Here is a 50,340-nt window from a genome sequence, read left to right on the forward strand (position 1 = left end):
TGGGATTTCTGGAAAATTTACTGACATTTGCAGCCTACTGGAGCCAGATGTGCCGCTGAATCGATCTAATGGAAGCTTTAGCTACGTTTAAAAAAGAACTTTCCTCACCCAAGAAAATATTCATTACCACTCACGTGAAGCCCGATGCCGATGCTTTGGGTTCCTCCTTAGGTCTGGCTAATTATCTGATCAAAAAAGGACATGACGTGACCGTGGTGACTCCTACGGATTATCCTTATTTCCTCACTTGGATGAAAGGAAACGATTCGGTGTTGGATTTTTCGTTGGAAAAAGATAAGACCCTTGCCGTCTCAAAGCTGGAGGAAGCGGAAATGATTTTCTGTCTTGACTTTTCGGTTTTGAACCGTGTGAATGAGCTGGGGGAAATGATCCGAAAGTCCAAAGCCTATGTAGTCAATATCGACCACCATCAGGACCCGGAAGATTTTGCGGACTTCCGTTTTTGGAGCACCAAGGCCGCAGCCACCTGCGAGCTCGTCTATGAGTTGATCGTAGAACTGGGAGACAAAGCCCTAATTGACAAGGATATTGCGGAGTGTCTCTATGCAGGCATTATGACAGATACAGGGGGTTTTCGTCATCCTAATACAACCAAAAATGTGCATTTGGTTGTCGCTGAACTCCTGGACTTTGGGGCAGATACCGCCCAAATTTCCAACTTGATTTACGATTCCAATTCCGTCAATCGTCTGAAATTTATCGGATTTGCCATCACGAGACGACTGGTGGTAAGGGAGGACTTGCACACCGCATACTTTGTCATAAGCAAAAAAGATCTTAAAAAATATCAAAGCCAAACCGGAGATACCGAAGGTTTGGTCAATTATGCCCTATCTTTGGACGGGATCAAGCTTGCCGCTTTGTTTTCCGAGCGCGAAGACGGGATTAAAATTTCTTTCCGGTCCAGCAGCGATGTAGCGGTTAATAAGTTTGCCGCGTCTTACTTCAACGGAGGTGGACATAAAAATGCTGCCGGAGGAAAATCTGCCCAAAGTCTGAAAGATACCGTCGAGCGTTTTGAATCGCTGGTCGAAAAATGCCAAGAGGAGCTGTTTCATCCTGAAACTGTCACGGCAGGTTAACCCCAAATGCAAACAAATTTGAATTTCACTTATCTTATGAAAAACACCAAAAGCCTTGTGGCGCTTCTTGCTCTTCTTACTGGGGCAAGTACTATGTCTTCCTGTCAAAAATCCAAAGTGACCGAGAAAGACGGAATCGAATACACTTACATCAAAGAAGGTTCTGAAAAAGCTCCAAACGGAGATTTCCTTCTTTACAACTTGGAGATTTCCACAGCCAGCGATTCCGTAATCTATAGCACCCTGACTCAACCTTTCCCAGGCTATCTAATGGCCAATGATTCCATCACTCCTCAAAACGGGATGGATGAAATTTTCCTCAATCTTAAAAAAGGAGATTCTATCAACTTCGAGGCTCCTGCTAAAATCGTATTCAACGGTAACCAGCCCGCTCCTCTGAAGGAGGATGATGTCATTAAGGTGAAACTTGGAGCTTACGACGTCAAGACTGAAGCGGAAATGCAGGCCTTCTACGAAGAAGTCATGAAGAAGGAGCAGGAAAAGAGTGCTGAAAGAGCCAAAGCCCTCTTAGTAGAAGAAGCTAAAACCATCGAAGCTTATGTGGCTGAGAAAGGGCTGAATGCTCAAAAGACCGAGAACGGACTATACTATGTCATCGAAAAGGAGGGAACAGGGGATGCAACTACTCCGGGTACCACCATGTATGTAAACTATGCAGGGTACCTTCTTAACGGAACGTTGTTCGATACCTCTCTACCTGAAATCGCCAAGGCAAACAATATCTTTAGTGAAGGACGTCCTTATGAACCACTTCCGGTAAATGTAGGAATGGGTCAGGTGATCCCAGGATGGGATGAAGGTCTTATGCTCCTGAAAAAAGGATCCAAGGCCAAATTCATTATTCCTTCTCCTTTGGCTTATGGAGAAAACGGTGCCGGAGCCTTGATTCCTGCAAACTCCATTTTGGTGTTTGACGTAGAAGTCACCGACGTTCAGAAGTAATTCTGAATACCACGAAACCTATAACTAAACCAAAACATATGAAGTCCAGACTAATAGCTTTTGCTGCCTTACTGATTGGCGCGATTTCAGTAATCTCCTGCATAGATCCTGATCAGACTCAGGAAGTCATCTTGCAAAGAGACAGAGAAGCCATTGAAAAATACCTTCAGGATAACCCTATCACCAGCGTGAAGGAATATTCAGAGCCTATTGAAGGATTTTATATGTTTTGGCAAGTTTCGGTAAAGCCCGAAAGAAATGCTCTACTTAGGGGGGATACAGTAAAGGTAGATTACACCGGAAAGACCCTGAACAATAAAATTTTCGATACTTCCAAAGAGCAGGTAGCTAAGGATAATGGGATTTTCAACTCCAATCGTGTTTATCAGCCATTGAGATATCCGATCGGCCGTGGATTCACGATAACGGGTTTTGAATTTGCCCTGTCTATGATGCACCCAGGCGAGAAAGCCACGGTGGTTTTCCCTTCCAGACTGGGTTATGGGACACAGGCAAGTGGCGACATTCCTGCAAATTCCCCATTAGTATTTGAGTTAGATTTGTTGGAGGTTAAAAAAGGTCCAAACCTTAATCCATAATGAGAAAACTGATTCCCTTATTTTTTCTTTTAGTCATAGGTCTAGTTTCCTGTGAGCCAAATAATCCTTTTGCTCAAGGGCCTCCCTATGACTTGGAGGGAAACTTGGCTATTGATCGAAAGAAGATCGATGCTTACCTCGATACAGCCAAGATTGACAGTATCTACCGAATCCATGATCCGTCAGGGATTGTGATCATCGTTCAGGAAGAAGGAGTAGGCTCCAGGCCGGTCACCAACACGGTGGTCTACACAGATTACATCGGTAAATTGATGGAGCTGGGAACAGTCTTTGACACTTCCTATGAGGATGTGGCAAAGGCAAATAACATCTTTGTAGAAGACAGAAAATATTTTCCACTTTCCTTTGTATTAGGTTCTGCTACCGTGATTCCGGGTTGGGACCTAGCTTTTCGAAGGATACGACCTTCTTCCAAGGCAGTGCTCGTGATTCCCTCCCCTTATGGCTATCGGAGCCAGTCCAACAATGACCGAATCCCTCCCAACTCCGTCCTGGTTTTTGAGGTGGATTTCTTAGGAATAGATTAAAAAGAAGGGCTTAAGCCCTTTTCTTTTTGAAAAAAGCCGGAAAAAGAGCGGGGACTTCCTCCCGATAGCGTTGATAGTTGTTTCGGTATCTCTCAATTAGATTTTTCTCTTCAAAATATATCCCAAAAGGCAGATAGACTACCAGGCAGGAAAGATGGACCAATGCCCCAACAGTGCCTGCCACAAGAAAATATCCAAAGAAGATGAGTAACAGACCCAAGTAAAGGGGGTGTCGGACGCGGGCATAAATGCCCGAGACCTGTAGAGATTCGGTTATCGTTGTCCTTTCCGAAAGTAGTCCCAAAAATGCGGGTAGTGAGATTTTTTTGATTGATCGTGTGATCAGGACGACGCCCAAAGTAGCGATCATGTATCCGGCATAGGAGATTATAGGATTCTTAGTGAAAAGTACTTGAACGGGTAAGAAAAGAGCTTGGATCAAAATCCCCATGAAAAGCAGCGTGGAAAATAGGCTGTACAATAATCTGTACCATTTCATTCGGTCAGGCCATTTTGCCTCCAAAAATCTTTTTAACTTGGAAGCAGCAAGCGCAGTGTGCAGCGAATAGAAAATCGCCCAACTAAGGATCATCAGGAGAATAGCCATAACCCAAAACTAAACCCAGAACTTTAGATTTTTATGAAAATTGGAATAATCCGAGAAGGAAAAATCCCTCCCGACAAGCGGGTTCCTTTTACCCCTACTCAGCTGAAAGAGCTTTCTGAGGTTTATGGTTCACAGCTTACCTTTCTGGTGGAGTCCAGTTTGATTCGTTGTTATTCCGACGAGGAATATCTGGAGGCCGGCATCCAAGTGGTGGAGGATATTTCTGAAGCAGATCTGTTATTTGGGGTAAAGGAAGTTCCCACCCATCAATTGATTCCCGGGAAGACCTATTTTTTCTTTTCGCATACCATCAAGAAACAGGTCAAAAATCGAGCGTTGCTTAAAAGCGTGCTGGATAAAAACATCCGACTGATCGATTACGAAGTGTTGAAGGATGAAGCGGGGGATCGGGTGGTGGCATTTGGACGTTGGGCCGGAATCGTGGGCGCCTACAATGCCTTTTGGACTTATGGAAAGAAAACGGGATTGTATGACCTGAGAAGTGCCTCCGAATGCAGAGATCTGGAAGATCTGAAAGTCGAGCTTAAAAAAGTCACCCTTCCTCCTGTCAAGATCGTGGTCACCGGTAAGGGAAGAGTAGGAAAAGGGGTGCTTGAGATTTTAAACCACCTCAAAATTACCCAAGTGGACAACCATGAATTCCTGCATTTGTATTTTGAGGAGCCGGTTTTTGTGGTACTGAGCTCCTCAGACTACAACAGACGTAAATCAGATGGAGGATATGATCGGGATGAGTTTTATTCCTTTCCTGAGCGATACGAAAGCCATTTCTTGAAATTTGCCGAAGCCGGGGAAATTCTCATTGCAGCGGCATATTGGGACCCCGGAGCTCCAAGGCTTTTTGAGTTGAAGGACATTAATTCACCCGACTTTTCCATTTCAGTCATTGCCGATGTGACCTGTGATGTGGAGGGCTCTATTCCTACTACGTTTCGGGCATCTACAATTCAGGATCCCGTCTATGATGTGGACCGGGAGACAGGTGAGGAGTTACCGGCGTTTGGTAAGCAAACCAGTATTTCGGTGATGGCTATCGACAATTTGCCTTGCGAGTTGCCTCGGGAATCCAGCGCTGAATTTGGGCGTCAGCTTGGACAGTGGGTGATTCCTGCGCTTTTTGAAGTAAATGCCCCCATTTTGGAGAGAGCCACCATTGCCAGAGATGGAGACTTGACCTTAGAGTACATGTATTTGAGCGATTTTGTAAACCAAGACGAGCATTCTTAACAGCATGAACAATTTCAACCGATTTTTGGAATCCACTATTTTGAGGCCTACCATGACAGACCAAGACGTGGAGGTGTTGATCCGTGAAGCCATAGAAGAGCAGTTTGTAGGAGTTTGCGTACCTCCTTTTTGGGTCAAGAAAGTGAAAAGAGACTTGAAAGAAGAAGATATTCAAGTGGTGACGGTGATCGGATTTCCTTTTGGATTTGAAGATACCGCGACCAAAGTAGCAGAGACTCGCGAGGCGATCAAAAATGGCGCGAATGAATTGGACTTGGTCTGGTCACAGACAGCTTTTCACTCCGGGATGAACTGGCCCAAAATCGAAATCGCCCAGATCGCCAAAATCTGCCATGAGGAAGAACGTATTCTCAAAGTAATCATCGAAACAGCCTATTTAAGTCCAGAGCAAATTCGGGAGGCCTGCTTGATTTGTCAAGATGCAGGCGCAGACTATGTGAAGACGTCCACCGGATATGCTCCAAGCGGGGCCAAAGTGGAAGACATTGCCTTGATGAGAGAAGTCTTACCCTCTGCGATAGGAATCAAGGCGAGTGGAGGCATCAAGACCTATGACTTTGCACTTCAGTTGATCCAAGCCGGAGCCGACCGTATTGGTACAAGCTCTGCAAAAGCTTTGATGGAAGCTTGGAGAAAGGCAAATCCCTAATCTCTACTGAAGTAGATGAGAATGAAGGGGATAATAAAGAAGGTTAAAAGGATGTAGGCAAATCCCAAGACCCGATTTTGCACCGAAGTTTTTCCCATGTAGTTAGCTATCCAGACGGGAACTCGTCTCATTTCAGGAAATGGCAGGAATATCAAAGCCCCAAAGCTGTTGAATAAAATATGGACTATGGCCAGGGCAATTGCAGCCTCCGATTTGTAAATGGAGGCAATGACGGCAGTGATGGTGGTTCCGATATTAGCGCCGACAATAAAAGGAAATGCCTTGGTCAGGGTCACTTTTTTGTTTGCTACCAGCGGCACCACCAATGAGGTAGTTACGGTACTGGATTGAACAGCTGCGGTGAAAAAGATTCCATAGAAAAATGCCAGCCCGGTCTTTTGAAAAATCAGCTTGTTTATTTCTTCAAAAGAATTTTTTACGAAGGTTTTGTACATGGCTGTCGAAAGTACCTTGATAGCAAAAAATACCAGGAATACCGACAACAACATGGTCAGAAATGGGATGTTGATCTGGTCCACGATCCATTCAGTGGCCGTACGGGTAAACATCCGGTTGTACACGAGTGGGCCTTCAAATGCATTATCCGAGGAGAAAAAAGAGGCGATTTTTTCGGCTAAACCTGACAGGAAACCAAAATAGAGTTCCATTGGAAAAAGAATAATCACCGAAAGAATATTGAAAACATCGTGAGAAATACCGGCAGATAGCGCTCTACGGAATTCCTTTTTGTTCATGATATAGGAAAAAGAAACCAAAGTCGACGTGAGCGTTGTGCCGATATTGGCTCCCAATACGATGGGTACAGCCTGCTGGAGAGTGAGGTTGCCTGATGCCACAATGGCCACTACGCTGGCAGTGACCGTGGAACTACTCTGGATCAAAGCTGTCACTAACAAACCTATAAACAGGCTTATGAAGGGATTTTTGGTTGCCTGGAGGATTTCAAGCGCAACTCCACTGTTGATGCTTCCCATGGCTACCGTAAGAAGGTCAATGGCAAAAATGAAAAGCAACAATGCCAGAAATACCTGAAGGTATTTGAAATAGTTGCGGGTAGAAGCCGGTTTTTGCTCTTCCAAACTCTCCATTCCTGGGCTTTTGAGGGGTTGCTGTTGACTGAGGTAGAAAAGGAATTGAAGTTAATCCCAATTCAAAATTTTAATAAGCCTAATGGGCAAAAGTTGAAATTTTTTTGCGAATTGCAAGTTTAATTTGTCCTAGAAAAGAAGGTTTTGTTCTTAGTTAACAATTTGTTAACATAGGTTGCGGAATATCTTAATTAATTTTGTCCACGATTTCCCACCCACTCCAAAATTATGGCCAAGCAAAAGCCAATTGACCAAAACATCAATCAGGAGAAACTTTCCAAAAAGACGTATTCGATCTTTGATTTTACCAAAAGCGAGCGTCCATTCCTGATTACTATCTGTATCCTGATATCCATAGCAGGATTGATCACGCCTTATACCTACGCGGCAATGTGGTTTGGGTTTGCTTTGGCTGCCTATTCTGCCATTGCAAACGACAGTATCCAAACTATAGGCACCTTCATCGCCTCCAATAATAACCGGCCTTGGTGGATTTTATGGTTGTTTATGGGCTTGATTTGGGTGGGAACAGTGTCCTACAGCTGGTATGTCTTCGATGGAGATGTCAGCTATGAGCGCCTAAGTGTGCCTGGTCTGGAGAAAGCTCCTGAAAGCTTTGTTTTCCTTCAGTTGGCCGCTCCGATTGTCCTGTTGGTGATGACCCGAATGCGAATGCCGGTATCGACCACCTTCTTATTGTTGAACGTGTTTACCTATAAAGCCGGAACAATTCTGGATGTGATGTTCAAAAGCTTTGTGGGATACCTGCTCGCTTTTACTATGGCTATCGTAGTATGGTTTATTCTGGAGCGTTTTGTAAAAAATTACCTGAAAGGACAAGCCAAACCTTATTGGATGGTTTTGCAGTGGATTACCTCAGGGGTCCTTTGGGCAGTGTGGATCATGCAGGATGCGGCCAATATCGCGGTATTTTTGCCGAGACAATTGGATGTTACCGAATTTTCGGTCTATGCCGGATTCGTATTTTTAGGACTGGGATTTCTTTTCTATTTGAAAGGGGATAAGATTCAGGACATTGTGAATGAAAAGTCCAATGTCACCGATGTAAGGGCAGCTACCATAGTGGACTTGGTTTACGCAGTTATCCTTTTCTATTTCAAAATGTACAGCAAAGTACCAATGAGTACCACTTGGGTATTTATTGGGCTCTTGGCTGGCCGTGAGTTGGCTATAGCTATCGGCAAGCATGGCAAAGCCAAAAAGAGAAATGCATGGCTGGTGAGGGCCTTCCGTTTGGCTAGGAAAGACATTTTCAAGGCATTGGTCGGATTGATTGTATCTTTGATTTTGGCAATCATTATCAACAAAGGAGTACGCGAGGAGATCTTCGCAATGTTTCAATAACAGTCTGATTGCTTGGAAATTTTCACCCACGAGTATTTCATGAATGAGGCCCTAAAACAGGCCAAAATCGCCTTTGAAGAAGGAGAAATACCCGTGGGTGCTGTTATTGTTTCCAAAAATAAAATCATCGCCCGGGCCTACAATCAGACCGAAAAGCTCAATGATGTCACGGCCCACGCCGAAATGTTGGCGATCACCGCGGCAGAAAATTACCTAGGCGCCAAATACTTAGTGGATTGCCGATTGTATGTGACTCTGGAGCCCTGTCCCATGTGTGCAGGTGCCTTGTATTGGTCCCAAATCAGTGAGATTTATTTTGGCGCTTCAGATCCCAAACGTGGATTTCACCAGTGCAATCCGGAAATGCTCCATCCAAAAACCAAGGTTTTTTCGGGTCTGATGGCAAAGGAGTCGGAACAGTTGGTGCTCGACTTTTTCAAAAAGCTCAGGGAGTAAGTCTTTTTTTGCCGATCAGAACCTTTTTTGAATAAGTCTGGTTGAGTAGGCGTAATTTGTCAGATAGATTTTAATTTAATGTTTAACTAAAACCTTATACATATGGCTTTTGAACTCCCTTCCCTTCCGTATGCTTTTGATGCATTGGAGCCGCACATCGATGCAAGAACTATGGAAATCCACCACGGCAAGCACCACAATGCTTACGTGACCAATCTCAATAATGCCATTGCCGGAACAGACTTGGAAGGCAAATCATTGGAAGAACTCATGAAAGTGGCTGGTTCTAATACTGCTGTCAGAAATAATGGAGGAGGTCACTGGAATCACAGCCTGTTTTGGCAAATCCTTTCCCCCAATGGCGGAGGTCAACCTACTGGAGAGCTTGCCGCTGCGATAGATGCCAAATTCGGGTCTTTTGATGCTTTCAAGGAAACATTCAACAAGGCCGCTGCTACCCGCTTTGGTTCGGGTTGGGCTTGGCTTTGTGTAGATACCAAAAAGGAACTTTGCGTATGCTCTTCTCCAAACCAAGACAACCCTTTGATGGACGTGGCGGAGTGTCCGGGTACGCCGATTTTGGGTCTGGATGTGTGGGAGCATGCCTACTACCTTCATTATCAAAACAGAAGACCGGATTACATCTCCGCTTTCTGGAATGTGATCAATTGGGAAGAGGTAAGCAAGCGTTATGCTGCTGCAAAGTAATCCTGTCTACTCGTTTTAACTCATGATCCCGGGCCGTACAGTCCGGGATTTTTTGTCCTATACCGAATAAAATACTGTACGGTAATGAGACAAGTTTTTTTGCCTTTACTTTCAAAATCTGCGTTCAGTGCGATTTTGAGCAGATTTCTTTCCTTGGCACTTCATTTTCCTATAGTGTGGCACGGACAATAAGACTAAGCCAAACTATAAAAAATGAAAACGACCAACTTATTTTTCCTCGCATTTCTTTTCTACCTGCTGGGAATTAGCACCCTTGCTGCCTCTCCAAAAGAGGTAGCCAAGATCTCAGGGAAAGTGGCTGACCAAAAAGGACAGCCCGTAGCCTATGCCAATGTGGCTCTGATTTCTACCGATGGAGGGTTGGTGGATGGGGCTGTTTCCGATGAAGAGGGCAACTTCATCATCGAATCCACCAAAACCGCCAAGGTTAAGCTTGTGGTATCTTCCATTGGATACAGATCCTACTCTTCGACCGAATTTGATCTTTTACCCGGCTTGGAGAAAAACTTCGGCAACCTGGCTATCGAAGATGAAATGACGGGGCTCGATGAGGTAACTGTAAAAGCTTCCCGACCTGAAATCATCATAGAGCCTGACAAAACCATTGTCAATGTGGAAGGAACTGTGATGGCGGAAGGGGCCAATGCTTTGGATGTGATCGGAAGATCACCGGGAATCTATGTAGACCAAGACGGGAATATCAACCTCAACGGACGAAGTGGGGCTACTGTGATGATCAATGACCGTCCTACTTACATGAGTGCCACTGACCTGGCCAATTTTCTCAGATCTATGCCTGCTGATAACATCAGAAGCATCGAGGTAATCAACAATCCATCTTCAAGATTTGATGCGGAGGGTTCTGCCGGAGTGATCAATATCCAATTGAAAAGAAATACTGTGGATGGAGTCTTCGGCAATGTCCAAATCGGTGGGCAATATAACGGACAGTTTGCTCCTAATGTAGGAGCTACACTAAACGTGAAAAAAGGTAAGCTTTCCACCAATGGAACTTTAAACTACAGTGAATACGCCGTATATAACGACATCAGCATCAACAGAAATTTTTCACTCGAGGAGGGAATTTCCAATTTTAATCAGGATTCCCGAATCACTTCCCGGTACAAGACCCCATCTTTCAATGGATCCGCCAATTATGAGATTGGTAAAGACCAGAATTTAGGGTTGAATGTGCAGGCCTCGGCTTCAACTGACATAAATAATAATGTTTCAGGAACGGTAATCACCAATCCAGGTCAGGTGGAAAACAACTACATCGAGTCATTCAATGAATCGGACGGAAAGCGAAACCGGCTGTTTACCAATCTTCACTATGATGCAAAGCTGGATACCTTGGGAAGCAAGATTTCTGCGGATGTGGATTTTACCATCATGGACAATGAAAGCACCTCGCTTTTGGACAATTCATATTGGTCAGGAAGTGATCCCTCTTTCGCCACATCAGACAGAATACTTACTCTCAACGATATGTATTACACCATTTTGACAGCAAAAGCAGACTTTACGAAGGCATTAAAAGGTGGAAAAGTGTTAGAAACAGGTCTTAAAGGCAGCTGGGTGAAATCAGACAATGACTTGAATTTGAGTAGAGCGGAGGAGGAAGGTCCGTTTGTGCCTGATCCAAATTCTAACAGATTTATCTATTCTGAAAATGTACTCGCCGCGTATGCTTCTTTGAAAGGGTCTTTTAATCCTAAATTGAGCTACCAGGCCGGTTTGAGAGGGGAATACTCTGATATCGTAGGTAATTCGGTAACCTTGGAACAGGTTAACAAGCAAAATTATTTCAATCTCTTCCCAAGCCTTTTTGTACAGCATAAAGTGAGCGACAAATACCAGATCGTGTACAATGCCAATAGAAGGATTACCCGACCCAACTACCGATTGCTGAATCCGTTCATCTATTACATAGATCCATTGACCTCTGAGCAGGGTAATCCTAACCTGACCCCTCAATACTCTACCAATTTTGAGATGAACCATGTGGTTAACGGCTCCTATCAATTTACCTTGGGGTATAGTGTGACGGAAGATGCCTTTATGCAGGTCTTTGTTCAGAACCAAGAAGAGCGAACTACCACGACCTTTACCGACAATTTTGACAAAACAAGGGCTGCCAACTTCCGTGCGATCGTGCCGGTGGAGCTCAAAAAGTGGTGGACTACATCCAACATGCTTCAGGTAAATTACAACCAGTTTCAAACCCAGATTGGAAATGAGTTTCTGGATGTAGATCAAGTATCCTATATGGTGAGAACCCAGCAAAATTTCACCTTGCCAAAAGGCTATAAGTTGGAGTTGATGGGTATGTACCTTAGTCCTCAGATTTGGGGACAGGGCGAAATTGCCGGATTTGGATGGGTAGATGCAGGTATCACCAAGTCAGTGATGAAGGATAAACTTTCGATTGCGGTCAACGGCACCGACTTGTTCCGTACGCAAGTCATTAAGGCAAAAGTTCAGTTTGCGGATATTGACACCAACTTCCGGCAATACAGAAGCAATCAGGGAGTCAGAGTTACCCTCAGATACAACTTTGCCAAAGGAGAAAGCTTCCGAGTACGGTCCAACTCAGGCAGTACCGAAGAAAGAAACCGATTGGATTAAAACAAAATCATCCCGATTTTCAGGGTAAGACTTATTGAATAAGCACAGCTAATTCCTGTCAGGTGTAGAATGCCTGACAGGACTTTGCTTTAATGCACGCACCATTTTAACTCCCATATATGAACTTGAAATCCTACTTCTTTTTCTTTGTTTTTATCATAGGCTCAGGAATATCCCAAGCTCAAAGTTCTAAATACGCGCAGTTAAGCCAGTTTTTAGACTCTTTGGAGGCTAAAGACAAATTCATGGGTACAGTCATGATTTCCGAAAATGGAGTTCCCGTATTCCAAAAAGCAGTCGGTTATGCTGATCTCAGTACATCAAAGCCTTTGGAGCTCAACTCTAAGCAACGAATTGGTTCTGTGACCAAAATGTTTACCGCCGTATTGGTATTTCAAGCCAGTGAAGAAGGTAAACTCAGCTTGGATCAGAAGTTGTCGGACTTTTATCCACAAATACAGAATTCCGAAAAGATCAGTATCAGTCAGTTGCTTCAGCACCGCAGCGGGATTTTCAATATTACCAATCGCTTCGATTACAATATCTACCGCACCAAGCCTCATACCGAGGAGCAGCTTTTGGCCATGATGATGGAAGGAGGCAGTGTATTTGAGCCGGATTCCAAGGCTGAGTACAGCAACAGTAATTTTATCCTGCTCACTTTTATTCTGGAGAAGCTCTACGGGAAGTCCTACGAAAACTTACTTCAGGAGCGAATTCTGAGCCCCTTGGAGATGAGAGAAACCTACCTTTTTGGCCCGATTTCGGTTGAAAATGGAGAAGCCAAATCTTATCTCTACAATGGCAAGTGGCAGGAGGATTTGGAAGCTCACTCCTCCATACCACTTGGTGCAGGAGCTTTAACTTCAACCGTAAATGACTTGAATACCTTTGCCCTGGGCTTATTTGGGGGCAAGTTGATTGGACAGGAAAGTCTTGGCAAAATGATAGAGCTGAAAGATGGATTTGGAAGTGGGGCGTTTATGATTCCTTTTTATGAAAAAAAGAGCTATGGACACACCGGCGGTATTGACGGATTCCGGGCTTTTTTGTGTTTTTTCCCGCAAGAAAAGATCTCATTTGCTATCCTGAGCAATGGCATGAATTACAACAATAATGATATTGTGATCGCTGCCATGAGTGCGCAGTTTGGCAAAGAATGGGAGCTCCCTGAGTTTACTGAAATTGTCATATCGGATGAATTGATGGCCAAATATACCGGAACTTACAGCTCAACTCAGATTCCGCTTCAGCTGACGGTAGAAAACAAAGGTGGCAAAGTGGCCATTCAGTTGACTGGTCAGCCTCAGGCGGTACTGGAGACGGTAGCCGAGAATAAGTTTGAGCTTAAAGCAGTGAAAGCCGTGTTCACATTTGATCCGGACCAGGATCAAGTGACGCTCTCACAGGGTCCTGCGAATATTGTGTTTAAGAAGAAGGAATAGTAAAAGCAAAAATCAAGGCAACCGCATCAAAAATCCGATGCGGTTTTTTCTTTTCTGTCAAAAATCCGAAGTTTAATTTATGGAGCTCTGGGATTTTCATACACACCGATCCGATCAGCCTTTGGCTATTTTTAATGAGATGGAGCCAAGGAGGAATGTCCAGGCAACATGCTCCATGGGGATTCACCCCTGGGATCTCGATATCCACTGGGAAGATAGACTCAGGGTTATCCAGGACATATCCAGTTTGAACTCCCATGTTTTGGCGATAGGTGAAACAGGGTTTGATCGGCTGAAGGGACCTGCTATAGCACTTCAAAAAGGGGCTTTCTATGCCCAGGCCCGATGGGCGAAAACCCTGGGAATCCCGCTTATTTTCCATTGTGTTAAGGGACATGATCTGCTCTTAGAGTACCTGAAATCTGAGAGAAATCCGCCGGCTATTATTTGGCATGGGTGGAACCTGAAGCCCGAACTGGCCCGGCAACTTTTGCCTTTCCCCGTGTATTTTTCCTTTGGGAAGCACCTGCTTCAGGAGGAAAGCAATGCAAGGATTTGGCTGATGGAATGTCCCTCGGAAAGAATCTTTTTTGAAACAGACGACTCAGGTCTGGAAATCGGTTCGATTTATCAGGCAGCTTCCCTAATTTTGCGCCTTCCTTTGGAAAGTCTGGCTATGCAGGTCATTTCCAACTGGAATGCAATCTCGAAACGAAAAATCTCATGAGTGAATTTGCCTGGCTCAGCCGCACCGAGCTGATCGTAGGAAGGGAAGGACTGGAAAAGTTGGCCTCCAAGCATGTGCTGGTGGTAGGACTTGGTGGAGTGGGTTCTTTTGCAGCCGAATTTATCGCCCGATCAGGAGTCGGTGCAATGACTATTATTGATGGGGATACGGTGGACATTTCCAATGTCAACCGCCAACTTCCCGCCACACAGCTCAATGTCGGTCAGTCCAAAGCAGAGTGGATGGAGCATCGACTATTGGCAATCAACCCCAACCTTAAGATCACTGCCATCCGGAAGTTTCTCAATCCCCATGAAATGACTTCCCTTCTGGAAACCAATGAGTTTGATTATGTGGTGGACTGTATTGACAGCTTTACCCCCAAAATGCACCTGATCGAGGGGGCAAAGAAGCGGGGATTCAAGCTTGTCAGTTCTATGGGGGCCGGTGGCAAGGTTGATCCTACTCAGATCAAAGTGGTCGATTTTGGGGATACTTATCAGTGCAAACTGGCCAAAATGCTAAGAAAACGACTCAAAAGGAGGTCGATTTATGGAGGATTTAAGGCGGTATTTAGTACGGAAGAGGTGATCAAAGAAAGTCTGATGCTCACGGATGGCAGCAATTTTAAGAAGTCCGCCTATGGTACCATGTCATTTTTGCCTGCGGCTTTTGGCTGTGCCTGTGCCGCCACAGTAATCAATGATTTGCTGGCTTCCTGATCAATGGAAATGATATAAGAATATCAGCACGCCGGTAAAAGCCGGCTTTTTTTGATCCCTGATCTCCAGCTTGACTTCTACCTCTGCCTTCACGGTGCCTCGGAGATTGGCTACATTTTTCAGCTTGGCGACCAAACGAACTTCACTGTCCACAGTTACAGCTTGGGCAAATCGAAGATTTTCGATCCCATAGTTGATCATCATTTTTAGGTTTTGTACCTGCACAATCTGCTCCCAAAGATGAGGGACTATGCTCAAAGTGAGGTAACCATGGGCAATGGTATTTCCGAATGCGCCTTCAACCTTGGCTCGCTCGGGGTCACAGTGAATCCACTGATGGTCATAAGTGGCGTCGGCAAAAAGGTTAATCTGATTTTGTGTGATTTTGAAATATTCTGAGGTGCCGAGTTCTTGACCGTTGTGTTTTTCGAAATCCTCGAAGCTGCCGATAAGGATGGGGTTCATAGTAAGCGTGGGGTATGAATCCCGAAAATAGAAAGGATTATGCGGGATTTACAAATTTCTCCCAAATCTCTCCGACAAAATGGAAAGCTTTTTATTCCTGGATTTCTTAAAAAAATAAATTTGTTCTCATTCCAAAAATCTTTCAACTAATCTAATATTTTAGAGCTCTAGTTTTAATTTATTTTCATGATAAAAATTCTTTTTGCTTGGAGCTGGTTGAGTGGGCTTCTTGTTTTCATGGCGGTAACCGCAACTGCAGAGGTTCCTGTCCATTCAAGTTTGGTAGTAAAAGAAGTTATTTCCATTTATCCCGATTATTCATATCAGCGAGTGATTGAAAAGCGCCTACGGGTAAACTCCCAAGAAGGACTAAAGCACGGGGCCTCGTTAATATTTTATGATAAGCTCAACGAAATTCAAGACTTTGAGATGGAAATGACCGATGCTATCACGGGTAAATCACTCAAAAAAGCAAGGCTCAAAGATCTGGGAGATGCGGCTCTGAATTCCTCATCTACTTTTTTTGATGACAATAGGTACAAGTACATGGAGTTGACTTCATCTAAGTTTCCAGTTGATGTTACTGTAAGGATACAGACACAGTCTAAGAGCAATTTTTTTCTCCCTTCTTGGACTCCTGTGCCCAATTACCATCAGCGAGTGGAAAAGTCTGTATTTCAGGTAAGGTTTCCGCAAGAAATTGGTGTCAAATACAAAGAAATTAACCTTCCTGGCGAGCCAACAGTGATTTACCAAGAGGGGGTTAAAATCCTTGAATGGACTTTGGAAGATTTGCCGGTACAGGCTCCTGATTTTGAAGAGGATAAAGACTACAAGCTTATCCTTGCACCTGTGAAGTTCGCATTGGAAACCTATCATGGAGAGATGAGTGATTGGGCTGGCCTGGCACGATGGCAATACGAGCTGAACAAAGGCAGAGCAGAGTTACCTGAAGAATTTAAATCCAAGCTCAGAGAGATGGTCAGCGGAGCGGATGAGGACTATGAGAAAATCAAAATTCTTTATGAGTTCCTTCAGAAAAATTTTCGCTATGTCAGTATCCAGTTGGGTATTGGAGGATGGCAGACGATGAAAGCAGAGGAAGTCCTGAAATACTCTTATGGAGACTGCAAAGGTCTTACCAATCTCATGAAGGCTATGTTGGAAGCAGTAGGCATTACCTCTCACTATTCCTTGGTATTTGCGGGAGTCAATGCCAAAGACATTCAGGTTGATTTTCCCTCCAACCAGTTTAATCACGTGATCCTTTATGTCCCGACGGATTCAAATCCTATTTGGCTGGAGTGTACTTCCAATTCCTTGCCTGCTGGATATCTAGGTGATTTCACCAAAGATAGGCATGTTTTGGTCACTACTTCTGATGGGGGATTTTTGACTAAAACTCCCTCCTATTCCACGGATCAATGGAATAAAATCACCACCATATCCAAGTTAGAAATCGATCTGAAAGGTGACGCGAAAGTAGAGTCTCGCGTTACTCAGTCAGGGAATTTTGCAGAGGGATTGCTTTATGTCAAAAACTTGAAGGACGAGCGGGAGCAAAAAGAATTTTTCAGCACGGGTTTTTCGGTTCCAGGATTGGTCATAAACCAGTTGAAATTGGGTGTGGAACCTAAGGATTCCCTTCTTTTGGCAGATGTCGTCTTGGAAGGATACCTTCAGAGGTTTGTGCAGCAGACCTCCAAGCGATTTATTATAAAATCATTCATGGGGAAAATCACTCCTTCCAAGTTGGATCATAACTTCCTACATCAGCAGGACCAGCTGGAGATCAGGCTTCCCGAAGCACTATTGTCCGATGGTTCATTGCCCAAGGTAGAGGTGGACGAAGAGCATCTCAAAGGCACTCTAACAGTCACTTTGGACGAAGATCTGCTGTTGTTGAAAAGAGAGTTGCTGATCGACATCCCTTCTGATTGGACCAGGTCCCAAAAACTTGATTTTGTCAAAAAAGTAAACAGCGCTTTTGACCGCAGTATTTTCTTATCCAAACCCAGCACCACAATAAGTTCAAATTAATTTTCTATGAAATCAAGATTGATCACTTTCCTCTTGGTATTTGTCTCTCTCTTAGGCTATACACAAAGTCTAAAAATGGGAGAGTTTTCTCAAGAGGAGATAGACCTAAGCTCCGTCACATTTGAACCTGATGCCCCGGCTGTAGTATTGGCAGCTTCTGGAGAGTCACGCTTTTTCTCCAGTCTGCTCGAAACGCAGACATTTTTTAGGGTAAAGATCCTGACTGAGGCAGGCAAAAGCAAAGCGGATATCCGGATTAGGTATTTTGCCGGAGATACTAATGTGGAGGAAATAGCTGGAACCAAAGCTCAAGTTACGACTTTCGAAAATGGAAGACCAGTAGTGATCAAACTGGGGAAAGAGGACTTTAAGGAGGTCGTAATCGGGGATGGAATAAAGGAATTGAGAATCACCTTCCCCAATGTCCAGGTAGGTTCCATCTTAGAGTACAGCTACAAAAAGGTGGATAGAAACATTGAATTTCTGGATGGGTGGACGTTTCCCAAGGATGTGCCAGTGCTCTATTCTAAGTACCAGATCACGATGATTCCTCCTTTGGAGTATAAAATGATCGGTCAAGGAGCTAATTTTTTCAACAAATCGGAAAAAAGTGGGGCAAACGGGATTTATTCTTGGGTGTTGAGAAATCTCCATTCGGTCAAAGAGGAACCCTATATGAGAAATTATCGGGACTATGTGGACCGGGTAGAATTTCAGCTTTCCAGGTATCAGCGAGCGGCGACTACCTCTGGCGCAGAATGGGAAGACTTCCTTAATACTTGGGAAAAATTGGGTGATGGGATGATCGATTACTACACTTCAAAAGGCTTCTATCGGACCAGCCCTTTAGAGAAAGAGGTTTTTTCTTTGGATTTGAGCTTAGGAACAGAAAATGAAAAAGCAAAAAAGGCCTATTATTACATAAGGGATAACTTTGTGAACGAGGGAGAGGATTGGATTTACACAGACCAGACCCTAGGGCAATTGCTAAAGTCCAAAAAGGGAGCCCCTGGAGAGTTAATTCTTGCTTACATGGGAATTTTGAGGTCTTTAGGAATAACCTGTGATCCTGTATTGGTAGGTAGCAAAGGTTATGGGAGAAGCGAGCCTGTGGCTTTTCCGTTTTTAAATCAGTTTGACGAGATCCTGCTTTTAGCCAATCTCGACGGGCAATTGCAGTTTTTGGATCTAAGTGATCCACTTGCACCATTTGGCTATGTAGACTTGGACAAGCATGTGAAAGCAGGCTTATTGCTTCAAAAGAATCAGAGCAAACTGATCCCCATCCAGATTCGGCACAATTCCAATACCGTAGTTTTTTCCTCGATCAGTTTCAATGAGCAAAAAGGCGAATTGATTATGGATAACACACTTAGATCTTTTCAGTATGCAGGGTTGAAAACGGCTAGATTTTCAGAAAGCTTGAAGAAAAGTGGTGAGCCGCTGACCAAACTTTTTAAGGAGTCTTATGAAGAAGGTGAGGTCCGAAATGTTTCAGTGGATAATCAACTGGCTGAAAATAATTTTCTAACCACTACTTTTCAGCTTGTAGTGGATGACCTGGTCAATGCCGATCAGATTTCTTTTTCCCCAATTCCCTATTCCAATTTTGCAAAGAATCCGTTTACACTGGATTTTAGAGTATTTCCAGTCGACTTTGAATATGCTTTCAGTGAGACCTATACCAGCAATATTCAGATTCCCCCAGGTTTTGAAGTGGACGATTATCCACAATCAGAGTCTTTTTCTATCCGAGGAAATCCCGTGGTTTTTTCCTATCAGGTAGAGCGCTTAGGTGAGATTTTGAAAGTAACCGGCAAGCTCGAAGTTAAAGAGCCATTGGTGGAGACCAGGCACTATGCTGAGTTAAGACTTTTCATGGAAAGTGTGGCTTCCAAACTTTCCTCACCGGTCATTTTGAAGAAAATCTCAGCTGAGGAAAATCCTTGAAATCTTTTATTGTTGGGGTTTTTGCTCTGTTTCTAGCAGTTAATCCTGCTAAGAATGAAGCCCAAGAAGTCAAGTGGGGCCAGTATTCTCCCTTGGAATTGGAGTTGGAGACAGTACCCTTTCAGCCGGAAGCCAAGGTGGTTTCACTGTATGAGGAGGGCAATTCCGGCTTGATTTGGGAAAAAGAGACGTATCGAGTATTTGGGATATACACCACTTACTATTTTCGATATAAAGTTCTGGATGATAACGTAGGTAACTTTGGTGATTTTGTTATCCCATTTTTCCAGGCTGGGGATTTCAATATTGAATCGATCAGGGAATTGGAGGCACAGGTCAGTTACCTAGAGGACGGAGAGCGAAAAGTCTACCAATTATCCGATGACAACATTAAGCTGGTTGAAATGGGAGATGGGTATTGGCAATACCGAATTGTTTTCCCCCATGTAGTCAAAGGATCTATTTTGGAATACCGCTACCTCAAAACTGATAGGGTGTATTACTCCCTGGAAGGATGGATTTTTCAAGGTGAGCAACCCAAGCTTAGAACTAAATACACCTTTGAGGTGCCGGACTTTTTGCAGTACCAATTAATTGTTGCGGCAGGTAGGGTCAAAGATGCTATGTCCATGACTCCCCAAAAAGATAAGTTTTTTTGGGAGTTAAGGAATGTGCCCTCCTTCAAAGTAGAGCCCTATATTTCTTCCCCGATGGATTATCTGGAGAGAGTAGAGGGGTTTTTATCGGTTGACCGAACCCAAAATCCGACTGTTTTATATTCTACCTGGGAAAAACTCGGCGAACAAATTATGGCGAGGAAGGAATATGGCACTTACCAAAAGCCGATCTCCTACAAAAATTTAGGGTTTAAAGAAGATGTCTTTATTGATTCAAGTAAGGAGGCTATTGCCAGAAATATCTATGAATATATTTCTGAAAACTTTGAGGAAGAACCCACCTTGTATCCACTTCCTTCCAAGGGTGTTTCTGAATTAATCAGGACTAAAAAGGGGAATCATATGGACTTAAATCTCCTGTTGATTGCCGCATTGAGGGTCCGTGAAATTGAGGCAGAACTGATCTTGATCAACCAGCTTTCGCCGTTATCCCGAAGCTATCTGATCCCAAGTCCTAACCTGGATCAGTTTACCTCTTCTCTGGTCCGGGTGAAGATCGGAGAGGGAGAATGGTATTTGGATCCTACAGATTCCAAGCTTCCGTTTGGATTGCTTCCTTTGGACAAGTATGTAGAAAAGGGATTCCTTATCTCATCGGGTCAATCAAATATTATCGCCCTTTCTCATCAGTTTCAATCCGGAACTGAGCTTGATGTGACACTTGGATTGGATTCGATTGGACAATTGCAGTTTCATGAGCATTTAAAAATGACGGATTTAACGGTGTTGGCTGTGATGGAAAGTTTGAAGGCCCAAGTGAATGAAGAGTTGAAGGCTGATGGAAAGCCTGAACCTTACAACATCACTTTTGAAGATCATTTTAGAAAGGATCGGTACTTTGTTTCCAATTTTAACCTGTCCATAAGAGAGGAAGAAAACGGAATGGTAGTGTTGGATCCGTTTACTTTCTCAGGCTTTTCTGAGAATCCGTTTACCGATGATTCGAGGCTTTTTGATATTGAGTTTGGATTTCCCATGAAGGAAAAGATGAAATTTTCCTTTCAAATTCCGGAAGGATATCAATTGGACGAACTCCCACAGCCTACCACTATGGAACTGGAGAAAGACGGAATCTATTTCAGCTATTTGGTGTCTCAAGAAAATCAAATAATAATAATAGAAACTGTACTTGATATCCGTCGGTCTTCTCATCCTGCAAAAAGATATAATGAATTGAAGCGATTTTTTGAGATAGTTTCCCAGGCACTTTCTTATCCCATCATTTTGATGAAAAACGTTTCCCCTTAATACTGAGAGTTACGATTTTCTCTGGCTAATAAAGTCAGTGAGAATTGTCAGTGATGAAAATCCCGTTTTTTTCTGCCAATTTGTGCCGGTAAAAACCACCCTCTTAATTTCTCATTATGAACGTCATCCGCTGGATTGGAAAATTGATCTGGAAGGTCGCCTTATGGTTTTTTGGACTCTCAATCGGACTGGTGATACTTTACCGTTTTGTTCCGGTTCCCATTACTCCTTTAATGGTCATTCGATTGGTTGAGCAGGCCTTTGATCCCAAGAAAGAGCTTCGTTTATATAAAGATTGGGTTTCGATCGATGATATGTCCCGGCATGCCCCCCAGGCAGTCTATGCAGCCGAAGATCAAAAATTTTTGGATCATCGGGGATTTGATTTTGAAGCGATGGAAAAGGCTTGGGAAAACAACAAAAAAGGAAAACGAATCAAAGGAGCCAGTACTATCACTCAGCAGACTGTGAAAAACGTGTTTCTTTGGCCATCCCGTAGCTACGTAAGAAAGGGATTAGAAGCTTATTTTACAGTTTTAGTGGAGTTGCTTTGGTCCAAGGAGCGCATCATGGAAGTATACCTTAACGTGATCGAAATGGGGGATGGGATTTATGGGATTGAAGCTGCTTCACAGACTTTCTTTAAGAAAAGTGCCTCCAAGCTTTCTCAAAGTCAGGCTGCCCTGATCGCCGCTGTATTGCCTAATCCGAGAAGATGGAGTCCAGCTAGGCCAACCGGGTATATCAGGGGGCGACAAAGCTGGATTGTCAGGCAAATGAATAATCTGGCCCCCTTAGGATTCGGGGCTTAAATTTGAATTTGCGCTGTTAATTTTGGATTTTTCTCAGACTTCATAATGCCTGACCTGCCTATCTTAAATTTCCTTTATGCTGGGGGCGTAATACCATAAAAAATCCAAATAATATTCTGAATTTACCTTGTGGTTTGGTTAAAATCTAAAAGAAATCAAGACCTGAATTTTTCACCGGAAAAAGTCCAAAAAGTGGCTAAAATGCATGGATTCAAGGGTGTAAAAAACGCAAGAAAAATTTATCCACATTTTCAATTATTTATCCACAGTTTTCCACAATAATCATTTAAATCAAAGAAAATCAGATAGTTAACATGCTATTTTTATACCTGGATTTGTGGATAAATGAAGCTAAGTGAAAAAAAACCTGAGTCTTTTGCAGCCATTTAAGTGGATAAATCCGAATTCAGAATTTTATTTTCTTTTGGTGCTCAGTCTTGCTTTTGACGGATTAATCTCTTGCGATAAGCATTGAAGATTCTTGCCTTTGAGACAAATCCCAAATACTTATTATTGTCCAGTACCGGCAGATTCCAAGCACCGCTTCTTTCAAATTTCTCCATGGCAGATTGCATATTTTCAGTTGAAAATAGGATTTCCGGAGGACTGTGCATCAGCTGTCTGATCAGTACGGTTTTTTGTTTTTCAGGATCAAACATGATGTCACGAATGTCATCCAAAGTGACAATTCCATTCAAAATATGGTTCTCGTCAACTACCGGAAAAATATTCCTCTTGGAGATTTTTACCAACTCGATCAAATCTCCCAATTGGGCATCAGGATGGATTGGCAATAAGTCACGTTCGATTACTTGGGTGATGCTGATCGTCTCTAGAAGCTCCTGGTCTTTGGTCTCCGGAAGATGTTTCCCCTGAGATTTTAATTGAAGGGTATAAAGGCTGTCTTTTTGAAAGGAGGTTTTGGTAATGAACGAGATGGCTGAAACAAACATCAGAGGTACAAATAGCTCGTATCCTCCCGTGATCTCAGCAATAAGAAATATAGCTGAAAGCGGGGCATGTTGTACGCCGGCCATCACTCCGCACATAGCTACCAAAGTGAAGTGTGCCAAAGGGAGGGGAATATGAAATCCCAGCAAATTTTTGGAAAAGGCAAAAACGAATCCCGTGATTCCTCCAGCATAAAGAGAAGGTGCAAAGATCCCTCCGCTTCCTCCCGCACCGATCGTGATGGCGGATGCCATAGGTTTGAGCAGGATAATCAAGACCAAAAACCCCAAGACCATGATGGGGTTTTCTATGGCTGAAAAGAAGGGGCTTTTGTCCAAGACCTCAGAAGAGTTGCCATCGATCAGGATATTCAAGGTTTCATATCCTTCACCATAAATGGGAGGGAAGAAGAAAACCATAAATCCCAGAAATGCACCTCCATAGGTAATTCTCATCCATTGGTCTCCTATATCTTCCATGATCCCCTCGGTGTATCTGACCATCCTGCTGAAGTATAGCGAGACTAATCCACAAATGATACCCAGAAGTAAATAGTAAGGCATATGGGCTGCCTCGAAACTCTCCTTGAGGTTGAAATTAAATAAGGACTCTTCACCGATCAAAATCATAGAAGTAAGAGAGCCTGTCACCGAAGCAATCAACAGAGGGATAAAACTTGCGGTGCTAATCTCCATCAGAATTACTTCAATGGCAAAAATCACAGCTCCTATCGGTGCCCCAAAGATGGCCGAAATTGCGCCCGCAGCCCCACAGCCTATCAACAGGGTTCTTTTCTTGGCATTAAGGTGCATCAGCAGTCCCACATTGGATCCAATGGCAGAGCCTGTCATAACCATAGGGGCTTCCAATCCTACAGATCCTCCAAATCCCACAGTCAAAGCCGAAGTAATAACTCTGCTGTATATTTTGACACGAGGGATAAGGCTGGAATTTTTGGAGATATTAAAGAGAACATCCGGTATGCCGTGCCCTCCTAAGTCTTTTAAGAAAAATTTCCCGATCAGAAATGCAGCCGAAATCCCGATCAAGGGATATATGATGTACATGAAATTGGCATATTCGGTGTAGAAGTCTTCTGTCAGAAAGTTTTGTATTCCATGTACCGCCGTTTTTAGTATCACTGCAGCGATACCGGAAAACACTCCAATCAATCCGCTGAGTATCAAAATAAAATTCTGATTGCTCATGTGTCTGAGCCTCCAGATGAGTAGACGGGTGATTAGATCATTTTTTCCCAAATCGCAAAAAGTTTAGGTTTTTTTCAAGCATAGAATATACAAAACCTCGACACTATTCCAACAAACCTTGGTCCAGTGCAATCAGTGATTTCAATATCAGATTTACGGCATTGATGTAGAACTGAGGCTGTATGTTTTCAAACTCATCACTGGGCTTGTGATAATCCTCGTGGTCTTCTACTCCGAAATAGAGATGAGGTACTTTCTTTTCAAAAAATGCCCCATGATCGGAAGACTTGGTCCAATCGTTACTTCCTGTTCCGGGTTCGTCATGACCAAAGGCCAACTTAGGATCAGAGCCGTTGGCTACTTTTTCGAGGATGCTCTTAAATTGAGGGTAGTAATAGGTGCCGGAGACATACAATTCGTTTTTATCGCTTCTCGAAAGCATATCCATGTTTACATTGAGTAAGATTTGCTCCAGAGGATAGGGAAAGTCATTGACCAAAAATCTGGCACCACGAAGGCCCATTTCTTCCGCATCCAAGGCCACAAACATCATCCCATGCTGAGGTCGGTTTTTGGAAAAATATTCAGCCAAAACCATCAGGGCGGCAGTTCCTGAAGCATTGTCATCAGCCCCATTGTAGATAGAATCCCCCTCCATATCTACTCTTCCTATCCCCACATGATCGTAATGGGCTGTGACTACAATTAATTTACGGGATTGGCTTCCGGGAATAAAAGCCACCACATTTGCGGCATCGGTATAGGTTTTTTGTTCTCTCTGATTCGTAAAAGAAAATTTTTGAAGAAAATCCGGATAAAGTGGCTCCACAAGATCCATGGAGATAAGTTCTTCCAAAATGTATTTTCTGGCTTTTAGGTTACCTTCACTTAGCGGTTTTCTGCCAGCCAATTCGTCAGAAGAGAGGTACTCGATATGCCTGATTAGTTTTTGTGAATTGATTTCCTGGGCAAAAGTGAAGCAGGAAATACCTAGAAAGAGAATTACTGTAAATAATTTATTCAAAGTAGAATTCATCTGTTTATAATTGCTTACCTATGTCCCACATTAACCTGCATGATGATATGTTTCACTGGGTGTGTTTTTCATCCTGTTTAATATCGTGGATACCTATGGATCGTTATGTATATTCGTAAAAATACAGACCTTACCTTCATCACCTCAGGGATTGCATGAAATATATCTTATTCTTTCTTTTTTTTATTGGATTAGCTGGGATTTCACTTGGTCAGGGAGGATTGCCTCCATCTTTTTTTGAAGGAAAATCTGTGGTAGTAATTTCCACAGACCCTGGTGCCAGACCTGTGCTTTCTTGGCAAGAGCTTGCCGACAGTGTTCACACCTATTTGGTGCAGGCAGGTGCAGACCCAATAGCCTATTTTGAATTGGAGCAGGTGGCACTTTCTGAGGCTCGTCAGGCAGACTATGCGAAGGCCTTTCTACAAAGGCAGGTTAAAAACGTGATCTTGGTAACCAGACAAAAGGAAAAACTGAGCATTCATGTAGGGCCTTTTTCCGGGGACGGAAAAATAATCGCTTCTCCTGCTCTCTTTGGCGTATCAGGGAAAGATTGGATTGAGGCGGGAGGATTATTGCAGGAGCTTGGGAAAACAACTAAATCAAAAAATCTTCTTGTTCTGGATGTGGCTGAATTTCCTCAGATCAGTTCCCAGGAAACGGCTCAGTCCGTTCAAAAATTTATACCCCGAAATCCCCTCAATTTAGAAGTATTCAAATTGGGAATTCCCCTTGAAGGTTCTTCTGCAGAAACAGGTGCGATGAGCTACTTCAGATATGACCTTTTTGGAAAATCTGAGGCGACTATTTTAGCTGAGCAAGCCACACAGAAAACACAGATTCAGGGAATATTAGAAAGCCTTTATCCTTATCAAATTGAATGGCTCACAGAAGCAAAAACCACACAACAATTAATCGCTGACCGGGTCCAGTTTATCTTGGTAAAAGTGGAGGGACGTCAGGCAGATTTGATGAAAAGTATGGGATTGGAGCCCCTCACCGGTGAGGATGGATCCAAGACAGTGGTCAAATATTACATCCGGTTTTTGGTCAGAGACGAATTGTACATCGGTCCGGATTGGGATGCTAATCCAGATTGGAGAGAGGCTTTGACTCGGTTTTTGGAAAACTTAAAAAAATAAAACCTCCCATGGGAGGTTTTTTAACTTTAGGGTGGGGTGATTGAGACAACTTTTACAAATCTCGTGGCTCACGAACAGCGATTTTGGTTGTTTCAACAGCGTATATTTGTAAATGAAGGGATTTAATTTAATAAAACAAATTCTTCTCAGCGTTTTTTAAACGAGTTCGGTTTTTCTATTTTTTTGATGAAGGCTAACCAATTAAAACAAGGTTTTGTTGAGGAATGGGATTAAGGCCAAAATTATCGCCTGACGGTAATATTCCTCTCTGTTGATGACCCCATGGGTCAGGATTCCTACTGAACCCCCTTGATGCTTGGAATTTTCCTGATTGAATACCAAATCATCCGCTTTCCCCAGTTCCATTCCTTCTTTTACCAATTCAGCTACTTGAGTTGGGAGGTAAAATGTGCCGGTTTTGGCCTGGCTGGTTTTTCCTGAATCAGAAAGGATAAAAATCCAAGCAAAGGCAAACATCCCTTTTTCATCCTCATCTACCCCTCCCTCTATTCCGACCCAATAATTGGCTTCAGGAAATACCTCTCTGGAGTTATACGCCCTGTTTTTCGCTCCCAAGAGTGTTTCCCGATCGCCGATTGGTTGTTCAGGAACACCAGAGGAAGCATTTATTCCTTCCACTAAGAAGGAGCTATTAAAAGCTCGGGTAAAAGCATCCTCTGTGCAGGAAATCTTAACTGGGTTTTTACTCCCTACTAGTACCAGTTGCTTTTCTGTAGGGCGGAAATTTTCTCTTCTTTTAAAACTCATAGCAAAGCCAGGCTTAAGCCTTAGGCCATATTGGTAAATACTTGGTTTACATCATCGTCTTCTTCGAGACGGTCGATCAGCTTATTGATGATTTCTTCCTGTTCCTCGGTCAATTCAGTAAGGGTGGTCGGGAAACGTTGAAAATCGGCGGAAATCACCTCAATGCCTCGGTCTTCTAGGGCTTTTTGCATGGTGCCGAAGTCTTCAAATTCAGTATATGCAAATATTTCCCCCTCATTTTCTGCGATTTCGGTAAGTCCGAAGTCGATTAATTCCAGTTCAAGCTCTTCCAGATCATAGTTTGCTTTTGCAAAACGGAAAACGGCTTTTCGCTCAAACATAAAGCTTACAGAGCCAGAAGTCCCCAATGAGCCACCGGCCTTGGTGAAGTAAGACCTGACGTTTGCCACAGTCCGATTGGTATTATCCGTAGAAGTTTCTACGATGATGGCTACACCAAATGGACCATAACCTTCATATACCACCTCTTCGTAATCTTTCTCATCCTTATTGGAGGCTCGTTTGATGGCCGCTTCGATACGGTCTTTGGGCATTTGAGCACCCTTTGCGTTTTGGATGACCGTTCGCAGCTTGGCATTGGTGGTTGGATCCGGTCCCCCGGATTTTACTGCCATCACGATTTCTTTACCCAGGCGGGTAAATACTTTGGACATTTTGTCCCAACGCTTGAATTTTCTCTCTTTTCGGAATTCAAATGCTCTTCCCATGGATTTGCTCGTTTGTGGAGGGCAAAAATAGTAATTTCTTTTACTTGACCGAAGATCAATTCGAACACTCGACCAAAGTAAAATTTCTTCAAAAAACAGGGCGGCAATCAGTAAAAAGCCGTGTAAGGATTAAACCTTTTACATCCATGCCAGACCATTCTTACAAGGCTATTCCAAACCTTCCCCAATTAGGGCTTCCCAAAGTAGTGATTGTGGGAGCAGGATTTGCAGGTCTCAAGCTCGCCCGAAGTCTGAGAAACAAATCGTTTCAGGTGATTCTTCTAGACAAGAACAATTTCCATCAATTCCAGCCTCTTTTTTACCAGGTTGCTACCGCGGGCTTAGAGCCAAGTGCCATCTCGTTTCCCCTGAGGAAAATTTTTCACAACACCAAAAATGTCAGTTTTCGCATGGCGGAAGTCATCCGAGTCGATAAGGATAATAAGAGACTTTTTACTGACATAGGGTACATCGATTACGACTTCTTAGTCCTTTCGATGGGGGCAGATACCAACTATTTTGGATCAAAGAATATCGAATATTTTTCTTCTCCCATGAAAAGTGTGTCAGAGGCATTGTATATCCGAAATAAGATCATCTCGAATTACGAAAAGGCGATTACCATCGAAAAGATGGAAAATAGAAAATCCCTTATGAATGTAGTGATCGTGGGAGGTGGACCCACCGGAGTGGAACTTGCCGGGGCAATGGCTGAATTGAGAAATAATGTTTTTCCGAAAGATTACCCTGAGCTGAGTTTCAAAAATATGAAAGTGGTCTTGATAGAGGCAGGTTCCAGCTTGCTGGCAGCTATGTCCTCGGAGGCTCAGCAAAAAGCAATGGATTACCTGGTCAAATTGGGAGTGGAGGTGTATACACACACTCGAGTTTTGGATTATGATGGGAAAGTGGTCTTGTTGGAGGGAAAGGAAAGTATTGAAACCCAGACGTTGCTTTGGGCAGCGGGAATCAAGCCCAATAAAATTGATGGGCTAAGGCCTGAAAATTATTCCGGCAACGGCCGTATCATGGTCGATGAGTTCAATCGGATTCCAGATGCTCACAACCTTTTCGTTTTGGGAGATCAATGCCTGATGCCAACAGGTAATTTTCTAAAAGGTCACCCACAAGTCGCTCAAGTGGCTATCCAGCAAGCTAGAAATCTAGCAGATAATTTATTGGCCATTTCCAAGGGGAAAGAAATGAGGCCGTTTTCTTATAAGGACCTGGGGTCTATGGCTACAGTGGGAAGAAAACTGGCAGTAGTGGATCTCCCCTTTTTGCGTTTTCAGGGTACTCTAGCTTGGCTGACTTGGTTATTTGTACACCTAATGGCCATTTTGGGGGTAAAAAACAGGCTTTTCATATTTCTGGATTGGTCTTGGAATTACCTCAGTTTTGACCCAAGCCTAAGGTTATTGATCAAACCAAAGTATGTAAGGGCTTCAGAAAGGAAGGAATTAATTGAGGGAAAAAGTATGAGTTAAGATTCATTAACAGAATGGTTTTGGTGGAGAGTTAAACCACCATCCCGGATCTTGGTCTAACTCCCGAACAAACCAAAACAACTATGAAACAATGGATGATAGGGGCAGTTGTACTGACCTTCATGAGTTTGGGGGTTACCGCCCAAGAACAAAGAATGAGGCCAAGCTCGGAAGAGCGAGCTCAAAGAATGACTGATAGGATGGCATCCGAATTGAAGCTTTCCGACGAACAAAAGCAAAAGATTTTTGCGATCAATCTTGAAAACGCAAAAAAGCGCGAGGCCGAAATGGAGAAGCGTAGAGCAGAGATGGAGGTCAGGAGAACTGAAATGAAAGCTCAGGAGGAAAAAATTAAGGAGGTTCTCACCGATGATCAAAGAAAGCAATGGGAGGAGATCAAATTGGATCGACATCCTGGACGAAGGCCAGGAGGCATGGTAGAAGACCCCAAAGAATTCCATCACAGACATCGCCGAAATATGGGTGGAGAAAAGTAAATGAAGAAAGCCCCGTAATTTCGGGGCTTTCTATATCGCAGGTGGGTCAACTAAACAGGGTACTATTGAATAGTCAGGGTAAGCCCAATGGGTTTATCCTGACCTTAACCAGCGATTTGCTCTTCTACCTCGAAGAATGAGGCATCCTTCATCGGTAGCGTTGATGAACCCATCAGGAATTCATCTACTTTAACAGCAGCTTCCCTTCCTTCGGAAATAGCCCATACGACCAGGGATTGGCCTCTGCGCATATCTCCCGCGAGGAAAACTTTCGGGTTGGTACTCTGAAAATTCTTTGATTTTGGCAGACTGTTTTCCATTTGGTCCACACCAAAAGCGTGTAAAAGACCATTTTGAGCAGGACCCATATAGCCAATGGCTATGAAAGCAAGGTCACACGGCACAGTTCTTTCCGTGCCCGGAATTTCCTCAAAGGTCATTCTACCGCCTTTTTCCTTCCACTCAATGTCAACCAAGGTTAACCCTGTGACTTCACCCGCTTCATTTCCGACAAATTCTTTGGTGAGGATGGAAAACATACGATCAGCACCCTCCTCATGAGAGCTTGATGTTCTCAGAGTCATGGGCCATTCCGGCCAAGGATTTAAGGTATTTCGTTGTTTTGGGGGTTTTGGAAGCAATTCCAGCTGGGTAATGGAAGCTGCTCCATGACGATTGGATGTGCCTATACAGTCACTTCCTGTATCGCCACCCCCTATGACTATGACGTGTTTTCCTTTGGCAGAAATCGGGTTTTGAGAGATCTCCCCGCCAATCACCTGATTTTGTTTGCCAAGGAATTCCATCGCAAAATGTACACCTTTGAGTTTGTCCCCCTTGATGTTGAGCGCTCTGGGTTGTTGAGCGCCCGTAGAAAGAACCACGGCATCATAATTTTGGAGAATGGAATCGGCTTTGATGCTTGTTCCAATTTCAGTTTTGGTAGAAAAGATCACTCCTTCTTGCCTCATCAAGTCGATTCTTCGATCAATGACCCATTTTTCCAGTTTGAAATCCGGAATTCCATAGCGTAGCAAGCCCCCAATCTTAGCTTCTTTCTCAAATAAGGTCACTTCATGCCCGGCCTGATTCAGCTGATCTGCCGCAGCAAGCCCGGCAGGACCTGATCCGATGACAGCCACTTTTTTTCCTGTTCTTTTTGCAGGAGGATTGGCCTTGATCAGTCCAAGTTCGTAGGCTTTCTCAGCGATGCTTTTTTCAATCAACTCAATGGCAACAGGATCTTTGTTGATTCCTAATACACAGCTCGCCTCGCAGGGTGCAGGGCAGATTCTGCCGGTGAATTCCGGGAAATTGTTGGTGCTGCGTAAAATGTTGATGGCTTGCTCCCATTCCTTATTGTACACGGCATCGTTAAACTCCGGAATCACATTGCCTAACGGACAACCATTGTGGCAAAAAGGCACCCCGCAATCCATGCATCTTGCCGCCTGATGATTGAGTTTTTCATCGGAAAACGGCTCGTATATTTCTCTGTAATCTCCGATTCTCTCTTTTGGGTCTCGGCTTACAGGTGTTTCTCTCTTAAATTGAATAAATCCGTCTTTCGCTCCCATCTTACACCAATGATTTAGCTTGTTCTTTTGCTCTTTTTTCCAATACAGCCTTATAGTCTCTAGGAATGACCTTGATGAATTTTTCCTTGGCGGAACTCCATTCATCCAAGAATTTTTGTCCAAGACCACTGTTGGTCAATTTGACATGACGCTTGAGGTAAGCCTTGATTGTGGCGAAGTCTTCCTCTTCCAAAAGATCAATGTCCACCATTTCGGTATTGATTTCCGTGATGTAGTCTTTGAGAATATAGGCGATACCTCCGCTCATACCGGCGGCAAAGTTTCTTCCGATCTCGCCCAGGTTGATCACGAGACCACCCGTCATGTATTCACAGCCATGGTCTCCAATTCCTTCGATCACCGCCTTTACTCCGGAATTTCGAACACAGAATCTTTCACCGCCTTTGCCGTTGATATAGGCTTCTCCAGAAGTAGCGCCATAGAAGGCCACGTTTCCGATGATGATATTTTCCTCGGGTACAAATCGGGCATTTCGGCTTGGGTAGATGATCAGACGGCCTCCGGAAAGTCCTTTTCCGAAGTAATCATTTGCTTCTCCCTCCAACTCAAAGTTGACTCCTTTGGCTAAAAAGCCCCCGAAAGTCTGACCGGCAGAGCCGTTAAACTTAAAGTGGATGGTGTCTTCAGGCAATCCCACGCCTCCGTAGATTTTGGAAATCTCATTGGAAAGCATGGCACCGACAGATCGGTCAGTGTTTTTGATCTGGAAATTACCCTGTACTTGGATGGCTTGCTCCAGAGCTGGTGTGGCTGCCTTGATCAACTGTCGGTCCAGTACATTTTGTAATTCAAATTCCTGGTCGATTTGCTTATGGATACCCACATGATCCGGGACTTCCACTTTGTGGAAGATTGGAGAAAGATCGATTTTATCCCACTTCCAGTGGTTGAGATGCCCGGTGGACTGAAGTACCTGGCTTTGGCCTACCATCTGATCGATAGTTCGGAATCCAAGGGAAGCCATAATTTCACGGAGATCCTGCACGAGGAATTTGAAATAATTGACCACATGGTCTGGATCTCCTGTGAAGAGTTTTCTTAGCTCAGGATCTTGAGTAGCGATACCAACAGGACAAGTATTCAGGTGACACTTACGCATCATGATGCAACCTTCCACTACCAGGGCACCAGTTGCAATTCCCCATTCCTCAGCTCCCAAAAGTGTGGCAATAGCCAAATCACGCCCAGTTCTTAGCTGTCCGTCAGTCTGAAGGACCACACGGCTTCGTAGGTTGTTTTTCACCAAAGTCTGGTGTGCTTCAGAAAGCCCAAGCTCCCAAGGCAAACCTGCATGGCGAATTGAACTCAATGGAGAAGCCCCAGTGCCACCATCTGCTCCCGAAATCAGGATTACATCGGCGGCTGCCTTTGCCACTCCGGCTGCTACGGTTCCTACGCCTGCTTGAGAAACCAATTTTACATTGATTCTGGCCTTACGGTTCGCATTTTTGAGGTCGAAAATCAGCTGAGCCAAATCTTCGATCGAATAAATATCATGATGGGGAGGAGGAGAAATCAACCCCACTCCCGGAGTGGAATGCCTTACACGACCAATCCAATCATCTACTTTATGGCCTGGAAGCTGACCGCCTTCACCCGGCTTAGCGCCCTGAGCCATTTTGATTTGGAGTTCGTCAGCATTGGTGAGGTAATGGGAGGTCACGCCAAATCGACCCGAGGCTACCTGCTTGATGGCAGATCGTTCCCAGTCACCATTTGGTTTTTTCTCATATCTAACCTCGTCTTCTCCACCTTCGCCGGAGTTGCTTTTTGCGCCGATTCGGTTCATAGCAATAGCCAGAGTGGTATGTGCCTCATGGGATATGGATCCAAAAGACATTGCTCCAGTAGCAAATCGCTTCATGATTTTCTCCGCAGGCTCTACCTCATCGATTGGGACGCTGATTTGCTTTTTGAATTCAAATAACCCGCGTAGCGTCAAGGCATCTTTAGTCTGCTCATTGATTTTGGCAGCAAACTTTTTGTAAAGTTCATAATCTCCCAATCGGGTAGATTTCTGAAGCAAGTGGATGGTTTCGGGGTTAAACATGTGCTTTTCCCCTCTTCGTTTCCATTGATAGACCCCTCCGGTCTCGAGAACAGGAGAATGGGTCTCATACGCTGCTCTGTGTCGTATCAATACTTCTTCTGCCAATTCATCAAAGGATATCCCACTGATTCGTGATACTGTACCTTTGAAGCATCGGTCAATCACTTCAGGCCCTAATCCGATTGCTTCGAAAATCTGAGCGCCCTGATAGGACTGCAGAGTAGAGATTCCCATTTTGGAAAGTACTTTCAACAGACCTTTTCCGATGGCATCCTGATAGTTGGCAAACAAGGTTTTTTCGTCCTTCACTTTGCTCAGTTGGCCTTTTCTAAACAGGTCCAACAAAGATTCCAAAGCCAAATAGGGGTTGATGGCAGAGACACCATAGCCAATGGCTGTGGCGAAATGGTGAACCTCTCTGATATCGGCTGATTCTAAAACCAAGCCTGCTCGGGTTCTGATTTTTTTCTTCACCAAGTGTTGGTGAACAGCCCCAATTGCCAAAAGTGAAGGGATCGGCGCCTGGTTTTCAGAGCTGTTTCGGTCTGATATGATCAGGACGTTTTTACCATCTAAAAGAATGGCCTCCTCTGCTTCTTTGCAAAGTTTATCCAGGGCTTCGAGGAGTCTTCCTGGTTTATGATCTGCCACAAAGTGTCCGAACAGTCGTTTTGCCCGGTAGCCCAAATGTTCCATTCGGGTGATTTTCTCCAAGTCTTCGTTGAGGAGTACGGGCTGAGAAATGTGGATCTGCTTGGTATGCTGAGGGCTTTCCTCCAAAATATTATGACCTTCCCCGATTCTGGTAAATAGGGACATTACCAATCGCTCCCTGATGGGATCGATGGGAGGGTTACTTACCTGGGCAAATAGCTGCTTGAAGTAATTGGAAATGTGCTGGCTTTGTTTGGACAGCACAGCCAACGGTGTATCGGCACCCATAGAACCCACAGCTTCATAGCCAGTGTCGCCCATAGGAGCAAGGATAACTTTAAGCTCTTCTGAAGTGTATCCAAAAACAGTCTGGCACTTTTGGATATTTTCAGTGGAGTATGGGTGGCTCAGCTCCTCAGGATCTGGCACAAAGCGCAGTTTGGTGCGCTGTTCGTTAACCCATTTTTCGTAAGGCTGACGTCTGCAGATTTCACCTTTGACCTCTTCGTCAAATAATACACGGCCTTTTTCCAAATCGGCCCAAAGCATACGGCCTGGACTGATGCGGCCTTTTTCGGTGATGGTAGCCTCACGGATTGGAAGTGCGCCAGCTTCAGAGGAAAGGATCAGTCTGTTATCCCTGGTAATGAAATAGCGAAGTGGGCGAAGACCATTTCGGTCCAGGGTAGCCCCTACGGATTTACCATCGGTAAACAAAAGTGCTGCCGGACCATCCCATGGTTCAACCAAAGAAGCGTGGAATTTGTAAAAAGCCTTCCGATCCCGATCCATCACTTGATTATCCTGCCAGGCTTCAGGGACTAGCATCATCATGGCATGGGGAAGCGAACGGCCACTCAGGGTCAACAGCTCCACCATGGCATCCAGATTCGCAGAGTCCGAATTCATCTTGTTGGTGATCGGCATCAGTTTGGAAAGCTCATCATCCGTGAAATACTTGGACTTCATCAGAGCCTCCTTAGACTTCATCTTATTGAGATTGCCTCGGATGGTGTTGATTTCCCCGTTGTGAGAAAGGAATCGGAAGGGCTGAGCCAATCTCCAGTTTGGAAAGGTATTGGTAGAAAATCGTGAGTGAACGATAGCAAATGCCGATTCAATCCTTGGGTTTTGAAGGTCCTTATAAAACGCCAAAACTTGGTCGGTTCTCAACTGACCTTTATATATAAGTGTCAGGGAACTCAGACTGGCAAAATAGAAGGAGTGATTTACCCCAGGTATTTCAGAATTGATCTTGGAGGTGGCGTAGTTTCTGAGCACATACAGTTTTCTTTCCAAGTCGATCCCGGTGAGTCCTTTTTTATGGCTGACAAACAGCTGCTCGATATTGGGCATCACATCCAAAGCACCGGATCCAGGTACGGTTTCATCTACTGGTACCTCTCGGTATCCGATCAGATTAAAATCCATTTCCTCGATCAACTGATTGAGGAGCGCCTTAGATCTTTTGTATAACTGTTTGTTTTTAGGGAAAAAGGTCATTCCCACGCCATAGTATCCTGGCTCGGGTAAATTGATTTCTGTACGGGCGGTTACATCTTTGAGAAACTGGTGTGGTACCTGAATGGAAATTCCCGCTCCATCACCCGTTTTGGGATCGGATCCGCGGCCTCCACGGTGTTCCATGTTGCTCAGCATGTATAAGGCATCGCTGATAGTCTCATGAGTGGGTGTATTACTCAGGTCAACCACCGCGCCAATACCGCAGGAGTCATGCTCAAACTCCGGTCGATATAAACCTTGTTGCATTCTAATTAGTATTTAATAGGTTTAAAATTTCCAAAAATTACAGAAAATTTTTCCTTTGTTAAAATTAATGCAATGAATAGGCCTTTTTAATGCGGTATTATTGATAAAAATGGGCTATCCTGATTTTTTTTCAAAATCAAAATCTGATTTAAATAAGCCGAATTTTTGAATGAAATTTTGCAAAAAATTAAAATCAAGGTTTATTTTTTAGCCATTTTGATAAAAATAAATGTAAAAATGAGGAGTAATGGTTTTTTTGATTTTTTTGAAAAAAAAATTTAAACTTTTTATTTTTCCTTATTTACAATAGGATGCGAAAGGAGTTTGTTTTGTCATCAAAAACAAAATAATATTCTGATAAAAATTATTTTTGCAGAATTAAAATAATAAGCGTTTAATCGGTAAAAGGTGTCGAACTGTCCTTTTCGCCTGATTTAAGATGGACTTTTACCTTCTTGATTTTTCGAGAATCCACTGCCAAAACAGTAAATTCGAAATCCTCAAAAGTGATTTTTGTGCCGTTTTTGGGCATTTTGGAGTTGAGCTCCAGTAAAAGGCCTCCTAACGATTCGCTTTCTCCTTTTACTTCATCAAACACTTGTGAATCCAGTTCAAGCTTCTTGCAAAAGTCATTGAGTGACACCTTGCCTTCGAAAATAAAGGTGTCTGTATCGATCTCCTGAAAAAAGATCGTATCGGTATCATCAAATTCATCATTGATCTCTCCGATAATTTCTTCAATCAAGTCTTCTAAAGTAACCAAGCCTGAGGTGCCGCCATATTCATCGACGACAATCGCCATATGAACGCGCATCTTTTGAAAGTCTTTGAGGAGACTGTCTACTTTTTTGTTTTCAGGAACAAAGAAACTTTTCCGGATTAATGATTTCCAATCAAAGTTCTCATCCTTATCGATATGGGGAAGAAGATCCTTGATATAAAGAATCCCGATGATATTGTCTATGGTTTCTTCAAAAACTGGGATTCTGGAGTATCCACTTTTATTGATTTTGTCCATCAGCTCGTGGAAATCTATCTCGGAATCCACTGCTGTGATTTCCATTCGGCTTTTCATCACTTGCCTTACGCTCAGGGTGCCGAAGTTTACAATCCCTTTTAAAATTTCTTTTTCCTCTTCCGGGGTATCTTCCGTGGTCAACTCCAAGGCCTGATGGATTTCATCCACAGAAAGTGAATATCCTTTTTGTTGAATTCTTTTTTCTATCACGTCACTAAAGGCCATTAAAAAGGCAGAGAAAGGTTTTAGAACGGAATTGAAAAAACTGATGTATGGGGCGAGATTAAGAGCAAAAGTGGTTTTGGCTTGGTTTGCATATACTTTGGGTACAATTTCTCCAAAAAATACAATGGCAAAGGTAACCCCCACAGTCTGAACCAAAATCACGATTATTCCTGTGGCATTCATTCCAAAAATGGTCCAGGTAACAAAGGTGGTCAGGGTGACAATAGCAATGTTGATAAGGTTATTCAATATCAAAACAGTACTGAGAAGCCTTTTTGGAGAAGAAAGAAGGTTGGTGATAATTCTTCCCTTTTCGGGATGATGATCATTCAAGTCGGTAATGTCATCTTTGGTCAGTGAAAAAAAAGCAACCTCTGACCCGGATACCAAAGCGGATCCGATTAATAAAAGTACCAGTGCGAGCCCGTTGAATAGAAAATAGGAGAAAGTTAGCTCAGGAACTTGGGCTATCAGTAGGTAACTCGGGTAGGGATCGTCCATAAGGCGTTGGAATTGATGAAACAAATTTAGAAAATCCCCTGAACCAAAAGAACAGGGGATTTGTGCTTGGTATTAAAACGGAAGATCATCCTCTTCAGCGTCCATAGAAATATCAGGGGCTGAACTTGGACTCATTGCCGATGCTTGTTTTGGTGCTACAGCCGGACTTTGGGAAGTTTGAGTGGATGGGTTAGCTCCAGCCATACCTTCCGGCCTGCCTCCCACCATAGTGAAACTGATCACTCTGATTTTAGTGCGTTTCCTATTTTGGCCTTGTTCATCCTGCCAAGTGTCAGACTTGATTTTGCCTTCTACATAGATTTGTGAACCTTTTCTCAGGTATTGCTCAGCGATTTTGGCTTGTGGGCCCCAAAGCTCCAAATCATGCCATTCGGTTTGATCTACACGATTTCCATTTCGATCCTTGTACGATTCTGTCGTAGCCAATCTGAGGTTGGCCACTACATTGTCGCCCTCCAAATACTTTACTTCTGGGTCTGCACCCAAATTGCCCAGTAAAATTACCTTGTTTACACCTGCCATAGCTTTAAGTTTTTTTGTTAAAAAATGAATGAAGACTGAAATTACTCAAATACCCTGATCGTTCAAAAAGTTCACAATCAATTTAGGTTTAGCCAAGTATTCAATCTCTTTTTCTGCTACCAGCATAAATCCCTCCTTTTCACACCATTGTGAGAGTTCCGGAAATTTTTCGGCAGGAATTTCCAACTCCGAAAAACTTGCAGTCAGTCGTTGATGTGACAAGATGTGACGGTATTTTTTAGGTAGTGGTTGTGGTTTTTCTTTTTCTCCCAAGGGCAATGGCGCAGTCTCTATAAGAGGGAAGTCGTGCAATCCGGTCCAGATATCTCCTGTTCCTCTTTTTTTCCATACCCAATGTTCCCTGCATTTGATGACCACGTAGTCTAGCGTTCTGTCCTTGACTTTGGTTTTTTTGATTTTTACCGGCAATTGACCCACTAACCCATTTTTGTATGCAAAGCAACTGGTTTGAAGAGGGCAGGTGGAGCAGTCCGGATTTTTGGGCACGCATAGTCTGGCTCCAAAATCCATCATTGCCTGATTAAACTCTCCGGGATTTTCCTTTGGAATAAGCTCATTGGCCAAGGTTTCAAATTCCTTTTTGGCTTTTCCGCTTGCTATGTCTGTCTCGATCCCAAAGTACCTGGCCAGTACCCGAAATACATTGCCGTCAACCACGGCCTTCACTTCACCAAAAGCAAAGCTGGAAATTGCTGCTGCTGTGTAGCTGCCAATTCCCTTTAGCTGTAATAATGCGTCATAAGTGGAGGGAAATCTTCCCCCATGCTCATGCCAAATCAACTTGGCGCAGAAATGGAGGTTTCTGGCCCGGCTATAGTATCCCAATCCCTGCCAAAGACGAAGGACATCTGATTCTGGAGCCAATGCAAGATCCTTTACCGTGGGGTAGGCATTTACAAATGCATAATAATAAGGTAATCCCTGGGCTACTCTGGTTTGCTGTAGAATGATTTCGGATAGCCAGATTTTATAGGGATCAGAGGTCTCTCTCCAGGGTAATTCTCGGGGATTTTCCCGATACCAAGAAATAATAAGATTCGAAAAGGCTTGATTTTCAGTGTTTTTAAGATTCATTTGGCTGAAATATTTCCATTACAAACCAAGGGAATTTTTTTGAATATGTTTTTTAATTGCATTGGTTCTCGTACATTTGCAGTCCCAAAAACACTTGGTTAATAGGTTGTTAAGCTTATTTCGTAATTTCTAAATTAAAATCACTGTGACAAAAGCAGAAGTAATCACCAAGATTTCCGACAAAACCGGAATCCAGAAGGATGATGTGACACAAGCCATCGAAGCGTTCTTCAAAGTCGTAAAAGACTCCATGGCAGAGGGAGAAAACATCTACGTAAGAGGGTTTGGCAGCTTTATCAATAAGAAAAGAGCTAAGAAAATCGCCCGTAACATCTCCAAGAATACAGCTATCGTGATCGATGAGCACTACATCCCGGCTTTCAAGCCTTCCAAGGTATTTGTAGAAAAGATCAAAAACAGTAAAAAAATCAAACAATTGGCTCCTCAGGATTAATCTTGAGTTGACTTTAGCATGAAAAAATCACAGCTCGTTCTTGTTGCAGTAGGAATAGTCGCCGTCGTGGTGTTGTTTTCTCTCCCCAAAGTGGTGGTAGACAATGATGCGACAGCAGCAAAAGTGGAGGAGTCCGGTGAGCAATCTGAATCACCTGCGGATGTAATTTCCGAATCGCACGAGAATGAGCTTTCTTCTGAAAATAGGACCCAAGCCGATCAGCTGATCCAAAGTTTTCTCAATGCTCCGACCAAGGAAGAGAAAGTGGCCTCAGCTCAGGTTTTGGCAGGAATATATAAAGAAGAAGGTTTGTTTGACAGTGCAGCTTATTATTGGGATCAGGCGGCTATAATCCTTCCCGATAACATGTTCTTGGCTGAAGAAGCAGGAAAAGCAAGTTATGAAGCTTTCTCCTTTGCTTTGGACAAGAAAAAGGTAGAAGCACTTGCCGAAAAAACCAGAAATTACCTTAACAGGGTTTTGGAAAATGATCCAACCCGATTGGATTTGAAAACAAAGATTGCGATGACCTATGTGTCTTCAGCCAATCCTATGCAGGGAATCACCATGCTTCGGGAAGTCCTCGAGCAGGATCCCCAAAATGAGGACGGGTTGTTTAATATGGGCGTGCTATCCATGCAGTCAGGTCAATACAAAAGAGCTGCGGAGCGTTTCGAGGAATTGGTGAAATACCATCCTCAGAATATCCAAGGGCAATTTTATTTGGCAGTAAGCTATTTTGAATCCAACGAAAAAAACAAAGCGAAAGCACAGTTTGAGGCAGTAAAGAAACTTACTCAGGATCCGATGATTCTAAGCAGTGTTCAAAGCTACCTTGACAGGCTATAAATTATTTTCAACACTTTAAATTCAATAGACTATGCCTTGCGGTAAGAAAAGAAAAAGACATAAGATCGCGACTCACAAGCGTAAGAAAAGACTGAGAAAAAACAGACATAAGAAGAAGTAATTCACTTCTTCTTTTCCCGTTTTTATACACCACGTTCATTTACATATTATAAGACGAAAATTTGAGTACGGAATTGTTAATCGATTCTGCTCAAAATGGGAGTCGAATTGCCCTACTGCAGGAAAAGCAGCTGGTTGAGCTTCATTCCGAAGGAATGGACAATCAGTTTAAAGTAGGAGACATTTACCTGGGCACGGTCCGCAAGATCGTCAATGGACTCAATGCTGCGTTCATTGACGTCGGGTATGAGAAAGACGCCTTTCTTCATTACCAGGACCTTGGCCCGAATGTCAATAGTCTGTTGAAGTTTACCAAAATGGTGCGCAACAACAACTATGCAAACTACATGCTCAAGGGGTTTGAAAATGAGCCTGAAATAGACAAAGTCGGCAAAATCGACAAAATTCTAGCCAAGACGAATCAGGTCTTGGTACAGGTCGTCAAAGAACCCATTTCCACCAAAGGCCCTCGATTATCCTGTGAGCTCTCTCTACCCGGACGCTACCTGGTGCTGGTTCCCTTTTCGGATACGGTCAATGTATCCAAAAAGATCCGCAGCAGCGAAGAGCGAAAAAGGCTACTCAGACTCATCAATTCGATCAAACCTGCCAACTTCGGAGTAATCATCCGAACTGTGGCTGAAGGACAGTCCGTGACGGAACTTGATAAAGACCTTCGAAATCTTCTCACCAATTGGGAAGAAGGGATGAAAAAATTGCTGAAAGCCAAAAGCCGGGACAAAATCATCGGAGAGATGAGCATGGCTTCCTCATTGGTGAGAGACCTGCTCAATGAATCATTCGACGCAATCACCGTAGAAGAAGAGTCAACCTACGATCAGATCCGTTCCTACATCAGGTCTATTGCACCTGAAAAAGAAAAAATTGTTAAGCTTTACAACGGTAAAGTCAAGCTATTTGAAAGTTTTGGAATTGAAAAGCAAATCAAAAGCTTGTTTGGACAGACCGTCAGCCTGCCTCAGGGCGGCTACGTCATCATCGAACACACCGAAGCACTGCACGTCATCGACGTCAACAGTGGCAACAAGTCCAACCAAGAAAGTGACCAGGAGTCTACAGCATTAAAAACCAATCTGGTCGCTGCTAAAGAAATTGCCAGACAGCTCCGCCTCCGAGACATGGGAGGTATCATTGTGGTCGATTTTATCGACATGAAAAAGGCCGAAAACAAAAAGGTCATCTATGACGCAATGATGCAGGAAATGAAGTCTGACAGATCCAAGCATACCGTCTTGCCTCTGAGCAAATTTGGGCTCATGCAAATCACCCGGCAGCGTGTTCGCCCTGAGGTCAATATTGTGACCAAAGAAACCTGCCCCGCTTGTAACGGTACCGGCAAAATCCAAGCTTCCATTTTGGTGGCGGATAAGCTGGAGCACGATCTGGAGCATATCGCTACCATCCAAAACGTGGACAAAATCCACATCGGGCTGCATCCCTATCTGCACGCATACTTCACCACAGGCCTGATTAGCCGAAGAGTGAAGTGGTTTTTCAAGTACTTTAAATGGATACGACTGATCAAAGATTCTTCCCTACCCGTGACGGAATACAGATTCCTGGATGAATCTGGAGAAGAAATCGAACTACAAGTAAAAAGCGAGACTGAGTAAGTCTCGCTTTTTTTTATGGATTGATTTTGGAAAAATCGATTCGGGCAAAGGCTACTTCGTCCTCTGTTCTTGTGTATCCGATATTCATATAATAGCCCTTTGGAGTACTAAATCCTCCCAATTGATCAGGCAAAATGACTTCCGCTTCTTTTTGATAATTTTCATCCAAAACCAGTAGCTTGATCAGTGGAGACTTGCCCTCTTCTTTGGTCAACTTGTTGTTTGGAATCACGATACTATGTCTCAGTGTTTTTTTGCTTATAGGATCATAGTGAACCAATGCATGCATACTACTGGTATGATTTGGAAGAAAAACGATATACTCTCCTCTCTCCTCAGTGGTACCTCTTAGAAAATTCATTTTCTCCTTCGGTGCAGCTGAAATCCATTTTTGTGAATTTTCAGAAATAACCAAAATGGAATCAGTCGCTGGGAATGAAATGAGAATCTCATTTTTGTCCGTATTGTAGGATTGACTGTATTGTCCAAAAACCGAGTCATCCATGAAACCCGAATAATAATCAGGGTATTTGAATTTTACATATTCCTGAGTTGACGTTTTGGGATCAAATTTTATCAGCCAGTTTTCATAACCAAGCATACTTTCTTTGAGTACGTATGGAAGATCACTGACCAGATACTTATTCCCAATTTTTGAGATCGGATTGCTGGGGAAGGTGGAATAATTGGATACCTGCCGGTCTGAACTGGCTTCGGGAAGTTCGACTCTTGAAAGTACCTTACCTTCTATTGTGGCCGTGATCCATTTTCCATTGGATAAAAAGTGAATGAGGCTATCCTCCAAAAAAGATCCAGAGATGTAAGATCCAATACCGTCAGGTCCTTCGATCTCAAAAGGCACTTTACTGATCAATTTGCCTTCAGGAAAGGAATAAGTCAGCAACTTGTGGCCTTGGAATGTGGTAAGATATTCTTTCCCCTCTTTTTCAAAAAAAGTGAAGTTGGAACCGAGATTTCTGGTCAGCGAATCTTTTTCCAGGTATAACGTATCGATGATCAGATCTGAAAGATCCAGAATTTGCACTTCTCTGGATTTTTCCGAAGGACTGCAAGAGATCGCTAAAATGAGCAAAAAGAAATAACCTAGTTTTCTCATGTAAAATGATTTTTATTTGAACCTGGGAAAAAGCCTATTTAGTCAATCTTTATTTTCTAAATAAAAAGGCCCCATCCGTCGTCGTATCTCTCCGCCGAATCGAAGCTTTTTACCCAATCCACAAAGAGAATTCGAAATTCATTAATTGCTTCCCGTAAAAGTTGGAGGTGTTCTTCGGCATGGGTTTCCTCCATCGCCAGCTGATACGTCATGGAGAGGAGATGCCTAGCGTGCACCTTCATGATGGTCGCATTTTCCATTTTTAGGATAAAGCTATCTACGCCTTCGGCTCCGGCAAACTTAGCACTCATCACCGTGGCATCTTGCATCATCATTCCTCCATAAAGTTCTTTTCGGGCTTCGTCAAGGCTGCCCACCAATGCATGGGTTAGGGATACGATCTCCATCGCTTTTTTCATCAAAGGATGAGAATAAATTTGATCCCGCATGGATTTGGGGTCAAATTCATTCTCATCATCCCAGTCCGGTTCTTGGTCAAAATCGTCCCACATACAAAAACTCAGTCAAAAAAGAGGATAATTAATTTGAATTAGAAAGGAAGCTTGTCCTCTTCGCTTTCAGAGTAGAAGGTGTCGACTTCAGGCATCACCGGTGCACCGGCACCGCCTTGAGATCGGTCCACTTTATAGGCTTTCACTTCAGTATACCATCGTCCATTGTATTCCCGGCTTTCGACATCGATTCCCAATGTCACCTGTTCCCCTACCTTCAATGCAAATTGATCGATTTTATCTCCCCAAATAGATACGCATACTTTTTTGGGATATTGGCCTCCCGTTTCAATGATATATTCCTGTTTTCTCCAAGAGTTGCCGCTTTTCGAGCTTCCACTTACCTCGGGAAGCTGATTGATTACTTTTCCGCTTAAATCCATTATGCTGATTATTTCAATGTATGGTTACGAAGGTAATCATTGGGATTTATTTTTGGGGGATTTTAGCCTTGTCAAAAAACAGGTTTTTGGCGCTTTTTTTGGGAGGCATCAAAGGGGAAATCGCCTTGAATGGTTGGAACGGTTGGATTTGCGAAAGCAATTGAAAGCTTACTTAAGTTTTTCAAAATTTCGTTTCGAATTTTCATTAGCTCTTGACATTACCAAAAAAATCAACTTAGATTTAAAGCCTTCAACACTACATACCGACAAAATTTAAAATTTCTTTTCACCTAAACAGATACTATGGCTTAGACTTCTACGTTTTTCATAAACCAACTTAAGATGAGTAAGCGATTGGGTCCTGAGGACGGAGAGTTAATAGCTCAATATCGAAATGGCAGTGAAGCTGCCTTCGATCTTTTAGTAGATCGGTATCAAAGTAAAGTTTACACCACAATTTTCCTGATTGTGAAGGATCAGGAAATAGCTGAGGATTTACTTCAGGATGTATTTGTCAAGGTAATTCAGACCTTGAATTCGGACAAATACAATGAAGAGGGCAAATTCCAGCCTTGGCTGATGAGGATTGCACATAACCTGGCGATTGACCACTTCAGAAAAGCAAAAAGGTATCCTACCATTATCTTGGAAGATGGCACCAACTTGCTCAACTCCATGAAGTTTGCTGAAGATTCGATTGAAGATATTCGGGTGAAGGAGGAGACTCTTGAAATGGTTAAAAAGCTGATTGAGGAGCTTCCCGAAGCCCAAAAAGAAGTGTTGGTCATGAGGCATTATCTCGATATGAGCTTTCAGGAGATTGCAGACCAAACGGGTGTGAGTATCAATACTGCCTTGGGTAGAATGCGCTATGCGCTTATCCATCTCAGAAAGAAAATGAAACAATTAAATGTTGCCTATGATAAAATCTTTTACCCCAAATGACCTGGTCAGATATATCTATCAGGAAATGCCGGAGGTAGAACAAGAACTCTTGATGCAAGCCTTGCACAGCGATGACGTACTGATGCAAGAATATGTGGAAATGCTGAGCACGGTGGAGTTTTTGGAGCAGGTCAAACTGCGGCCTTCCGAAAAAGTAGTAAATGCCATCAAGAAGATGGCTCATTCTACGGGACTTCAAAAAGTCTAAAGAAACCAGGTAATCCCGCTCATACGAGCGGGATTTTCGTTTTTCAGAATTCTCCAAAGAAAGTTTTGGCCTGTCTCAGAAGAGACGCATTGGTCTCAGCCGTAAAGCCATGACCTTGATTAGGCACACGGATAAATTGATGTCGGATTTGGGCGTTTTTCAGCGCCGTTTCCAGTCGTTCACTTTGTGAGATGGGTACTACTTGGTCTGTCTCTCCATGGAAAAAAATCGTAGGCGGATCATCTGAACTCGCAAAATTGACCGGGCTGGCGTTTTGGTAAACCGTCGGAACCGTCTGCGGAGTGCCTCCCATGATCTCTGTCAATCCCAGAGTAGTCAGATTATTGAATCCAAAAAGGCTGGTAAGGTCCGTGGGTGGAAAAAATGCGATAAGTCCCCTGATATCAGACTCTCTGTTTTTGAGACCATGTAGCAGGGCTAGATGCGCCCCGGCGCTCGCACCGCTCAAAAGTATGTCATCAGACACATTCCATTCGGCCAGTTTACTCCTTACAAAAGAGAGCGCAGATTTGACATCTTCTTCCTGGGCAGGAAATCTATTCTGTCTGCTGACAAAGTCATACAATCTGTAGTTCAACGAAATCATAGCAAAACCGGGGAAAGCCTGTTCAACTAAGGGCTTGACCTGCACGAACTCGCTCTTGTCCCCATCAATCCATGCTCCGCCGTGGATGTAAATCAAAACAGGTGTTTTATCTGAAGACCTGCCCGCGGGTAGGAAAATGTCCATCTTTTGCCTGGGATCTGCACCGTAGGAAGTATTGGAGATCTCCAATGCAGGCAGGATCTCTGAACTATTTTCCTGATCAATGGAACAGGCGAAAAGGAAAAATGCAGAAAAGAAAAGAAGTAAAAATGAGCGGGTAAAAAGTGACTTTTGTTTCATAATCAGAACCATTTAATGAGAGATGAGATGATTTGTTTGGCTTTGATGCCGTAAGGTGGCCTTAGAAGGGAGACGTTATTGTAACCCACTCGTTGCTTGAGTACACCTTTTTCATTACTGAAAGCTAAAAACCCGTGATATCCGTGGGCTTTTCCGATTCCGCTGTTGTTTACGCCGCCAAATGGGAGTTCGTTGTGAAGGAAATGAAGTACACAGTCATTGATGACCATATTTCCTGAACTTGTCTCCTGCATTACTTTCCTGGAATGATGGGAGTTGGATCCGAAGAAGTAAAGGGCTAAAGGTTTGGGTTGGGAATTGATCAGTTTAATCGCTTCATGCAGATTTTTATAGGAAATGATCGGAAGGATCGGCCCGAAAATTTCCTCCCGGAAAACATCCATATCTTCGGAGATATCGGTGAGTAGGGTAGGTTCAATGTATCGGGTCTTCTCATCTGATTTTCCTCCGAAGGCAACTTTTGCCCCTTTTCCCATAGCATCTTCCAGATAAGCAGTAAGCCTTTCAAAATGCCTGAGGTTGATAATGCGCGCATAGTCGGGGCTTTTTTCTATTCCGTTAAAGCCGGGATCATAATAGGTTTGGATCTGGACTTTTGCCTGTAGTATAAATTCTTCTTGTCTTTCTTCCGGAATCAGGATGTAGTCAGGCGCGATACAGGTTTGCCCGCAATTCACAAATTTTCCCCAGATAATTTTCTGTGCAGCATCTTTCAGGTCGGCCGAACTGTCGATGATCACAGGTGACTTTCCTCCCAATTCTAAGGTTACGGAACTCAGATGCTGAGCGGCTGCTTTCATTACTATTTTTCCAACCGCTGGGCTGCCTGTAAAAAAAATGTGATCAAAGGGCAAGGTAAGCAGTTCACTTGCCACTTCTGTTTCTCCAAGACAAACGGCAACTTCTTGAGGTTCAAAAATTTCACTCACCATCTGATGGATCAGAGAGGAAGTAAACCGGGAATATTCGGAGGGTTTGATGATCGCAGTACAGCCTGCTGAAAGGGCTGAAACAAGCGGGCCAATGGTGAGATTGAAGGGGAAGTTCCAGGGAGAAATGATCAAAGACCTTCCTTTGGGTTCTAAGTGGATGCGTCCTGATGTGCCGATCATGGGAAGAGGGGTAGGCAAGCTTTTGGGCTTCATCCAGGATTTCAGGTTCTTAATGGCATGGTTAATTTCAGAAGTAACCGGGAAGATCTCGCTTAGATCTACCTCAGGGTCTGGCTTGGCAAAATCCTTCCATAGGGCCTCCCTTATGTCATGCCGATGCGAAAGGATCCAATTTCTGAGTTTTTTGAGTCTGGCGATTCGTTCTTCAGTGGTGGATTTTCTCCAGGAAACGGAGGTGCCTAATTGGGAATCAAAAAGGTCAATCAGAGATTGATCCTTGGGTTGAGAGAGAATCATCAGTGGTTATGGAGTCAGGATTAGGTGTTGGCGTGTATTATCAAAAACGGATCTCGGTTCCGAATCTTCAACTGTAAGTTAAGTAAACCGATCCAATTGAAGGATTTTGTGTTCTCTGTTTTTTGATCAATCTGGATTTTGCTGAGCAAAGTCAGTTTTTTGTTTGGTTTGTTTAATCAAAAACAATTAAACATCAACAAAAATGATTTTTAATTTATTTATAAAGCTTTTCGTACTAAAAAAAATGCATTACAAATAATTTTTTTCTTCAAAATACTTGGATATGAAAAACAAATAAATGTATTTTTATGACAGAATTGTAACTATAAGATGTTTTTCGATTGCTTACAGGTCAAAATGGACTTCAATCGGAGGGGTTATTGAATCAACTGACAGATAATCAATGGTTCAATAGAGAGTCATAGAAAAAATTAGTGATTATCAATTCAGAAATTAAAATCCAATTAATATGGACTACTTATCCAAAAGCGAGAAGTTCCCTCAGCCTCCACAGAGGGGTGTCTCAGACGGGAACAATTGGTGGTCAACGTCAGGGCTATTTCGATGGCTATTGCTGATGTTGATTTTCTTTTTTGTGCAGGGGGCGGTGAGGGCGCAAGATGGTATTAGGCCTCCTTATCCTGGCTGCCCTCAGAATAACGTGAATGTGACTAGGGTGGACTTTTTTGATGAAAATGGTAATCCCTTTGATCCGTTAGTGGAGTATGAACTGGGAACACCTGTTTCGGGTCAGTTATTCTTCACTTTTGGAGGAAGTACCAACAATGCGTATTCGATGTATACGCAATATGATATTTTCATCAATGATCAGTTTGTAGAGACTGTGATTTTGTGTTTGTTCCAAGGGCAAACAGTAATCAAGAACACGCCGATTTATGCGGATGATTTTACATGGGAGTGGGGAGACAAGTTTGAAATCAAAAATATTTTCATGAGATGGGAAACTGGAAATGCCCAGAATGTACCTTGTGGAGATGGTTCAGGAGGAAATGCCCAGTGTTATGGTAACGTGACAGGCTTTTTGGTAAATACTCCTTTGGTGCCAAATTTCAACTTTGAAACCAATTGTATCAATTATGAGGTGAAGTTTACTGACGCAACTGTGGGTGGTAATCTTCCCTATAAGTCTTGGAACTGGAATTTCGCTGGATTGGGAACGTCTTCCCTTCAAAATCCTACGTTCACTTTTCCCTCAGCAGGTTCTTACGATGTAACGCTGACTGTTGTTGACCAATTAAACATCACTAAAGACATTGTCAAAACCGTCGATCTTTTCGGGGCTCTTTCTTTGAGTACTACCAAAGTGGATGATGATTGTTCGGAAGCCAATACTGGGTCAATAGATCTGACTGTTTCTGGTGGTGTAGGGCCTTATTCGTATTCATGGACAAAAACCGGGGATGCTGCTTACTCATTTAGCGGAGAAGATCCAACGGGATTATCAGCTGGTATCTATAATGTATTGGTAACAGACAATAGGGGGTGTACAGCTACGACTTCGGTCACTATCATTACACCTGCTCAATCACCCGCACCAAGCCCACAGACTTTCGAATTTTGTCAGGGTTCAGGTAATCAGGATTTAGTTGTTACACCAACTCCAAACTTCACGATTAAATGGTATGATTCAGCGATGAATCCTCTTTCTGGTGCACCTACGGTTTCCACTGCAACTTCCGGCACTCAGACATATTACATTTCCCAATTCAAGTCCGGGGAGTGTGAAAGTGAGAAGGTTGCGGTGACTGTTAGTATTGGTACATGTGCGATCAGATTGGTCAAGGAGTTTACCAATACGCTCAGCGAAGACGAGTGTCTGGATCCTACCCTTAATCCTGTAATCAACTACACGTTTACGGCAACGTTAGGGTCTCAGAGTTTTCCTTTAAGTAACGTTTCAATTACTGATCCAAAGGTTCCAACGATCACTTTTCAATCTGGTGACACCAATACTAATGGTATCCTTGAATCAGGTGAATCATGGGTTTATACGGGTTCTTATACCATTTTGGCTTCAGATATCGAAGCAGGTCAGGTGACCAATCAGGCTACGGCCAAAGGGACATTTAACGGTTTCGAGGTAAGTGATTTGTCAGGTACTGCGGTGGATAATGATAATCCGACGGTTGTTCCGGTGTGTCAGGACTTTGATTATAGCATTACCAAGGTGGCGACACCGCAGACCTATTCGGCGGTAGGCGAGGAGATCAGCTACGACATCACGGTGACCAACGATGGCAACGTGACGCTGAAAGGCATCGTGGTGACCGATCCGTTGACCGGCTTGAACCAGGTGATAGCGAGCTTGGCACCGCAGGCCGACACGGTGATTGTGACCAAGTATGTGATCACGCAGGCGGATCTGGATGCGGGCAAGG

General features: G+C 43.4%; 45 protein-coding genes. 27 read left to right on the plus strand and 18 right to left on the minus strand.

From position 1 onward, the window contains the following. The first annotated feature begins 68 nt into the window (after window positions 1-68). From DDT91_RS01845 to DDT91_RS01860, 4 genes are read left to right on the plus strand one after another with little or no spacing between them, the layout of a single operon-like run. Window positions 69-1,103 (plus strand): bifunctional oligoribonuclease/PAP phosphatase NrnA, encoded by a 1,035-nt coding sequence (locus DDT91_RS01845; RefSeq protein WP_187174416.1) that lies wholly within the window; start codon window positions 69-71, stop codon window positions 1,101-1,103. 36 nt (window positions 1,104-1,139) lie between these two features. Continuing rightward, window positions 1,140-2,066 (plus strand): FKBP-type peptidyl-prolyl cis-trans isomerase, encoded by a 927-nt coding sequence (locus DDT91_RS01850; RefSeq protein ID WP_187174417.1) that lies wholly within the window; start codon window positions 1,140-1,142, stop codon window positions 2,064-2,066. A 38-nt stretch (window positions 2,067-2,104) separates the two neighbouring features. Further along, entirely contained in the window at window positions 2,105-2,665 is a 561-nt protein-coding gene (locus DDT91_RS01855) for an FKBP-type peptidyl-prolyl cis-trans isomerase (RefSeq protein ID WP_187174418.1), read from the plus strand. Further along, on the plus strand, window positions 2,665-3,213 hold the full coding sequence (locus DDT91_RS01860) for an FKBP-type peptidyl-prolyl cis-trans isomerase (protein WP_187174419.1): 549 nt from the start codon (window positions 2,665-2,667) through the stop codon (window positions 3,211-3,213). The genes DDT91_RS01855 and DDT91_RS01860 overlap by 1 nt, the downstream gene beginning before the upstream one ends. 10 nt (window positions 3,214-3,223) lie before the next feature. Here the strand turns inward: DDT91_RS01860 and DDT91_RS01865 are convergent, their stop codons facing one another. Continuing rightward, window positions 3,224-3,820: an isoprenylcysteine carboxylmethyltransferase family protein gene (locus tag DDT91_RS01865; protein WP_187174420.1), complete on the minus strand. Its 597-nt coding sequence runs from the start codon at window positions 3,818-3,820 to the stop codon at window positions 3,224-3,226. Window positions 3,821-3,853: 33 nt separating this feature from the next. Between DDT91_RS01865 and DDT91_RS01870 the strand changes: the two genes are divergently transcribed. Continuing rightward, window positions 3,854-5,068 carry an NAD(P)-dependent oxidoreductase gene (locus DDT91_RS01870; RefSeq protein WP_187174421.1) on the plus strand — a complete coding sequence of 405 codons (1,215 nt, stop codon included), beginning with the start codon at window positions 3,854-3,856 and terminating at the stop codon, window positions 5,066-5,068. A 4-nt stretch (window positions 5,069-5,072) separates the two neighbouring features. Then, window positions 5,073-5,738: a deoxyribose-phosphate aldolase gene (gene deoC, locus DDT91_RS01875; RefSeq protein WP_187174422.1), complete on the plus strand. Its 666-nt coding sequence runs from the start codon at window positions 5,073-5,075 to the stop codon at window positions 5,736-5,738. On the opposite strand, the gene DDT91_RS01880 is transcribed toward deoC, so the two are convergent. Beyond that, complete coding sequence (locus tag DDT91_RS01880) at window positions 5,735-6,847, minus strand: Na/Pi symporter (RefSeq protein WP_187174423.1); 1,113 nt, start codon at window positions 6,845-6,847, stop codon at window positions 5,735-5,737. The genes deoC and DDT91_RS01880 overlap by 4 nt on opposite strands. A gap of 228 nt (window positions 6,848-7,075) precedes the next feature. Between DDT91_RS01880 and DDT91_RS01885 the strand changes: the two genes are divergently transcribed. The 5 genes from DDT91_RS01885 (at window position 7,076) to DDT91_RS01905 (ending at window position 13,470) form a co-directional block, all read left to right on the plus strand. Then, window positions 7,076-8,212: a hypothetical protein gene (locus DDT91_RS01885; RefSeq protein WP_187174424.1), complete on the plus strand. Its 1,137-nt coding sequence runs from the start codon at window positions 7,076-7,078 to the stop codon at window positions 8,210-8,212. A gap of 12 nt (window positions 8,213-8,224) precedes the next feature. Continuing rightward, on the plus strand, window positions 8,225-8,668 hold the full coding sequence (locus DDT91_RS01890) for a nucleoside deaminase (RefSeq protein ID WP_222718574.1): 444 nt from the start codon (window positions 8,225-8,227) through the stop codon (window positions 8,666-8,668). Window positions 8,669-8,770: 102 nt separating this feature from the next. After that, window positions 8,771-9,376 (plus strand): superoxide dismutase, encoded by a 606-nt coding sequence (locus tag DDT91_RS01895; RefSeq protein WP_187174425.1) that lies wholly within the window; start codon window positions 8,771-8,773, stop codon window positions 9,374-9,376. A gap of 213 nt (window positions 9,377-9,589) precedes the next feature. Then, window positions 9,590-12,025, plus strand: coding sequence for an outer membrane beta-barrel protein (locus DDT91_RS01900; RefSeq protein WP_187174426.1), 2,436 nt, complete (start codon window positions 9,590-9,592; stop codon window positions 12,023-12,025). A gap of 119 nt (window positions 12,026-12,144) precedes the next feature. Next, window positions 12,145-13,470, plus strand: coding sequence for a serine hydrolase (locus DDT91_RS01905; RefSeq protein WP_187174427.1), 1,326 nt, complete (start codon window positions 12,145-12,147; stop codon window positions 13,468-13,470). Here the strand turns inward: DDT91_RS01905 and DDT91_RS20565 are convergent. Further along, window positions 13,454-13,729, minus strand: coding sequence for a hypothetical protein (locus DDT91_RS20565; RefSeq protein WP_255501998.1), 276 nt, complete (start codon window positions 13,727-13,729; stop codon window positions 13,454-13,456). The two genes, DDT91_RS01905 and DDT91_RS20565, sit on opposite strands and share 17 nt — an antisense overlap. Here DDT91_RS20565 and DDT91_RS01910 point away from each other — a divergent pair. Together DDT91_RS01910 and DDT91_RS01915 are read left to right on the plus strand one after the other, a co-directional pair. After that, window positions 13,646-14,197 (plus strand): TatD family hydrolase, encoded by a 552-nt coding sequence (locus DDT91_RS01910; RefSeq protein ID WP_255501997.1) that lies wholly within the window; start codon window positions 13,646-13,648, stop codon window positions 14,195-14,197. The genes DDT91_RS20565 and DDT91_RS01910 overlap by 84 nt on opposite strands. After that, a complete protein-coding gene (locus tag DDT91_RS01915; RefSeq protein ID WP_187174429.1) occupies window positions 14,194-14,919 on the plus strand; it encodes a ThiF family adenylyltransferase in 726 nt (241 codons plus the stop codon). The genes DDT91_RS01910 and DDT91_RS01915 overlap by 4 nt, the downstream gene beginning before the upstream one ends. On the opposite strand, the gene DDT91_RS01920 is transcribed toward DDT91_RS01915, so the two are convergent. Continuing rightward, window positions 14,920-15,384, minus strand: coding sequence for a MaoC family dehydratase (locus tag DDT91_RS01920; RefSeq protein ID WP_187174430.1), 465 nt, complete (start codon window positions 15,382-15,384; stop codon window positions 14,920-14,922). A gap of 186 nt (window positions 15,385-15,570) precedes the next feature. On the opposite strand from DDT91_RS01920, the gene DDT91_RS01925 reads away from it, so the two are divergent. From DDT91_RS01925 to mtgA, 4 genes are all read left to right on the plus strand, one after another. Further along, window positions 15,571-17,424, plus strand: coding sequence for a DUF3857 domain-containing protein (locus tag DDT91_RS01925; RefSeq protein WP_187174431.1), 1,854 nt, complete (start codon window positions 15,571-15,573; stop codon window positions 17,422-17,424). A gap of 6 nt (window positions 17,425-17,430) precedes the next feature. Beyond that, a complete protein-coding gene (locus tag DDT91_RS01930) occupies window positions 17,431-19,374 on the plus strand; it encodes a DUF3857 domain-containing protein (RefSeq protein WP_187174432.1) in 1,944 nt (647 codons plus the stop codon). Next, the gene (locus tag DDT91_RS01935; protein WP_187174433.1) at window positions 19,371-21,299 is read left to right on the plus strand and encodes a DUF3857 domain-containing protein; all 1,929 of its coding nucleotides are present in this window, start codon (window positions 19,371-19,373) and stop codon (window positions 21,297-21,299) included. The genes DDT91_RS01930 and DDT91_RS01935 overlap by 4 nt, the downstream gene beginning before the upstream one ends. Before the next feature lie 116 nt (window positions 21,300-21,415). Next, a complete protein-coding gene (gene mtgA / locus DDT91_RS01940; protein ID WP_187174434.1) occupies window positions 21,416-22,111 on the plus strand; it encodes a monofunctional biosynthetic peptidoglycan transglycosylase in 696 nt (231 codons plus the stop codon). 431 nt (window positions 22,112-22,542) lie between these two features. On the opposite strand, the gene DDT91_RS01945 is transcribed toward mtgA, so the two are convergent. Further along, on the minus strand, window positions 22,543-24,270 hold the full coding sequence (locus tag DDT91_RS01945) for a chloride channel protein (protein ID WP_187174435.1): 1,728 nt from the start codon (window positions 24,268-24,270) through the stop codon (window positions 22,543-22,545). Between the two features lie 103 nt (window positions 24,271-24,373). Beyond that, window positions 24,374-25,306, minus strand: coding sequence for a M28 family peptidase (locus DDT91_RS01950; RefSeq protein WP_187174436.1), 933 nt, complete (start codon window positions 25,304-25,306; stop codon window positions 24,374-24,376). Between the two features lie 155 nt (window positions 25,307-25,461). Here DDT91_RS01950 and DDT91_RS01955 point away from each other — a divergent pair, with 155 nt between their 5' ends. Further along, window positions 25,462-26,448, plus strand: coding sequence for an NTPase (locus tag DDT91_RS01955; RefSeq protein WP_187174437.1), 987 nt, complete (start codon window positions 25,462-25,464; stop codon window positions 26,446-26,448). Between the two features lie 201 nt (window positions 26,449-26,649). On the opposite strand, the gene yjjX is transcribed toward DDT91_RS01955, so the two are convergent. Continuing rightward, the gene (gene yjjX, locus DDT91_RS01960) at window positions 26,650-27,216 is read right to left on the minus strand and encodes an inosine/xanthosine triphosphatase (protein WP_187174438.1); all 567 of its coding nucleotides are present in this window, start codon (window positions 27,214-27,216) and stop codon (window positions 26,650-26,652) included. 20 nt (window positions 27,217-27,236) lie between these two features. Further along, the gene (locus DDT91_RS01965; RefSeq protein WP_187174439.1) at window positions 27,237-27,944 is read right to left on the minus strand and encodes a YebC/PmpR family DNA-binding transcriptional regulator; all 708 of its coding nucleotides are present in this window, start codon (window positions 27,942-27,944) and stop codon (window positions 27,237-27,239) included. Window positions 27,945-28,090: 146 nt separating this feature from the next. Here DDT91_RS01965 and DDT91_RS01970 point away from each other — a divergent pair, with 146 nt between their 5' ends. Then, window positions 28,091-29,431: an NAD(P)/FAD-dependent oxidoreductase gene (locus DDT91_RS01970; RefSeq protein ID WP_187174440.1), complete on the plus strand. Its 1,341-nt coding sequence runs from the start codon at window positions 28,091-28,093 to the stop codon at window positions 29,429-29,431. Window positions 29,432-29,514: 83 nt separating this feature from the next. Then, entirely contained in the window at window positions 29,515-29,928 is a 414-nt protein-coding gene (locus tag DDT91_RS01975) for a DUF4890 domain-containing protein (RefSeq protein ID WP_187174441.1), read from the plus strand. Between the two features lie 104 nt (window positions 29,929-30,032). On the opposite strand, the gene DDT91_RS01980 is transcribed toward DDT91_RS01975, so the two are convergent. From DDT91_RS01980 to mutY, 5 genes are all read right to left on the minus strand, one after another. Beyond that, complete coding sequence (locus DDT91_RS01980; protein WP_187174442.1) at window positions 30,033-31,505, minus strand: glutamate synthase subunit beta; 1,473 nt, start codon at window positions 31,503-31,505, stop codon at window positions 30,033-30,035. Between the two features lies 1 nt (window position 31,506). Next, window positions 31,507-36,000 (minus strand): glutamate synthase large subunit, encoded by a 4,494-nt coding sequence (gene gltB, locus DDT91_RS01985; RefSeq protein ID WP_187174443.1) that lies wholly within the window; start codon window positions 35,998-36,000, stop codon window positions 31,507-31,509. Between the two features lie 394 nt (window positions 36,001-36,394). Then, window positions 36,395-37,744: a gliding motility-associated protein GldE gene (gldE, locus tag DDT91_RS01990; protein WP_187174444.1), complete on the minus strand. Its 1,350-nt coding sequence runs from the start codon at window positions 37,742-37,744 to the stop codon at window positions 36,395-36,397. Between the two features lie 72 nt (window positions 37,745-37,816). Further along, window positions 37,817-38,287: a single-stranded DNA-binding protein gene (locus DDT91_RS01995; RefSeq protein ID WP_187174445.1), complete on the minus strand. Its 471-nt coding sequence runs from the start codon at window positions 38,285-38,287 to the stop codon at window positions 37,817-37,819. Window positions 38,288-38,332: 45 nt separating this feature from the next. After that, entirely contained in the window at window positions 38,333-39,382 is a 1,050-nt protein-coding gene (mutY, locus tag DDT91_RS02000; protein ID WP_187174446.1) for an A/G-specific adenine glycosylase, read from the minus strand. 145 nt (window positions 39,383-39,527) lie between these two features. Between mutY and DDT91_RS02005 the strand changes: the two genes are divergently transcribed. The 3 genes from DDT91_RS02005 to DDT91_RS02015 all read left to right on the plus strand — a co-directional run bounded on the left by DDT91_RS02005 (window position 39,528) and on the right by DDT91_RS02015 (window position 42,439). After that, a complete protein-coding gene (locus DDT91_RS02005) occupies window positions 39,528-39,836 on the plus strand; it encodes an HU family DNA-binding protein (RefSeq protein WP_187174447.1) in 309 nt (102 codons plus the stop codon). 18 nt (window positions 39,837-39,854) lie between these two features. Further along, window positions 39,855-40,685, plus strand: a complete 831-nt coding sequence (locus tag DDT91_RS02010; RefSeq protein WP_187174448.1) for a M48 family metallopeptidase — start codon at window positions 39,855-39,857, stop codon at window positions 40,683-40,685. A 182-nt stretch (window positions 40,686-40,867) separates the two neighbouring features. Further along, window positions 40,868-42,439 carry an Rne/Rng family ribonuclease gene (locus DDT91_RS02015; RefSeq protein WP_187174449.1) on the plus strand — a complete coding sequence of 524 codons (1,572 nt, stop codon included), beginning with the start codon at window positions 40,868-40,870 and terminating at the stop codon, window positions 42,437-42,439. 13 nt (window positions 42,440-42,452) lie between these two features. Here the strand turns inward: DDT91_RS02015 and DDT91_RS02020 are convergent, their stop codons facing one another. From DDT91_RS02020 to DDT91_RS02030, 3 genes are read right to left on the minus strand one after another with little or no spacing between them, the layout of a single operon-like run. Beyond that, window positions 42,453-43,556, minus strand: a complete 1,104-nt coding sequence (locus DDT91_RS02020) for a DUF4221 family protein (RefSeq protein ID WP_187174450.1) — start codon at window positions 43,554-43,556, stop codon at window positions 42,453-42,455. A 56-nt stretch (window positions 43,557-43,612) separates the two neighbouring features. After that, entirely contained in the window at window positions 43,613-44,068 is a 456-nt protein-coding gene (locus DDT91_RS02025; RefSeq protein WP_187174451.1) for a hypothetical protein, read from the minus strand. 38 nt (window positions 44,069-44,106) lie between these two features. Beyond that, window positions 44,107-44,451 (minus strand): DUF3127 domain-containing protein, encoded by a 345-nt coding sequence (locus DDT91_RS02030; RefSeq protein ID WP_187174452.1) that lies wholly within the window; start codon window positions 44,449-44,451, stop codon window positions 44,107-44,109. Between the two features lies 1 nt (window position 44,452). Between DDT91_RS02030 and DDT91_RS02035 the strand changes: the two genes are divergently transcribed. The 3 genes from DDT91_RS02035 to DDT91_RS02045 all read left to right on the plus strand — a co-directional run bounded on the left by DDT91_RS02035 (window position 44,453) and on the right by DDT91_RS02045 (window position 45,604). After that, window positions 44,453-44,728 carry a hypothetical protein gene (locus DDT91_RS02035; RefSeq protein WP_187174453.1) on the plus strand — a complete coding sequence of 92 codons (276 nt, stop codon included), beginning with the start codon at window positions 44,453-44,455 and terminating at the stop codon, window positions 44,726-44,728. A gap of 65 nt (window positions 44,729-44,793) precedes the next feature. Then, window positions 44,794-45,396, plus strand: a complete 603-nt coding sequence (locus DDT91_RS02040; protein ID WP_187174454.1) for an RNA polymerase sigma factor — start codon at window positions 44,794-44,796, stop codon at window positions 45,394-45,396. After that, window positions 45,371-45,604: a hypothetical protein gene (locus tag DDT91_RS02045; RefSeq protein WP_187174455.1), complete on the plus strand. Its 234-nt coding sequence runs from the start codon at window positions 45,371-45,373 to the stop codon at window positions 45,602-45,604. The genes DDT91_RS02040 and DDT91_RS02045 overlap by 26 nt, the downstream gene beginning before the upstream one ends. A gap of 43 nt (window positions 45,605-45,647) precedes the next feature. Here the strand turns inward: DDT91_RS02045 and DDT91_RS02050 are convergent, their stop codons facing one another. Both DDT91_RS02050 and DDT91_RS02055 read right to left on the minus strand, forming a co-directional pair. Further along, a complete protein-coding gene (locus DDT91_RS02050) occupies window positions 45,648-46,511 on the minus strand; it encodes an alpha/beta hydrolase (protein WP_187174456.1) in 864 nt (287 codons plus the stop codon). Window positions 46,512-46,513: 2 nt separating this feature from the next. After that, window positions 46,514-47,941: an aldehyde dehydrogenase family protein gene (locus tag DDT91_RS02055; RefSeq protein WP_187174457.1), complete on the minus strand. Its 1,428-nt coding sequence runs from the start codon at window positions 47,939-47,941 to the stop codon at window positions 46,514-46,516. 469 nt (window positions 47,942-48,410) lie between these two features. On the opposite strand from DDT91_RS02055, the gene DDT91_RS02060 reads away from it, so the two are divergent. Beyond that, the coding region (locus DDT91_RS02060) for a PKD domain-containing protein (RefSeq protein ID WP_187174458.1) at window positions 48,411-50,340 on the plus strand (1,930 nt) is incomplete at its 3' end.

This window comes from Algoriphagus sp. AK58, assembly GCF_014324365.1.
Taxonomy (GTDB): Bacteria; Bacteroidota; Bacteroidia; order Cytophagales; family Cyclobacteriaceae; genus Algoriphagus.

What these genes read in the sequence shown, in the direction of transcription:
- DDT91_RS01845 (WP_187174416.1), top strand. Translation starts at nt 69, where the DNA reads ATGGAAGCTTTAGCTACGTTTAAAAAAGAACTTTCCTCACCCAAGAAA.
- DDT91_RS01850 (WP_187174417.1), top strand. Translation starts at nt 1,140, where the DNA reads ATGAAAAACACCAAAAGCCTTGTGGCGCTTCTTGCTCTTCTTACTGGG.
- DDT91_RS01855 (WP_187174418.1), top strand. Translation starts at nt 2,105, where the DNA reads ATGAAGTCCAGACTAATAGCTTTTGCTGCCTTACTGATTGGCGCGATT.
- DDT91_RS01860 (WP_187174419.1), top strand. Translation starts at nt 2,665, where the DNA reads ATGAGAAAACTGATTCCCTTATTTTTTCTTTTAGTCATAGGTCTAGTT.
- DDT91_RS01865 (WP_187174420.1), bottom strand. Translation starts at nt 3,820, where the DNA reads ATGGCTATTCTCCTGATGATCCTTAGTTGGGCGATTTTCTATTCGCTG.
- DDT91_RS01870 (WP_187174421.1), top strand. Translation starts at nt 3,854, where the DNA reads ATGAAAATTGGAATAATCCGAGAAGGAAAAATCCCTCCCGACAAGCGG.
- deoC (WP_187174422.1), top strand. Translation starts at nt 5,073, where the DNA reads ATGAACAATTTCAACCGATTTTTGGAATCCACTATTTTGAGGCCTACC.
- DDT91_RS01880 (WP_187174423.1), bottom strand. Translation starts at nt 6,847, where the DNA reads ATGGAGAGTTTGGAAGAGCAAAAACCGGCTTCTACCCGCAACTATTTC.
- DDT91_RS01885 (WP_187174424.1), top strand. Translation starts at nt 7,076, where the DNA reads ATGGCCAAGCAAAAGCCAATTGACCAAAACATCAATCAGGAGAAACTT.
- DDT91_RS01895 (WP_187174425.1), top strand. Translation starts at nt 8,771, where the DNA reads ATGGCTTTTGAACTCCCTTCCCTTCCGTATGCTTTTGATGCATTGGAG.
- DDT91_RS01900 (WP_187174426.1), top strand. Translation starts at nt 9,590, where the DNA reads ATGAAAACGACCAACTTATTTTTCCTCGCATTTCTTTTCTACCTGCTG.
- DDT91_RS01905 (WP_187174427.1), top strand. Translation starts at nt 12,145, where the DNA reads ATGAACTTGAAATCCTACTTCTTTTTCTTTGTTTTTATCATAGGCTCA.
- DDT91_RS01910 (WP_255501997.1), top strand. Translation starts at nt 13,646, where the DNA reads ATGGGGATTCACCCCTGGGATCTCGATATCCACTGGGAAGATAGACTC.
- DDT91_RS20565 (WP_255501998.1), bottom strand. Translation starts at nt 13,729, where the DNA reads ATGGGAGTTCAAACTGGATATGTCCTGGATAACCCTGAGTCTATCTTC.
- DDT91_RS01915 (WP_187174429.1), top strand. Translation starts at nt 14,194, where the DNA reads ATGAGTGAATTTGCCTGGCTCAGCCGCACCGAGCTGATCGTAGGAAGG.
- DDT91_RS01920 (WP_187174430.1), bottom strand. Translation starts at nt 15,384, where the DNA reads ATGAACCCCATCCTTATCGGCAGCTTCGAGGATTTCGAAAAACACAAC.
- DDT91_RS01925 (WP_187174431.1), top strand. Translation starts at nt 15,571, where the DNA reads ATGATAAAAATTCTTTTTGCTTGGAGCTGGTTGAGTGGGCTTCTTGTT.
- DDT91_RS01930 (WP_187174432.1), top strand. Translation starts at nt 17,431, where the DNA reads ATGAAATCAAGATTGATCACTTTCCTCTTGGTATTTGTCTCTCTCTTA.
- mtgA (WP_187174434.1), top strand. Translation starts at nt 21,416, where the DNA reads ATGAACGTCATCCGCTGGATTGGAAAATTGATCTGGAAGGTCGCCTTA.
- DDT91_RS01945 (WP_187174435.1), bottom strand. Translation starts at nt 24,270, where the DNA reads ATGAGCAATCAGAATTTTATTTTGATACTCAGCGGATTGATTGGAGTG.
- DDT91_RS01950 (WP_187174436.1), bottom strand. Translation starts at nt 25,306, where the DNA reads ATGAATTCTACTTTGAATAAATTATTTACAGTAATTCTCTTTCTAGGT.
- DDT91_RS01955 (WP_187174437.1), top strand. Translation starts at nt 25,462, where the DNA reads ATGAAATATATCTTATTCTTTCTTTTTTTTATTGGATTAGCTGGGATT.
- yjjX (WP_187174438.1), bottom strand. Translation starts at nt 27,216, where the DNA reads ATGAGTTTTAAAAGAAGAGAAAATTTCCGCCCTACAGAAAAGCAACTG.
- DDT91_RS01965 (WP_187174439.1), bottom strand. Translation starts at nt 27,944, where the DNA reads ATGGGAAGAGCATTTGAATTCCGAAAAGAGAGAAAATTCAAGCGTTGG.
- DDT91_RS01970 (WP_187174440.1), top strand. Translation starts at nt 28,091, where the DNA reads ATGCCAGACCATTCTTACAAGGCTATTCCAAACCTTCCCCAATTAGGG.
- DDT91_RS01975 (WP_187174441.1), top strand. Translation starts at nt 29,515, where the DNA reads ATGAAACAATGGATGATAGGGGCAGTTGTACTGACCTTCATGAGTTTG.
- DDT91_RS01980 (WP_187174442.1), bottom strand. Translation starts at nt 31,505, where the DNA reads ATGGGAGCGAAAGACGGATTTATTCAATTTAAGAGAGAAACACCTGTA.
- gltB (WP_187174443.1), bottom strand. Translation starts at nt 36,000, where the DNA reads ATGCAACAAGGTTTATATCGACCGGAGTTTGAGCATGACTCCTGCGGT.
- gldE (WP_187174444.1), bottom strand. Translation starts at nt 37,744, where the DNA reads ATGGACGATCCCTACCCGAGTTACCTACTGATAGCCCAAGTTCCTGAG.
- DDT91_RS01995 (WP_187174445.1), bottom strand. Translation starts at nt 38,287, where the DNA reads ATGGCAGGTGTAAACAAGGTAATTTTACTGGGCAATTTGGGTGCAGAC.
- mutY (WP_187174446.1), bottom strand. Translation starts at nt 39,382, where the DNA reads ATGAATCTTAAAAACACTGAAAATCAAGCCTTTTCGAATCTTATTATT.
- DDT91_RS02010 (WP_187174448.1), top strand. Translation starts at nt 39,855, where the DNA reads ATGAAAAAATCACAGCTCGTTCTTGTTGCAGTAGGAATAGTCGCCGTC.
- DDT91_RS02020 (WP_187174450.1), bottom strand. Translation starts at nt 43,556, where the DNA reads ATGAGAAAACTAGGTTATTTCTTTTTGCTCATTTTAGCGATCTCTTGC.
- DDT91_RS02025 (WP_187174451.1), bottom strand. Translation starts at nt 44,068, where the DNA reads ATGTGGGACGATTTTGACCAAGAACCGGACTGGGATGATGAGAATGAA.
- DDT91_RS02030 (WP_187174452.1), bottom strand. Translation starts at nt 44,451, where the DNA reads ATGGATTTAAGCGGAAAAGTAATCAATCAGCTTCCCGAGGTAAGTGGA.
- DDT91_RS02035 (WP_187174453.1), top strand. Translation starts at nt 44,453, where the DNA reads ATGCTGATTATTTCAATGTATGGTTACGAAGGTAATCATTGGGATTTA.
- DDT91_RS02040 (WP_187174454.1), top strand. Translation starts at nt 44,794, where the DNA reads ATGAGTAAGCGATTGGGTCCTGAGGACGGAGAGTTAATAGCTCAATAT.
- DDT91_RS02045 (WP_187174455.1), top strand. Translation starts at nt 45,371, where the DNA reads ATGATAAAATCTTTTACCCCAAATGACCTGGTCAGATATATCTATCAG.
- DDT91_RS02050 (WP_187174456.1), bottom strand. Translation starts at nt 46,511, where the DNA reads ATGAAACAAAAGTCACTTTTTACCCGCTCATTTTTACTTCTTTTCTTT.
- DDT91_RS02055 (WP_187174457.1), bottom strand. Translation starts at nt 47,941, where the DNA reads ATGATTCTCTCTCAACCCAAGGATCAATCTCTGATTGACCTTTTTGAT.